The organism is Paludisphaera sp. (assembly GCF_037189885.1).
In the GTDB taxonomy this organism is placed as follows: domain Bacteria; phylum Planctomycetota; class Planctomycetia; order Isosphaerales; family Isosphaeraceae; genus Paludisphaera.
Map to the genome: position 1 here is coordinate 1 of NZ_JBBCIR010000036.1, position 56457 is coordinate 56457.

At 70.4% G+C, this 56457-nt stretch carries 52 protein-coding genes and 1 pseudogene; 24 read left to right on the top strand and 29 right to left on the bottom strand.

Going from position 1 to position 56457, the window contains the following annotated elements; translation table 11 throughout:
- The first annotated feature begins 406 nt into the window (after nucleotides 1-406).
- The 8 genes and pseudogenes from WG209_RS12095 (at nucleotide 407) to WG209_RS12130 (ending at nucleotide 7539) form a co-directional block, all read left to right on the top strand.
- Nucleotides 407-976 carry an SIS domain-containing protein gene (locus tag WG209_RS12095; RefSeq protein WP_337175302.1) on the top strand — a complete coding sequence of 190 codons (570 nt, stop codon included), beginning with the start codon at nucleotides 407-409 and terminating at the stop codon, nucleotides 974-976.
- Nucleotides 973-1815, top strand: a complete 843-nt coding sequence (locus WG209_RS12100) for an HAD family hydrolase (protein ID WP_337175303.1) — start codon at nucleotides 973-975, stop codon at nucleotides 1813-1815. Before WG209_RS12095 ends, WG209_RS12100 begins: the two co-directional genes overlap by 4 nt.
- A complete protein-coding gene (locus tag WG209_RS12105) occupies nucleotides 1812-2915 on the top strand; it encodes a hypothetical protein (RefSeq protein WP_337175304.1) in 1104 nt (367 codons plus the stop codon). Before WG209_RS12100 ends, WG209_RS12105 begins: the two co-directional genes overlap by 4 nt.
- Entirely contained in the window at nucleotides 2912-3940 is a 1029-nt protein-coding gene (locus WG209_RS12110) for a PfkB family carbohydrate kinase (protein WP_337175305.1), read from the top strand. The genes WG209_RS12105 and WG209_RS12110 overlap by 4 nt, the downstream gene beginning before the upstream one ends.
- Nucleotides 3937-4152: pseudogene (locus tag WG209_RS12115) on the top strand (peptide chain release factor-like protein); the annotation flags it as partial. The gene WG209_RS12110 and the pseudogene WG209_RS12115, both read left to right, overlap by 4 nt.
- Nucleotides 4153-4513: 361 nt before the next feature.
- Nucleotides 4514-5452 (top strand): CHAD domain-containing protein, encoded by a 939-nt coding sequence (locus tag WG209_RS12120; protein ID WP_337175306.1) that lies wholly within the window; start codon nucleotides 4514-4516, stop codon nucleotides 5450-5452.
- Between the two features lie 196 nt (nucleotides 5453-5648).
- Nucleotides 5649-6530, top strand: a complete 882-nt coding sequence (locus tag WG209_RS12125) for an AAA family ATPase (RefSeq protein ID WP_337175307.1) — start codon at nucleotides 5649-5651, stop codon at nucleotides 6528-6530.
- Nucleotides 6531-6552: 22 nt separating this feature from the next.
- A complete protein-coding gene (locus tag WG209_RS12130; protein ID WP_337175308.1) occupies nucleotides 6553-7539 on the top strand; it encodes a hypothetical protein in 987 nt (328 codons plus the stop codon).
- Between the two features lie 25 nt (nucleotides 7540-7564).
- Here the strand turns inward: WG209_RS12130 and infA are convergent, their stop codons facing one another.
- The 9 genes from infA to WG209_RS12175 all read right to left on the bottom strand — a co-directional run bounded on the left by infA (nucleotide 7565) and on the right by WG209_RS12175 (nucleotide 15723).
- A complete protein-coding gene (gene infA / locus WG209_RS12135; protein WP_337175309.1) occupies nucleotides 7565-7783 on the bottom strand; it encodes a translation initiation factor IF-1 in 219 nt (72 codons plus the stop codon).
- 231 nt (nucleotides 7784-8014) lie between these two features.
- Nucleotides 8015-10183 (bottom strand): carbon starvation protein A, encoded by a 2169-nt coding sequence (locus tag WG209_RS12140; protein ID WP_337175310.1) that lies wholly within the window; start codon nucleotides 10181-10183, stop codon nucleotides 8015-8017.
- A 972-nt stretch (nucleotides 10184-11155) separates the two neighbouring features.
- A complete protein-coding gene (locus WG209_RS12145) occupies nucleotides 11156-11482 on the bottom strand; it encodes a Uma2 family endonuclease (protein ID WP_337175360.1) in 327 nt (108 codons plus the stop codon).
- Between the two features lie 320 nt (nucleotides 11483-11802).
- Nucleotides 11803-12156, bottom strand: a complete 354-nt coding sequence (locus WG209_RS12150; protein WP_337175311.1) for a translation initiation factor — start codon at nucleotides 12154-12156, stop codon at nucleotides 11803-11805.
- Nucleotides 12157-12166: 10 nt separating this feature from the next.
- Nucleotides 12167-12670: a DinB family protein gene (locus WG209_RS12155; RefSeq protein ID WP_337175312.1), complete on the bottom strand. Its 504-nt coding sequence runs from the start codon at nucleotides 12668-12670 to the stop codon at nucleotides 12167-12169.
- On the bottom strand, nucleotides 12667-13188 hold the full coding sequence (locus WG209_RS12160; protein WP_337175313.1) for a hypothetical protein: 522 nt from the start codon (nucleotides 13186-13188) through the stop codon (nucleotides 12667-12669). The genes WG209_RS12155 and WG209_RS12160 overlap by 4 nt, the downstream gene beginning before the upstream one ends.
- Nucleotides 13189-13206: 18 nt before the next feature.
- Nucleotides 13207-13881, bottom strand: a complete 675-nt coding sequence (locus WG209_RS12165) for a hypothetical protein (RefSeq protein ID WP_337175314.1) — start codon at nucleotides 13879-13881, stop codon at nucleotides 13207-13209.
- A 44-nt stretch (nucleotides 13882-13925) separates the two neighbouring features.
- Nucleotides 13926-14210: a 30S ribosomal protein S20 gene (rpsT, locus tag WG209_RS12170; RefSeq protein ID WP_337175315.1), complete on the bottom strand. Its 285-nt coding sequence runs from the start codon at nucleotides 14208-14210 to the stop codon at nucleotides 13926-13928.
- Between the two features lie 127 nt (nucleotides 14211-14337).
- Nucleotides 14338-15723 carry a tetratricopeptide repeat protein gene (locus WG209_RS12175; protein WP_337175316.1) on the bottom strand — a complete coding sequence of 462 codons (1386 nt, stop codon included), beginning with the start codon at nucleotides 15721-15723 and terminating at the stop codon, nucleotides 14338-14340.
- Nucleotides 15724-15862: 139 nt separating this feature from the next.
- Between WG209_RS12175 and WG209_RS12180 the strand changes: the two genes are divergently transcribed.
- The gene (locus tag WG209_RS12180) at nucleotides 15863-16747 is read left to right on the top strand and encodes an SMP-30/gluconolactonase/LRE family protein (RefSeq protein WP_337175317.1); all 885 of its coding nucleotides are present in this window, start codon (nucleotides 15863-15865) and stop codon (nucleotides 16745-16747) included.
- A 56-nt stretch (nucleotides 16748-16803) separates the two neighbouring features.
- Here the strand turns inward: WG209_RS12180 and WG209_RS12185 are convergent, their stop codons facing one another.
- Nucleotides 16804-18384: an amino acid permease gene (locus WG209_RS12185; protein ID WP_337175318.1), complete on the bottom strand. Its 1581-nt coding sequence runs from the start codon at nucleotides 18382-18384 to the stop codon at nucleotides 16804-16806.
- A 172-nt stretch (nucleotides 18385-18556) separates the two neighbouring features.
- Nucleotides 18557-19174, bottom strand: coding sequence for a DUF1080 domain-containing protein (locus WG209_RS12190; RefSeq protein WP_337175319.1), 618 nt, complete (start codon nucleotides 19172-19174; stop codon nucleotides 18557-18559).
- Nucleotides 19175-19317: 143 nt separating this feature from the next.
- Between WG209_RS12190 and WG209_RS12195 the strand changes: the two genes are divergently transcribed.
- Nucleotides 19318-19980: a nitroreductase family protein gene (locus WG209_RS12195; protein ID WP_337175320.1), complete on the top strand. Its 663-nt coding sequence runs from the start codon at nucleotides 19318-19320 to the stop codon at nucleotides 19978-19980.
- A 91-nt stretch (nucleotides 19981-20071) separates the two neighbouring features.
- The gene (locus WG209_RS12200; RefSeq protein WP_337175321.1) at nucleotides 20072-20806 is read left to right on the top strand and encodes a platelet-activating factor acetylhydrolase IB subunit; all 735 of its coding nucleotides are present in this window, start codon (nucleotides 20072-20074) and stop codon (nucleotides 20804-20806) included.
- Nucleotides 20807-20863: 57 nt separating this feature from the next.
- Here WG209_RS12200 and ispD read toward each other — a convergent pair whose 3' ends face one another.
- Entirely contained in the window at nucleotides 20864-21652 is a 789-nt protein-coding gene (gene ispD, locus WG209_RS12205) for a 2-C-methyl-D-erythritol 4-phosphate cytidylyltransferase (protein WP_337175322.1), read from the bottom strand.
- A 214-nt stretch (nucleotides 21653-21866) separates the two neighbouring features.
- Between ispD and WG209_RS12210 the strand changes: the two genes are divergently transcribed.
- The 6 genes from WG209_RS12210 to WG209_RS12235 all read left to right on the top strand — a co-directional run bounded on the left by WG209_RS12210 (nucleotide 21867) and on the right by WG209_RS12235 (nucleotide 28012).
- Complete coding sequence (locus WG209_RS12210) at nucleotides 21867-22688, top strand: restriction endonuclease (protein ID WP_337175323.1); 822 nt, start codon at nucleotides 21867-21869, stop codon at nucleotides 22686-22688.
- A gap of 235 nt (nucleotides 22689-22923) precedes the next feature.
- Nucleotides 22924-23163, top strand: coding sequence for a hypothetical protein (locus WG209_RS12215; protein ID WP_337175324.1), 240 nt, complete (start codon nucleotides 22924-22926; stop codon nucleotides 23161-23163).
- A 35-nt stretch (nucleotides 23164-23198) separates the two neighbouring features.
- Nucleotides 23199-23834 (top strand): flavoprotein, encoded by a 636-nt coding sequence (locus WG209_RS12220; RefSeq protein ID WP_337175325.1) that lies wholly within the window; start codon nucleotides 23199-23201, stop codon nucleotides 23832-23834.
- A 177-nt stretch (nucleotides 23835-24011) separates the two neighbouring features.
- A complete protein-coding gene (locus tag WG209_RS12225) occupies nucleotides 24012-25826 on the top strand; it encodes an outer membrane beta-barrel protein (protein WP_337175326.1) in 1815 nt (604 codons plus the stop codon).
- 243 nt (nucleotides 25827-26069) lie between these two features.
- Complete coding sequence (locus WG209_RS12230; protein WP_337175327.1) at nucleotides 26070-27461, top strand: ammonium transporter; 1392 nt, start codon at nucleotides 26070-26072, stop codon at nucleotides 27459-27461.
- A gap of 95 nt (nucleotides 27462-27556) precedes the next feature.
- Entirely contained in the window at nucleotides 27557-28012 is a 456-nt protein-coding gene (locus tag WG209_RS12235; RefSeq protein ID WP_337175328.1) for an Imm50 family immunity protein, read from the top strand.
- Between the two features lie 117 nt (nucleotides 28013-28129).
- On the opposite strand, the gene WG209_RS12240 is transcribed toward WG209_RS12235, so the two are convergent.
- The 4 genes from WG209_RS12240 to WG209_RS12255 form a co-directional block, all read right to left on the bottom strand.
- Nucleotides 28130-28330 carry a hypothetical protein gene (locus WG209_RS12240; RefSeq protein ID WP_337175329.1) on the bottom strand — a complete coding sequence of 67 codons (201 nt, stop codon included), beginning with the start codon at nucleotides 28328-28330 and terminating at the stop codon, nucleotides 28130-28132.
- Between the two features lie 202 nt (nucleotides 28331-28532).
- Nucleotides 28533-30719, bottom strand: a complete 2187-nt coding sequence (locus WG209_RS12245; RefSeq protein ID WP_337175330.1) for a glutamine synthetase III — start codon at nucleotides 30717-30719, stop codon at nucleotides 28533-28535.
- Nucleotides 30720-31219: 500 nt separating this feature from the next.
- The gene (locus WG209_RS12250; protein WP_337175331.1) at nucleotides 31220-31750 is read right to left on the bottom strand and encodes a hypothetical protein; all 531 of its coding nucleotides are present in this window, start codon (nucleotides 31748-31750) and stop codon (nucleotides 31220-31222) included.
- A gap of 135 nt (nucleotides 31751-31885) precedes the next feature.
- Nucleotides 31886-32935, bottom strand: coding sequence for an HD domain-containing protein (locus WG209_RS12255; RefSeq protein WP_337175332.1), 1050 nt, complete (start codon nucleotides 32933-32935; stop codon nucleotides 31886-31888).
- Nucleotides 32936-33197: 262 nt separating this feature from the next.
- On the opposite strand from WG209_RS12255, the gene WG209_RS12260 reads away from it, so the two are divergent.
- Complete coding sequence (locus tag WG209_RS12260) at nucleotides 33198-34796, top strand: NAD(P)/FAD-dependent oxidoreductase (protein ID WP_337175333.1); 1599 nt, start codon at nucleotides 33198-33200, stop codon at nucleotides 34794-34796.
- A 54-nt stretch (nucleotides 34797-34850) separates the two neighbouring features.
- Here the strand turns inward: WG209_RS12260 and WG209_RS12265 are convergent, their stop codons facing one another.
- From WG209_RS12265 to thrC, 5 genes are read right to left on the bottom strand one after another with little or no spacing between them, the layout of a single operon-like run.
- The gene (locus WG209_RS12265; RefSeq protein WP_337175334.1) at nucleotides 34851-35783 is read right to left on the bottom strand and encodes a UDP-glucuronic acid decarboxylase family protein; all 933 of its coding nucleotides are present in this window, start codon (nucleotides 35781-35783) and stop codon (nucleotides 34851-34853) included.
- Nucleotides 35780-36361, bottom strand: coding sequence for a cyclic-phosphate processing receiver domain-containing protein (locus WG209_RS12270; protein ID WP_337175335.1), 582 nt, complete (start codon nucleotides 36359-36361; stop codon nucleotides 35780-35782). The genes WG209_RS12265 and WG209_RS12270 overlap by 4 nt, the downstream gene beginning before the upstream one ends.
- Before the next feature lie 33 nt (nucleotides 36362-36394).
- The gene (locus WG209_RS12275) at nucleotides 36395-36763 is read right to left on the bottom strand and encodes a hypothetical protein (protein ID WP_337175336.1); all 369 of its coding nucleotides are present in this window, start codon (nucleotides 36761-36763) and stop codon (nucleotides 36395-36397) included.
- Between the two features lie 16 nt (nucleotides 36764-36779).
- Complete coding sequence (gene dapB, locus WG209_RS12280) at nucleotides 36780-37580, bottom strand: 4-hydroxy-tetrahydrodipicolinate reductase (protein WP_337175337.1); 801 nt, start codon at nucleotides 37578-37580, stop codon at nucleotides 36780-36782.
- 54 nt (nucleotides 37581-37634) lie between these two features.
- Entirely contained in the window at nucleotides 37635-39092 is a 1458-nt protein-coding gene (gene thrC, locus WG209_RS12285) for a threonine synthase (RefSeq protein WP_337175338.1), read from the bottom strand.
- Between the two features lie 263 nt (nucleotides 39093-39355).
- On the opposite strand from thrC, the gene WG209_RS12290 reads away from it, so the two are divergent.
- Nucleotides 39356-39703 (top strand): metalloregulator ArsR/SmtB family transcription factor, encoded by a 348-nt coding sequence (locus tag WG209_RS12290; RefSeq protein ID WP_337175339.1) that lies wholly within the window; start codon nucleotides 39356-39358, stop codon nucleotides 39701-39703.
- Nucleotides 39704-39763: 60 nt separating this feature from the next.
- Here WG209_RS12290 and WG209_RS12295 read toward each other — a convergent pair whose 3' ends face one another.
- Complete coding sequence (locus tag WG209_RS12295) at nucleotides 39764-40630, bottom strand: sugar phosphate isomerase/epimerase family protein (RefSeq protein WP_337175340.1); 867 nt, start codon at nucleotides 40628-40630, stop codon at nucleotides 39764-39766.
- A gap of 114 nt (nucleotides 40631-40744) precedes the next feature.
- Complete coding sequence (locus tag WG209_RS12300) at nucleotides 40745-41716, bottom strand: GGDEF domain-containing protein (RefSeq protein WP_337175341.1); 972 nt, start codon at nucleotides 41714-41716, stop codon at nucleotides 40745-40747.
- 212 nt (nucleotides 41717-41928) lie between these two features.
- Here WG209_RS12300 and WG209_RS12305 point away from each other — a divergent pair, with 212 nt between their 5' ends.
- Together WG209_RS12305 and WG209_RS12310 are read left to right on the top strand one after the other, a co-directional pair.
- Nucleotides 41929-43053 (top strand): site-2 protease family protein, encoded by a 1125-nt coding sequence (locus WG209_RS12305; protein ID WP_337175342.1) that lies wholly within the window; start codon nucleotides 41929-41931, stop codon nucleotides 43051-43053.
- Nucleotides 43054-43069: 16 nt separating this feature from the next.
- Complete coding sequence (locus WG209_RS12310) at nucleotides 43070-43438, top strand: HNH endonuclease (RefSeq protein ID WP_337175343.1); 369 nt, start codon at nucleotides 43070-43072, stop codon at nucleotides 43436-43438.
- Here the strand turns inward: WG209_RS12310 and WG209_RS12315 are convergent.
- The gene (locus WG209_RS12315) at nucleotides 43416-45503 is read right to left on the bottom strand and encodes a S46 family peptidase (RefSeq protein WP_337175344.1); all 2088 of its coding nucleotides are present in this window, start codon (nucleotides 45501-45503) and stop codon (nucleotides 43416-43418) included. The two genes, WG209_RS12310 and WG209_RS12315, sit on opposite strands and share 23 nt — an antisense overlap.
- A gap of 168 nt (nucleotides 45504-45671) precedes the next feature.
- On the opposite strand from WG209_RS12315, the gene WG209_RS12320 reads away from it, so the two are divergent.
- Entirely contained in the window at nucleotides 45672-46331 is a 660-nt protein-coding gene (locus WG209_RS12320; protein WP_337175345.1) for a hypothetical protein, read from the top strand.
- Between the two features lie 9 nt (nucleotides 46332-46340).
- Here WG209_RS12320 and WG209_RS12325 read toward each other — a convergent pair whose 3' ends face one another.
- The gene (locus tag WG209_RS12325) at nucleotides 46341-49694 is read right to left on the bottom strand and encodes a protein kinase (protein ID WP_337175346.1); all 3354 of its coding nucleotides are present in this window, start codon (nucleotides 49692-49694) and stop codon (nucleotides 46341-46343) included.
- 200 nt (nucleotides 49695-49894) lie between these two features.
- Here WG209_RS12325 and WG209_RS12330 point away from each other — a divergent pair, with 200 nt between their 5' ends.
- A complete protein-coding gene (locus WG209_RS12330) occupies nucleotides 49895-50698 on the top strand; it encodes a DUF1080 domain-containing protein (protein WP_337175347.1) in 804 nt (267 codons plus the stop codon).
- A gap of 43 nt (nucleotides 50699-50741) precedes the next feature.
- Here the strand turns inward: WG209_RS12330 and WG209_RS12335 are convergent, their stop codons facing one another.
- From WG209_RS12335 to WG209_RS12345, 3 genes are all read right to left on the bottom strand, one after another.
- Nucleotides 50742-51650: a dihydrodipicolinate synthase family protein gene (locus WG209_RS12335; protein ID WP_337175348.1), complete on the bottom strand. Its 909-nt coding sequence runs from the start codon at nucleotides 51648-51650 to the stop codon at nucleotides 50742-50744.
- A gap of 806 nt (nucleotides 51651-52456) precedes the next feature.
- Entirely contained in the window at nucleotides 52457-54652 is a 2196-nt protein-coding gene (locus tag WG209_RS12340) for an oligopeptide transporter, OPT family (RefSeq protein ID WP_337175349.1), read from the bottom strand.
- 43 nt (nucleotides 54653-54695) lie between these two features.
- Nucleotides 54696-55376, bottom strand: a complete 681-nt coding sequence (locus WG209_RS12345; protein WP_337175350.1) for a nucleoside monophosphate kinase — start codon at nucleotides 55374-55376, stop codon at nucleotides 54696-54698.
- 111 nt (nucleotides 55377-55487) lie between these two features.
- On the opposite strand from WG209_RS12345, the gene WG209_RS12350 reads away from it, so the two are divergent.
- Nucleotides 55488-56117 carry a histidine phosphatase family protein gene (locus tag WG209_RS12350; RefSeq protein WP_337175351.1) on the top strand — a complete coding sequence of 210 codons (630 nt, stop codon included), beginning with the start codon at nucleotides 55488-55490 and terminating at the stop codon, nucleotides 56115-56117.
- Between the two features lie 28 nt (nucleotides 56118-56145).
- On the opposite strand, the gene WG209_RS12355 is transcribed toward WG209_RS12350, so the two are convergent.
- Entirely contained in the window at nucleotides 56146-56448 is a 303-nt protein-coding gene (locus WG209_RS12355) for a glutaredoxin family protein (protein WP_337175352.1), read from the bottom strand.
- Nucleotides 56449-56457 lie beyond the last annotated feature (9 nt).

Consider the following 56457-nt stretch of genomic DNA (forward strand, 5'->3'; position numbering starts at 1 on the left):
ACCCAGCTTGGGGGAGGCGCCGCGTATCCAAGCTGGGTCACGACCCAGCCCACGGGGACCTCCACCCCGCGGCCTTCGGTCGGCCTACCGCGGAGTGGGCGTCTCGCCCAGGCGGCAACGGGAACGAGGCGCCGTGCGTACCGCTCGGGGCGGACTCCGATCTCCAAAGGTTCGCTGCCCTTTCGATCCGACCGAATTGTCAAGGAGCCGAGGGTATCCCCCCATCATGCGACGATCGCCGGGGGACGTCGGCCGATTTCATGTTTCCGGGAAAAATCCCCGATCCCGGCGGAGCGCGGTCGCCGGGCCGCGGTGTGGGGGGTCGCGGCGGGGCGTGGCCGGGGCTATCATCTTGATGGTCCGTGCCGAAGCGGATCGGAAGAAGGAACAGGAACGAGGCCCCACGATGAAGTCCTGGCTGTCGCGTTACGTCGAGGCCCAGCACCGGGCGCTGGATTCGATCCCGCTGGAGGCCGTCGAGCGCGCGATCGCGACGGTGAGGAAGGCGTGGGAGGAAGACCGCCAGATCTTCGCGATCGGCAACGGCGGCAACGCGGCGAACGCGGCGCACTTCGCGACGGACCTGGGGAAGGGGTCCAGCGACGCCCTCGGCAAGCGGTTCCGGGTCATGACGCTGGCCGACAACGTCGCCTGGCTGACGGCGATCGGTAACGACTACTCGTTCGACGACGTGTTCCTGCGGCCGCTGCAGAACTACGCCCGGCCGGGGGACGTCCTCATCGCCAGCAGCGTCAGCGGCAACTCGCCGAACCTGGTCCGGGCGATGGAGTGGGCCCGCGACAACGACCTGCGCACCATCGCGTTCGTCGGGGAGAAGCGCGGGGGCGTCGCGGCGCTGGCGGAGCAGCCGATCGTCGTCGCCGACGCCCACTACGGCCGCGTCGAGGACGTTCAGATGACGCTGTTCCACATGATCTGCTACGCCTTCATGGAAAAGACCGAGGAGCCGGCGTGACCACCCCCCAGACCCCCGGCTTCCAGGGCGAGGTCGTCCTGCTGCCATCGTTCGCCCCCCGCCCGGGCGTCAGCCGCGTGCTGTTCGACTTCGACGGCACGCTCTCGCTGGTCCGCCAGGGCTGGCCCGAGGTGATGGTCCCGATGTTTGTGGAGATGCTCCCCGCGCTGCCGGGCGAGTCCGACGAGGACCGCGCGAAGCTGGCGTTCGAGGACATCATGCGGCTCAACGGCAAGCAGACCATCTACCAGATGATCCAACTGGCCGACCGCATCCGCGAGCGCGGCGGCCACCCCCACGAACCCCTCTGGTACAAGCACGAGTACCTCCGTCGGCTGGACGACCGGATCAGTCACCGGCTCGAAGGCCTGCGCGATGGCTCCATCAAGCCCGACGACCTGCTCGTCCACGGCTCCCGCGATCTGCTGGAAGACCTGACCAGGCGCGGGCTGACTCTCTACCTCGCCAGCGGCACCGACGAGCCGTTCGTGCGACGCGAGGCCGAGATGCTGGACGTCGCCCGCTATTTCGGCCCCCACGTCTACGGGGCGCAGGACGACTACAAGTCGTTCTCCAAGAAGATGGTGATCGAGCGCATCCTCCGCGAGAACGACATCCACGGCGAGGAGCTGCTGGCGTTCGGCGACGGCTACGTCGAGATCCAGAACACCAAGGAGGCCGGCGGCCTGGCCGTGGCCGTGGCCAGCGACGAGGCCGCCAACGGCTCGGGCCGGATGGACCCCTGGAAGCTCGACCGGCTGACGGGCGTCGGCGCCGACGTCGTCATCCCGGACTACCGCGACGAGGCGCCCCTCCTGGAGCTGATCCTGGGATCATGAACGCCCGACCGCTCGACCTCACCCGGCTGAAGGTCTGGCCGCTGGAAGACCGGCGCAGCCTGACGACCGTCGAAGGCCTCCTGCTCGACCCCGACGCCCCGCCGAGGCCCGTCCCGGACGCCGTCGCCGCGCGGGTCGTCGAGTGCGCCGCGAGGATCCGGCGCGCCCGCGAGCGGGGGGCGGGCGTGATGCTGATCTACGGGGCGCACCTGCTGCGCAACGGCACGGCCGGCATCCTGGGCCGGATGATGCGCGACGGCTGGATCACCCACCTGGCGACGAACGGTGCCGGGACGATCCACGACTGGGAGTACGCCTGGCTCGGTCGCTCCACCGAGAGCGTCCGCGAGAACGTCCCCCTGGGCGCGTTCGGCTCGTGGGACGAGACCGGCCGGAACATCCACCTGGCGCTGATCGCCGCCGGCCTCCGCGGCGAGGGCTACGGCGTCGGCCTGGGCCGGATGATCGCCGAGGACGGCGTCGACCTCCCGACGGCCGACGAGCTTGAGCGGTCGCTCCGCGACGAGCCTCGCCACCCCCTGGCCCCCGCCCGGGCCGACGCCCTTCGCGCCATCCTGGCCCACCACCTACCAACGGGTCGCATCGAGGTCGAACACCGCTGGAAGCACGCGTCGATCCTGGCGCAAGCGTTCCAGCATGGGGTGCCGATGTCCGTCCATCCCGGGATCGGCTACGACATCATCGCCAACCATCCCATCTTCAATGGCGCGGTGATCGGCCGCGCGGCGGAGCACGATTTCCGGCTGTTCGGCGGCGCGGTGGAGACGCTGGACGACGGCGTCGTGCTGTCGGTCGGGTCGGCGATCATGGGCCCGCAGGTGTTCGAAAAGAGCCTGAGCTGCGCCAACAACCTGCGGCTCCAGGAGGGCCGGCCGATCGTCTCCGGGCACGCGATCTACGTCGTCGACATCCAGGACGGCGGCGGCTGGGACTGGTCGACGGGCGAGCCGCCGAAGACCAACCCGGCCTATTACCTGCGGTTCTGCAAGAGCTACGCCCGGATGGGGGGCGAGATGCACTACCTCCAGTGCGACAACGCCGCGTTCATCCACAACCTCCATCGCCTGGTGGCCGCATGACGCCGGAACGCTTCGCCGAGATCGTCGCCCGCTACAAGGGACTTCGGGTCGCGGTCGTCGGCGATTTCTGCCTGGACCGCTACCTGGAGATCGACCCCGACCGGGCCGAGACCTCCATCGAGACGGGGCTGCCGGTCTACAACGTCGTCAACGTCCGCGCCCAGCCGGGGGGGGCGGGGACGGTGCTGAACAACCTCGTGGCGCTGGGGGTGGGGGTTGTCGAGGTCGTCGGCTTCCGCGGGGACGACGGCGAGGGCTACGAACTCGAACGCGGCCTGAACGCGCTCTCCGGCGTCTCCACCGAGCACTTCCACACGGCGGCAGACCGCCGCACGTTCACCTACTGCAAGCCGCTGGTCGTCCGACCGGGCGCGGTCCCCGTGGAGCTGAACCGGCTGGACTCCAAGAACTGGACCCCCACGCCGAAGCCGCTCGAGGCGCGGCTCATCGAGAGCCTGCGGGCGGTCGCCGCGCGATGCGACGCCGTCATCGTGCTGGAGCAGGTCGACGCGGCCGAGACGGGCGTCGTGACGCGCGGGCTGCTGGACGCGATCGGACGGATCGTCGCCGAGCGGCTTGGCGTCCTGTTCCTGGCCGACTCGCGCCGGGGGCTGAAGGGCTGGCCGGCGGTCGGGCTGAAGATGAACGCGGTCGAGCTGGGCGCCATGCTCGATCGACCGCCGGCGGGGTCGGTCGACGACGCGCTCCGGGCCGCCGCGGAGTTGGCGGAGGGGTCGGGCCGCCCTGTCTTCGTCACGATGGCGGAGCGGGGGATCGTCGCGGCGGATCCCACGGGGGAGACCGTCCACGTCGGCGCGCTGCCGTTGCGGGGGCCGATCGACGTGGTCGGCGCCGGCGACTCGGTCATGGCGAACCTGGCCGCGGCGCTGGCGGCCGGGGCGTCCTTGCGCGAGGCGGTCGAGCTGGCCGCCGTGGCGTCGTCGGTCGTCGTCCATCAGGTCGGCACGACGGGCGTGGCGACCACGGAGGATCTCGCCGGGCTGCTCGATCGGATCCCGTCATGACCCACCCCGCCGCCATCGACCCGGATCGGCTGGCCGCCGAGTGCGAGTTCAAGGCGATCCGTCGCTCGGGCCCCGGCGGCCAGAATCGCAACAAGGTCGAGACGGCGGTGATCCTGACGCATCGCCCCACCGGCACCGTCGCCGAGGCCGCGGAGCGCAGGTCGCAGGGGGAGAACCGCCGCGAGGCCCTGTTCCGTCTCCGCCTCAAGTTGGCCGTCGAAGTCCGCTCGCCGCCCGGCGAGGCCCCCAGCCCGCTCTGGAAGTCCCGCCTGCGCGGCGGACGGATCGTCGTGAGCCCGGATCACGACGATTTCCCCGCGGTGCTGGCCGAGGCGCTGGACGCCCTCGCGGCGCGCGACGACGATGTCAAGGAGGCCGCGGCGGCCCTGGGGTGCTCGGCGTCCCAACTCGTCAAGCTGCTGGGGGCCGAGCCTCGGGCGCTCGTGGAGTTGAACGCCCGCCGCGCGGCGAAGGGCCTGCATCCGCTGCGATGAGGCCGGCTTGCCGGCCCACCCCCGGGCGAGTATGTTGGAGGCCGCCCCCGGCCGAACAACTCCAACCCGTTGAGGTTTCATGGCTTCCGTACCCAACCGTGGTCATTCCCGGAAACCCGTCCGCGGCGCGGGGCCCGACGACCCGGCGTCCAAGGCGATCGTCGCGGCTCTGGCGACCGCCGTGGAGCGGCTTCGCGCGGCGGACTCCCTCGCGCGGGCCGGCGCGCCGGAGGGGGTGCACCGGCTGCGGACCGCGTCGCGCCGGCTCCGCAGCGAGTTGCAGTCATTCGGCAAGCTGATCGACCCGACCTGGAGCGCCCGCGTGATCGCGGAGCTGCGGTGGCTGGGGGCGGCGCTCGGCGAGACGAGGGACCTGGACGTCCTCCGCGATCGGTTCGAACGCGGTGAGTCCGAGGAGGACCGCGAGGCGCTCTCGCCGCTGTTCGACTGGCTCGCGGCGCGCCGGGCCAAGGCCGGCGAAGTCATGGAACAGACCCTCACGGGCAAGCGGTTCCGCGACCTGGTGGCCCATCTGGAGCGGTCGGCCGCCGCCCCGCCCACCAAGCGGAAGGCGGACAAGAAATGCCGGAAGGTCTTGCCGCCGCTGGTGGCCGCGGCCTGGAAGCGTCTGCGTCGCGACGCCGAGGGCCTGGCGTCCGACAGCCCCGACCCCGCTTTCCACGAGGTCCGCAAGCGCGCCAAGCGCGCCCGCTACACGACCGAGTCGATCGCCCCGACGCTCGGCAAGAAGGCCGAGAAACGTGGCGAGCGGCTGGTCGAATTCGCCAGGAGCGTGCAGGATCTCCTCGGCGCCCACCAGGACGCGGTGGTCGCCGCCGACGAGGTCGCGGCGCTGCTGGCCCAGGGGGGCCATGACGACTCCTTCCGCCGCGCCGCCGCCGCCCTCCTGGCCCGTCTCCGCCGCGACGCCGACGAGTATCGCGACACCTTCCTCGATCAGTATCTCCGCAAGCTCGGCAAGCGGAAGAACCGCGGGGAGCTGCTGGACGGCAAGTGACGAGCGGCGAGGCAGCCCTCGATTTATCCGCGTCGGCCGGCGGGGAGGGGAACCCCACGAGCAAGTTCCGCCGCGCCGGGGGTTGGCCGTACGGAACGTGAAGGGGGCCGCCCGTTGACGCGATTCCCCTTAGCGCCCCGGCGGGTCCGGGATAGACTCCCGCCAGAGGATCGGCCGGGTCGGGATGGCCCGGGGGATGACCATGGAGGGAGTGACGATGCGGCGGATCGCGGTGCTCAACCAAAAGGGCGGGGTCGGCAAGACGACGTCGACGGTGAATCTCGCCGCCGCGCTGGCCCAGGAAGGGCACAAGGTCCTGGTCATCGACCTGGATCCCCAGGCCCACGCCACCCTCCACCTCGGCTTGCTCCCCGGCCGTTCCGGTCCCTCGCTGTACGAGATCCTGACGCAGGGGCTCAGCGTCGCCGAGGTGCGCCGGACCGTGGCGCCGAACCTGTCGATCGTCGGCAGCCACATCGACCTGGCCGGCGCCGAGCTGGAGCTGCTGGGGACGGTCGGCCGCGAGGTCATCCTCCGCGACCAGTTGGCGGCCGACGAGGAGCAGTACGACTTCGTCCTGATGGACTGCCCGCCGTCGCTGAGCGTGCTGACGCTCAACGCGCTGTGCGCGGCCAACGAGGTCATGATCCCGCTGCAGGCCCACTTCCTGGCCCTGCACGGGCTCTCGAAGCTGCTGGAGACGGTCAACCTCGTCTCCAAGCGGGTCAACCGCGACCTGAAGGTCGGCGGGGTGGTGCTTTGCCTGTATGACGCCGGCACCCGCCACGGCGGCGAGGTCGTGGAGGACTTGCAGGAGTTCTTCTCGGCCAAGAAGAAGGGGACGTCCCCCTGGGCGGACGCCAAGCTCTACAAGACGCGCATCCGTCGCAACATCCGGCTGGCGGAGTGCCCGAGCTTCGGCCAGTCGATCTTCCAGTACGCGCCGACGAGCCGCGGGGCCGAGGACTACGCCTCGCTCGCCTCGGAAGTCCTCGGCCGCGCCCCGGCCTCGCTCTGGGACGACGAGGATGTTGACGCCGAAGGCACCCCCCCCGCGGCGGGCGCCGACGCCGCCTGACCGCGATCGGAGGGCCGCCGCCATGCGCTGGGTGGGGATCGACGAGGCGGGTTATGGGCCCAACCTCGGCCCCCTGGTCATGGCCGCGGTCGTCGCCGAATCGGCCGAGCCCGGCCGGCGCGACCTCGACCCGCCCCGGAGCCTGTGGGACGACCTCGCCGCCTCGGTCTGTCGCGCCGCGGGGAGGGCGGGCGAGCGTTTCGCGGTGGACGACTCGAAGGCCGTCCTGAAGGGAGGCAAGGGAAGGGGGGCGCTACTGGGCTCGTGCCTCGCGCTCCTCGACGCCGTGGGCCGCCCGCTGCCGGAGTCTCCCGCCGGCCTCGTCGCCTCGCTCCCGGCTCGCGACCCGGACCACGCCGAGCTGTCGCGCTGGCTCGACGCCGACCATGACCCCCCCGGCTGGCCGTCTCCGGGCTGGATCGAGGACCTCCGGCCGCGCCTCGCTCGCCGGCCGTTCGCGCCGGCGTCGGGGGCGTGGCGGGTCGTGGAAGTCCATGTGGAGGTCGTCGGACCCGAGCGTTTCAACGCGGGGCTGGCGCGACATCCCACCAAGGCCGGCGTCCACTTCGAGGCGTTCGCCCACCTCCTGAGCGCCGTGTGGGATCGGGCCCGCGACGGTCGGCCGACGCTCGTCCGGGGGGACAAGCACGGCGGCCGGCACTTCTACCTGGGGCCGCTCTCCGAGGCGTTCCCGGAGTCGTGGATCGACCGGGGCCCGGAAGGGCCGGCGCTCAGCGAGTACGTCCTGCGCGAGCCTGGCCGCGAGCTGACGCTGCGGCTGACCCCGCGAGCGGACGCCGATGACGCGCTGGTGGCGTTGGCGTCGATCGCGGCGAAGTCGGCCCGGGAATGCTGGATGGACGTGTTCAACGCCTTCTGGGCCCGGCGGGTGCCGGGCCTCAAGCCGTCGGCGGGCTATCCGGTCGATGCGTCGCGGTTCCGCCGCGACGTCGAGGCGACGGCGGCGAACCTGGGGATCGACCCGCGCCTCTGGTGGCGGGAGCGTTGAGCGGGGCGGCCGGCGTGGGGCCGCGTCAACGCTCGCGGTAGACGATCCGGCCCTTCTCGATGTCGTAAGGGGAGATTTCGACCGTCACCCGGTCGCCGGGGACGATCCGGATGAAATTCTTCCGCATTTTCCCGGCGATATGAGCCAGGACCTTGTGCCCCTGCTCCAGCTCGACCATGAACTGGGTGTTGGGCAGCGCCTCGATGATGCGCCCTTCCAGGCGGATCGCTTCTTCTTTCGCCACGGGGATCTCCTGCGTCGGCCCACGCCGGCCATGCGAGGCGCGGGTCGGGATGGCCTGCTTGTCGAGTCGCGACGGGGGGGAGGACGACTCGCGGGGATGGCCGGCTCGGGGTCGCCTCGTCCCGCGAAGTGGGCGCGGGACGTCGCGTTGAGCATTGTAGTCGACGGAGGGCTTGACGGATAGGGGATCTCTCGCGCAAGCCCGCGAACTTCCCGAATCGGCCCGATCCGGTCACGCCCCGGACGGCTCCGCGCCGGCTTCCCCCTCCAGCGCCGCGGGGCGGGGGGCGATCCAGCGGGCGACGGAGGTGGCCAGGATCACGGCGACGCAGCCGATCATCAGCGCGGTCAGGCCGATGTTGAGCCAGCCTCGGGCCACGTCGCCGGCGCGGATCATGCCCATGAACTTGCCGGAGATCTCGTAATACGCGGCGGTCGCGGTGGTGGTCACGACGAACGCCATCGGCAGGATGGTCGTCCAGGCGTACCGGCCGCGACCGGAGTTGTACAGGGCGGTCGTCACCACGGCCAGCGCGATCACCGCCAGGAGCTGGTTCGCCAGGCCGAACATCGGCCAGATGGTCTCCACCGAGCCGGTCGCGATGAAGTAGCCCCAGCCCAGGACCACCAGGCCGGTCGCCAGCATCGAGGCGGGGGCCCAGTCCAGGTCTCCCAGCGGCTTCCACGCCCGGCCCAGCATCTCCTGCACGAGGAAGCGGGCGATCCGCGTCCCGGCGTCGATCGTGGTCAGGATGAACAGCGCCTCGAACATGATGGCGAAGTGGTACCAGAAGCCCTTCAGGGCCCCCAGGCCGGGGAGGGCCTCGGTGAAGATCCGGGCCATCCCCACGGCCAGCGTCACCGCGCCGCCGGTCCGGCCGTGGAGCGATTCCTGAACGTCGCGCTCCATCGCCGCCAGCTCGCTCGTCGGGGCCGTGCCCGGGGCCAGGTCGTGCGCGTGGCCGCCGTGCATGTCGAACTCCGCCGCCTTCAGGAACTGGGCGAAATCGGGATTCTGGGCCAGGAAGTCGGGGCGCTTGCCGAGGTCGATGTTGATGTCGTAGTACATCGCGGTGGGGAGGGCCGCCGCGGCGATCAGGGCGACGACGCCGACGAGCCCTTCCATAAGCATCGAGCCGTAGCCGATGAGGCGGACGTCGGACTCGCGCCTGATCATCTTGGGGGTGGTGCCGGAGGCGACCAGGGAGTGGAAGCCGGAGATGGCCCCGCACATGATGCAGATGAAGACGTAGGGGAAGATGGGCCCGTTGAACGACGGCCCGCCCCCGTTGGCGAAGAACGGGTTGACCGCCGGCGCCTCCAGCTTGGGGTTGGCGATGATCACGCCGGCCACCAGCAGGAAGATGGTCCCGATCTTGAGGAAGCTGGAGAGGTAGTCGCGGGGCAGGAGGAGCAGCCAGACCGGCAGCACCGCCGCGATGAACCCATAAGCCGCGAGCGCCGCGACGGTCCAGCCCCGCGAGAGCGAGAAGTAGGGCTCCAGCGGCGACCCCGGCACCATGCCGCCGAGGCCCGTCACCGCCAGCACCATCGCCGCCCCGATGAGCGACGCCTCCACCACCTTCCCCGGCCGCAGCTTGTACATGTACCAGCCGACGAACAGGGCGATGGGGATCGTCATCGCGATCGTGAACGTCCCCCAGGAACTGCCGGGCACCAGCCGCCGGGCCTTCTCCGGGAGGAGGAAGCCCCCCTCGGGCGCGGAGGTCAGGAACTGGTCGCCGGGGACGGCGAGACGGAAGCTCTCGTGGAAGTCCATCGCATGCTCGGCGTCCGCGCCGAAACGGTACTTGGAGCCGGGGGGGACGTCGTAGACCCGGGGCCCGCCGACCGTCATCGTCGACTTGACCTCGGCGCCCTCGGGATAGGCCAGGACGGTCCCGGCCTTCATGGCGACCTCCTCGCCGCCGAGCGCCTTGACGACCACGACCCCCAGCCCGGCCAGGGCGATGATGATGATATAGAGGATGGCGATGGTCGCCGCGATCCCCGCCGGCCGGCCGATCTCCGTCCGCGCCAGGCTCGCCAGGCTTCGCCCGCCGCGCTGGGTGGAGAGGGCCAGGACCATCATGTCCTGCACGGCGCCGGCCAGGCAGACGCCCACGACGATCCAGATCAGCCCCGGGAGGTAGCCGAACTGGATCGCCAGCACCGGGCCGATCAGCGGCCCGGCCCCGGAGATGGCCGCGAAGTGGTGCCCGAACAGCACCCAGCGATTCGTGGGATCGAAGTTCTGCCCGTCCTCGAAGCGGTAGGCCGGCGTGACCCTGGTATCGTCGAGCGCCGCGACCTTGGCCGCGAGGAAGCGGCTGTAGAACCTCAAGGCGATCGTCAGGACCGCCAGGACGCCGACCATCACCGGCATCGCGTGCATCGTCATGGAACCCGGACCCCTCGGCGTCTTTCGGCGGACCCCCGACGGCTCGTCCCGTCGAGCCGTGCCGATGATACCAGAGCGGACATCCGATGCGCAGATGCCCGCCCGTCCTGACGATTTCCGCCGCGCCTCCCCATCACGCGACGCCCCGGGCCTGGCTTCGTTCGTCACCGCGCGATTTCCACCGTTTGACGCTAAGTGATTAATCCTTATGAAGTTGTGGTAGACGCGGGTTGGCTTCGTTCGTCGTTGTCGAACGAGTTTCTCGCCGACCGCCCCGCCTCTCGGGCGGCCCTCCCTCCGGACCAGGGAAGGTATCGCGGAGGCTCGGATACCGCTCGGGCGCCGCCGTCGACGGTTGGGTTCGTTCGTCGTCGCGCGACCTGGATTCCAGGGACGCAAGAGAATAACAGGAAAAGACCTACCGCCAGAACATGTTGGCTTCGTTCGTCGAGTTCGAATGCCTTGTCTCGGCGGTCGTGGATTTTCGGACGGCCTCCTTTCCGGGCGTGGCAAGATGACGCGCGGGGCGGGAGTAGGGGGGAGTCGGGCAGGCGTGGCAATGGGATGCGCGACGCCGATCGACCTGCGGGTAGATCCAACGACGCTCGTGCTCCTCACCCGCCTCTCCCGACCGCTTCGCGGCCCGTCCTCCCCGGCCACGCGGGGAGACGTCGGATTAGTACCCTCATCGAACGAGATGGGGAAGGAAGCTCCATCGTCGCTCCGTCATGGTCCCCGACGGAGTACACTCATAAGGGGAGGGGGCATGCGAATTCCGTCGGACGACACGGGCTGTGGCTCTCCGGGCCACTATCTCCATGGACGTTGCCTCAATGCATGGCCGGAGCCTGGGGCTTGGTCGCCTCGAACCGAATCCAGGATGCCAAGGAGCGCAATCATCGATCTCCCGTACACTCCGCCTTGGGCGACGGGTGATTTCACGTCTTGGAGAATATTCGACGATCCGCGCCCTTACGCGAAGATCCGATCCACGGCGACGCGCCGACCGGGGACGGCGGGTTCGGCGTCGGCGTGGTCGCCAAGGGCAAATTCGACGGCGCGGGTGGGGAGGTCGCGGTGGTATTCGCGGATCCGAATCGCGACGGGGTCCACGTCCCAGACGACCATTGTGCCGGCCTCGAAATAGTCGGCGCGCTTGGCCGCCATCTGGGCCTCGGCGGCGGGGCCGTCATCGCCCTCGCTCCGGACCTCGACGGCGAACGTCGGCGCCCCGGGATGAACCGCATGGGGTTCGTCGGGATCGGCCCGATGTAATAGGATGTGTCCGGCGAGAAGGATTCCCGTCCCGACGCGAGCTCGGGGACGGCAAAGCCCATGTTATTCGTCATCGCGACGCCACGGCCCGTCTCGTCGGCGTAATCGTCCAGGCCGCGAAAGATTCGCGCGGCGACCCGGCTGGGGAGGAAGCCCGAGGGCATGAAGTGAACGATCCTCCCGGCGATCAATTCGGCCTTGCCGTCCACGGCGAGCAGATCATCGAGCGTGGCGGCGACCCGTGCGGCGGACGACATACGGCACCTCGGCGATTCGCGACGCGGGTAACGACAAGAGCAACGTTACATCGATTTTACCGCCGGGGATGCGACCAGGCATCGGCGTCATCGCTTCCGCGTCTTGTAGCCGATCTTCTGGAGCGCCCGCTCGGCGGCGTCGCGGTGGTCGCCCTGAAGCTCGATCTGGCCGTCCTTGAGGGTGCCGCCGGTGCCGCAGGAGGCCTTCAGGCGCGCGGCCAGGTCGGGCAGGTCGTTGCCTTCGGGGACTAGGCCGGAGACGATCGTGACGAGCTTCCCCTTCGGACGCTTCTCGACCGCGAGGCGGGCCGTCTGCTTCTCCGGGGGGACGCGGATGGGCTCCTCGACCTTCGGCGGGCAGTCGCACTCGGACTCCAGCTTGCCGCAGGTCTCGCAGGTGGGGGGGCGGTCCCAGGGGGTGCCGGCGAAGAGGCGGGTCACGCGACGCTCCTCAGACGATCGGGTACGAATAACGCGGCTGGATCGCCGTGCGCAAGTTGGCCCGCTTGGCGTACAGGAACTTCAGGTGGTGGTCCAGGTGCGTGACGCTCCCAACGACCAGGTCGGCCAGCGCCACCGGGCCGCGCTCCGAGTGGACGCCCCGACGCTTGAAGTCCGCGTCGTCGGCGCGGCGGAGGACGCCCTCGGTCCAGGTCCGGTTCGCCCGGAACAGGGCCAGCGCGTTTTCCAGCGAGGCGTCCCGCATGCGGAGCCGGTCATTCCACGCGGTCTCGTCGAATCCCAGGAGCGCCGGCTCGGGCTCGGCCAGGGTCCGCTTGATACGGTCGGCGATCACGCAGTCGGCGTCGGCCAGGTGGGCGACCAGTTCGATGATGCTCCACGCGCCGGGGCCGGGATGGGCGCGGAGCTGCTCGTCGGTCAGGCCGTGGACGGCGTATTCCAGCGTCGCGGGGCCGATGGCGTAGCGGTCGATGAGTTCCTTGGTCGCGCTCATGGTTTCTCGTCGTCGGGGGGGGCGTCTTCCTGGGAGTCGGCGTCCGTCCGCCGCCAGATCGAGAGGCGGGGGTCGCCGTACTCGACGAACCAAAGCTCCTCCTCCACCCCCAGCTCCATCGCGAAGCGACGCGCGACGAGGTGGTTGACCACCTCCAGCGAGGCGGCCAGGAAGTCGGTCGCCGCGTCGGCCCCGTCGGGGTTGTGGAAGATGAACCGGATGACGATCACCCGCTCGTCGATCGGCCCCTCGGCGGAGAGGTAGCGGCCGTCCATTTCGTACATGGAGTAGCCGCGGCTGGCCTGGCAGAGCGTCCGGATCCAGCGGTCCTCGTCGAACCCCTGGTCCTCGCGGAGCCTGGCGACGGACTGGCGGACGAAAGGGATGTCGCGGATCGCGGACTCGTCGAAGAGGTCTTCCAGGACCTCCTGGATCTTGCCGAAGTAGCCGATCTTCTTCGGCAGGATGACCTCGTACATCCGGGCCGGCTTGGGGCCCACGAAGCGGTAGTCGGCCATGCCGGGCCTCCGGATGGATCAGCCGTCGACCTCGATGGGCCCGCCTTCGGGCAGGGCCGACTTCAGGGGGCAGGGCTGGCAGCGCGGGCCGGAGGCCTTGCAGTAGCGCCTGCCGATGCCTTCGAAGGCGTCGGACAGGGCCGCGAGGATGCCGGCGTCGCCGTCGGCGGCGGCGATCAGGGTCTGCGCCGCCTCGTCGTAATCGGCGGTCACGTCGATCCAGCCGTGACGGATCAGGATCCGGTACGACGCCCGATCGACCGGGTAGGCCGCGACGCCGAAGGCGTGGAGCGCGATGCCGTCGGCCGTGGCGCGGCCGACGCCGTTGATCGCCGAGAGGGCGTCGTGGGGGAACGGCGGCCGCTCCTCGCCGGGCCCCGGCTCGAACTCCAGGTCGTCGCGATGGTCGCGATACCAGGAGGCGAGCCGCTGGATCAGGCGGACGAGTTTGGGGTTGGCCTCGATCCGGGCGTCGCGCAGGGCGTCGACGACCTCCTCGATCGCGGCGGTCGCGAGCGAGTCGGGGTCGAGGAGCCCGGCCTCGCCGAGGGCGGAGGCCAGGCGAGGCCCGCGGCCGGGGGCGAGGCCCCCCGACGCGAGGGCGACGAGCGCCTCGAACCGCGCCGGGCCCCGGGGGGCCTGGGCGGGGGCGAGGCGCAGGGCCTCGATCGCGTCGCGCGGTGAAGTGGCCATGACGAGCGACCTCCGCGACGTCCGATCGGGACGGGGGCGTCGGGTCAGGACGACGCCTTGGCCTTCTCGACGGCCGCCTTGAACTCGCGGGCGAGCCGGCTCTTGCGGCGGGCGGCGGTGTTCTTGTGGAGCACGCCGCGCGCGCCGGCCTTGTCGATCTTGGCGACCGCGGCGCGGAACTGCGTCTCGGCCGTCTCGAACTCCTTGGCGGCGGCCAGCTCCAGGGCCTTGCGCGAGGAAGTCTTGACGATCTTCTTGGCGATCCGGTTGTGCAGCCGCTTCTTGACGCTCTGGCGCAGCCGCTTGGCGGCCGAATTGGTCGTGGGCATGGGTGGGTCGGTCTTCCCGCGGGGGTGTCGGAAACGAGACGGGGCCCGGTCGCGCCGGCGGGGGCGCGACGGCGGGCTTACCTAGATTCGGCCGATTCAAGTCGAGACTGTACCACGACCGGCCGGGTCAATTCAAGTTACGAAGCCGCTGGGCCACGTCGCGGTAGGTGTAGTCGTTGGCGGCGACCTCGTTGTAGTGCTCCTCCGCCTGCTCCATGTTGCCCAGCGTCTCGTTGACGCGGCCGAGCTGGTAGTGCAGGGCGTTGAGGTTGGCGGTGTCGCCGGGCTCCAGGGTCTTGAGGGCCTCCTGGTAGGTGCGCTCGGCGAGCTTGGCGCGGCCGTCGGCCTCGAAGCTGAGGCCGGCCTGGAGCATGGCGTCGATCCGGAGGTTGGGGCTCCCCTTGGCGATCTGGAACTCGCCGATGGCCTCGGCGTGCTTGCCGTCGCGGGCCAGGGCCATGCCGAGCTGGTGGTGGAGGTTGTGGTCCTCCGGGCTCAGGGCGACGCGGCGGCGGTATTCCTTGATCTCGTAGTCCAGGAGCATCCGCTTGACCTGCTCCAGCTTGGACTTGCTCGCGGCATCGGTCGGGTCGTCCTCGACCCGCTTGGCGAGCGAGTCGACCGCCCGCCTCAGCCGGGTCATCTGGACCTCGGCGTACTGCTGCTGGAGGACGGCCTCCTTGGGGCTGGCCTTCAGGCCGGCGGCGAGGATCTTCTCGGCGTGCTCGAGCTGCCCGCGCTTGCGGGCGATGTCGGCCAACTCGACGTACGCCCAGACCTGCCTGGGGTCCTTCTTGATCTCGGCGTGGAGGCGCTCCTCCGGGGTCATCTTCTCGATCTTGAGCTGCTCCAGGCGCTCGGCGATCTCCTCGGCCGACTCCTTCTGGGGCTCGCCGGCCTTGCTGATGGCGCCCTCGTAGTTCGCCCGCTTCATGGTGGCGGCGGCGGCGAGGTTCTTGATCTTGCGCTCGGCGTCCTCGTCGAACTGGTTGATCCGCTTGACGGCCTCCCACGACGCGATGGCCTTCGGCCAGGACTCGCACAGCTCGTGGACGTGGGCGGCGTGGCGGTGGAACTCGGCGTCCTTCGCCCCGACCTCGCTCTGCACCGATTCCAGGCACCACTGCGCGATCGGGTAGAGTTCGAGCATCTCGAACGACTCGGCGGCCTCGCGCGCGGCGGCGACGTCCCACGGGTTGTTCGTGAAGGCCTCTTCCAGGATCTCGATCGCCTGGGCGTACCGCTCCTTGCCGCGGGCCGACCGGGCCTTCATGTGGATCGTCTTGTTGGTCATCCCCACCAGCCGGCCGACCTTCGAAGGCTCGTTGCCGAACTTGCGCCGCTGGATCCCGCGCAAGGCTTGCCGGAACTGGAGGTTGTCCAGGGCCCGCTTGCAGGCCTCCTTGTACATGTTGATCGCGTAGTCGTAATTAGACTTCAGCGCGGCGTCGTTGCCGTACTGGAAGAAGGTGCGGGCCTTCTCGATATCCTGGGCTTCCAGCTCCGGTGGCATCGGGCGTGCTCCTCACCAAGCCGGGATTCGCGGCGGCGGTGACTTGAAGACGGACGGTTCCCCCTTATCCTATCGGATCGCCGCGGCCCCCACCACTGCCTGGAACCGGCGGATCCCAACGGGACGAAGAGGAGATAAAATGGAAATCCTGCGCGACGCCGGGCTCTCCGGCCTGGTCGAGGGCGACCGCGTCGAGACGCTGGCCACCGGGTTCGAGTTCACCGAGGGCCCGCTCTGGCTCCCGAACGGGTCGATCCTCTTCCAGGACATCAAGGCGGAGAAGACCTACCTGCTCCCCCCCGGCGGGCGGGCCGAGGTCTTCCGCGACCGCAACGGCGCGGCCAACGGCCAGACCTTCCTGCCCGACGGCGACATCGTCTTCTGCGAGCAGACTGGGCGGAAGGTCTCCAGGCTGGCCCTCGCGACGAAGGAGCCGGTGGACGTCGCCGTCGAGTGGGGCGGCAAGCGACTGAACAGCCCCAACGACGTCGTCGCCCGCTCCGACGGCTCGATCTACTTCACCGATCCCCCCTACGGAGTCAAGCCGGAAGACCGCGAGATCGACTTCCTGGGGGTCTATCGCTGGACCGCGACCGACGGCCCGATGCCGCTGGCGCGCGACTTCGAGAAGCCCAACGGGCTCGCGTTCTCGCCCGACGAGAAGACGCTATATGTGGCCGACACCGCTCGTTACCACACCCGGGCCTTCCCCGTCCGGCCGGACGGGACGCTCGACGTCGACGCCGGGCGGGTCTTCGCCGAGCACGACCCCGGCGTGGCCGGCGGCCCCGACGGCGTGAAGGTCGACCGCGCGGGCCGGGTGTACGTGGCCGTCGCCCTCGGCATCTGGGTCTACGAGCCCGACGGCCGCCTGCTGGGCATCCTGCCGACCCCCCAGCGCCCCTCGAACCTGAACTGGGGCGACGCCGACGCCCGCGCGCTGATCATCACGGCCGTCGACGCCGTCCACTCGATCCGATTCAAGGACCCGGGGATCGCCCCGATCTTCCAGCCGGCGAGCTGACGGCGGGCCGCCCCCCCGCGCGAGACGTGGCGGGGGGAGCGGGGCCGTCCATTCGATCACTCCCCGACGGTGGCGGCCGCGGCGGGCCTGGGGTTGCCCAGGACGCTGTGGCGCTTGCCGTAGGCGAAGTAGATCACCAGGCCGATCGACATCCAGATGATGAGCCGCTCCCAGGTCTCCCAGGGCAGGGGCAGCATCAGGCCGACGGCGGTGATGACGCCCATCGGCGCGGTGAACCAGATGGCCGGCGCCTTGAACGGGCGCTCGACGTCGGGCTGGGTGACGCGCAGGTAGAGCGTGCCGGCGCAGACGATCGCGAAGGCGAACAAGGTGCCGATGGACGTCAGCTCGCCGGCCACGCTCAGCGGCAGGAGCCCGGCGGCGATCATGACGATCGCGCCGGTGATGATCGTGGTGATGTACGGCGTGCGGAACCGCGGGTGGATCTTCGCCACGACCGGCGGCAGCAGGCCGTCCTTGGACATCGAGTAGAAGATCCGCGGCTGGCTCATCAGCATCACCAGGATGACCGAGGAGAGCCCGGCGATCGCGCCGACTTTCACGTAGAGCGACAGCCAGGGCATCTTCATCGCGTCGGTGGCGACGGCGACAGGGTCGGGGACGTGGAGCTGCTTGTAGTTCACCACGCCGGTCAGGACGATCGCCCCCAGGAAGTAGAGGATCGTGCAGATCACCAGCGAGCCGAGGATGCCGATGGGCATGTCGCGCTGGGGGTTCTTCGCCTCCTGCGCCGTGGTGGAGACGGCGTCGAAGCCGATGTAGGCGAAGAAGACAAGGCCGGCGGCGCGGAGGATGCCGCTCCAGCCGTACTTGAAGTCGTACCAGGGGCCTACCTGCTCCGGGATGTAGGAGCCGCCCCAGTTGGCCGTGTCGACCATCGGCAGGCCGAGGAGGATCAGCAGGACGAGGATGGAGACCTTGATGAAGACGATGACGTTGTTGACCCGGGCCGACTCGCGGACGCCGACGACCAGCACGGCCGTCACCAGCGCGACGATCAGCATGGCCGGGGCGTTGAACAGGGCGGAGGCCTGGGGGAAGCCGCTGTAGTCGACCCCCGCGCCCTTCAGGGCTCCCTCGACCGAGGCGAGCATGGACCAGCCGTGGCGCAGGTGCAGCTCGTGGGCGATGGCGTCGGGCACCTCGATCATCTTCGTCCCCGGCGACGCCAGGAGCTGCGCCGGCAGGTCGATCCCTAGGTCGTGCAGGAAGCTGGCGACGTAGCCCGACCAGCTGATGGCGACGGTCGTGGCGCCGACCATGTATTCCAGGATCAGGTCCCAGCCGATCAGCCAGGCGATGAACTCGCCCATGGTGGCGTACGCGTAGGTGTAGGCCGAGCCGGCGACCGGGACCGTGGATGCCATCTCCGCGTAGCAGAGCCCGGCGAAGGCGCAGACGATGCCGCCCAGGACGAACGAGAGGGAGATGGCCGGCCCGGCGTACTGGGACGAGGCCTCGCCGGTGAGGCTGAAGAAGCCGGCGCCGATGACGGCGCCGATGCCGAGCAGGATGAGGTTGGTGCCGGTGAGGGTGCGCTTCAGCCCCCCCTCCTCGCTCTCGGCCGCCTCCGCCTTGAGCGCGGCGATCGATTTACGGACCCACATATTCGCCATCAGGTAGACTCTCGCGCGTTCCGGTTGGTGCGATGGTGGCCGCGGCGCGCCGCCGTGGCGGGCCGGCGGGTGGGGAGGGGCGCGGCCGGGGGGATGCGGGGGCCGTCCGGGGGGGAGGCCCCGCCGGCCCGCGGCCGCGACGGGAGATGATACGAAAATCAGGGACGGGCCGTCACGGCAGTTCCTGGACCTCGATCTTGCGGATGCTGACCGTGCTGCCGGGGTCGTGCTGCTGGAAGGCGAAGTGGCCTTCCTGGAACGTGTTGGCGAAGTCCATGAACATGAACAGCTCCTCGCCGTTCACCCTCACGGTGATGTGGGGGGCCTTCCGCCCGCGCCATTCCTTGTCGACGCACTCGATCTCGTAGGTGAACCACTCGTCGGCCGGGACGAGCTGCTTGTAGATGTGGACGAAGCCGTAGAGCGAGCCGGTGCGGATGGGGTCGGCGTGGGTGCTGTCGATCTGCGCCTCGTAGCCGTCGGAGAAGCTGCCGGCGTTGGTCGGCGACCGGAAGTAGAGGCCGGAGTTCCCCTTGTCGTTGATCTTGGCCTCGACGCGATACTTGAAATTGCGGTACTTCTTCGGGCTATAGAGCATCGAGGCCGGGCCCGAGCCGACGATGGCGCCGTCCTTCACCTCCCACTTGCTCTGGGGGTTGCCGGCGGCGGTCCATCCGCTGAGGGTCTTGCCGTCGAAGAGGGAGACCCAGCCCGGCTCCTCGGCGCGGGCCGGCGCGGACGTGGCCATCGCGGTCGCCAGGGCGAGGGCCGCCGCGCGCGTCCAGTTCATCGCATTCATCGTCGTCATTCTCCTGAGATCGATCGCGGGGAGGAGGGGATTTCCGCGCGTGGCGCGTCCCCGTTCGCGAGTCGCCAGTCTATAACGGCGAAAAGTGGCGTGCCAGGGGGCCGCCCGCCCGAGGAGGACCGCCCGTGTACCCGTCCGCGCCCGACAAGTCGCCGCCGTCCGTCGAGGAGGCCGCGCGCCGCCGCCGCGAGCCCCGGGCCTTCGACGCCTCGCGCCCCCTGGACGCGGCGGCCCTGGAGGGCGTCCTCGCCGTCGCGACGCTGGCGCCGTCCCCCTTCGATCTCCAGCCTTGGCGCTTCCTGGTCATCCGGGACGAGGCCGACCGTCGCCGGTTGAAGGCGCGCGCGCGGAACGACCCGAGGATCGCCCAGGCGCCGGCCGTCGTGGTGGTGCTGGGATATCACCACCCCGACCGCACCCACCTCGAACCGATGCTGACGGCGCGGACGGCGGCCGGTGACTGCTCGCCGGCCCGCGCCGCCGAGATCCGCGGCCGGGCGACCTCGGCGATGCGCGGCGTCGCCGACCGCGCCTCGTGGGCGACGCGGTGGGCGATGCCGGCGGCGACGCTGCTCGTCCTGGCGGCCCAGTCGGCCGGGATGGCGTCGGTCGTGGTGGAGACGTTCGACGACGAGGCCGTCCGCCGCGAGTTCGGCATTCCCGACGACCACTCGATCGCCTGTTTGATCGCCCTCGGGCACGCCGTGGACGATGAGCCGCCCGCCGGCCGGCTCGGCCTCGACGAGGTCTGCTTCGCCGGCCACTTCGGGCGGCCGTGGGGGCCTTGATCCTGGATCGGGCCCCGGGGGCCGTTTACCATGCTCCCGAGGCGACGGCGCGCGGCGCCGTCATCACCGCTCCCCTCCCGAGGTCACATTAATGACGCGTACTTTCCTCGGCCCTCGCCGATACGTCGCGGCGCTCGCCGGCGCGCTGCTGCTCGCCGTTGCGGGCCAGGCCGTCGCCCAGGCCCCGCCGACCACCGTCCCCGCCCCCCGCCAGGACGAGTGGTGGAAGGAGCGGCACCAGAAGCACCTGGAAGACGTGAAGAAGGCTCGCGAGGGCGCCGGGGTGGACCTGATCCTGCTGGGCGACTCGATCACCCAGGGCTGGGGCGAGAACGAGGCCTGGAAGAAGTACTACGGCCCGCGCAAGGCCCTGAACCTGGGCATCGGCGGCGACCAGACCCAGCACGTCCTCTGGCGGATCCAGAACGGCGAGATCGAGGGGCTGAACCCCAAGGCCCTGATGCTGATGATCGGCACGAACAACGCCGGCTCGGCCTCGGCCGAGGACATCGCCGAGGGGATCGAGGCCATCGTCGCCCAGCTCCGCAAGGATCTGCCGGACACCGACATCCTCCTGCTCGGGGTCTTCCCCCGGGGCGAGAAGCCGGACGACATCCGCAAGAAGCTGACCGACGTCAACGCCCGGATCTCCAAGCTCGACGGCGAGAAGGTCCATTACCTGGACATCGGCTCGACGTTCCTCAACCCGGACGGCACGATCTCCAAGGACATCATGCCGGACTTCCTGCACCTCAGCGATCGCGGCTACGAGATGTGGGCCGCGGCCGTCGAGCCGACGCTCAAGAAGCTGCTGAAGGAGGACTGAGGCGACCTCGACCGTCGGCGGCCCGCGCGCGTTCGCGCCCGGGCCGCCGGCACCGGGTCACGCGCCGAACAGGTCGGACGGCCGGAGCTTGGGCACGTCGTCCCATCCGGCCTGGTCGTCGGCGAAGGGGTGCCCGCTCGAAGCGCCGGCGGCCCCCTCGTCTTCCAGGACCTTGAGTATGGCGCTAGCGAGCTTGAGGTCGTCGCGGGTGGTGATCTTGAGGTTGAACGGCGATCCGGCGACGATCGCCACCGGATGCCCGGCCGCCTCGACGAGCTGGGCGTCGTCCGTGGCGGGGGCCGCCGGGTCGCGGCGCTCGTAGGCCTCGGCGAGCCAATCGCGGCGGAAGACCTGGGGCGTCTGCGCGAGGAACAGGTCGACCCGGGGGACGGTGGCGGTGATGACCCCTTCGGCCACGCGCTTGATCGTGTCGGCGACGGGGATCGCGAGCATCGCCGCGCCGCGCTCCAGCGCCGCCTCGAAGACGGCGGCGACCTGGGCGGGCGTCACGCAGGGCCTCGCCGCGTCGTGGACGGCGACGAAGTCGCACGAGCCCTTGACCTTGGCGAGGGCCGCGGCGACCGTGTCGGCGCGCTCGGCGCCGCCGATGACCACGTCGAGGCCGAGGAACGCGACGTCGTCGCGATACCGGCGCTCGAACATCTCGCGGTCGTCCTCGGCGATGGCGACGACGATCTGGCCGACGTGGTCGTTGTTGAGGAAGGGGCGCAGCGATCTCAGCCAGACCGCGCGGCCTTCCAGCTCGGTGTAGATCTTCTTGGCCCGCGGGTCGCCGAAGCGGCTCGACCGCCCGGCGGCCGGCAGGATCACGGCGATGCGTCCCATTGGCTTGCTCCTCCGTCACGATACCCCGAGGCGCGCGCGAGGGTGTCGCGCCCGCCGGCGGACCGCCGCGTCGCGACCGCCGCACCGATTGTGGCCGAGTTCGCCCCGACCGTCAACGAGGCCCGAGGGCGGCGGGGGCTTGGCCCGGCGCGTCGACCTGTACAAAATGGAGCGAGGATTCGACGGCGAGCCGGAGGCGAGGAGGCGAGCGACGATGGAGTGCCTGGGACCGGAGTGCGCGGCGACGATCCTGGAATGGCTGCGCGCGAGGGCCGGAGCGGGGGAGGGCCCGATGCCGGCCGCGGGCGGGCCCGCCCGGCAAGGGCTGCTCTGGAAGGCCGCGCCGTACCAGGAGGACGCGCCGGCGATCACGTCGGCCGCCGAGATGGCGGGCGCGGTGGAGCACCTGAATTACTCGGTGTTCCGCCGGTATAGGAATCAGCTCACGCGGGCCGAGCGGGGGCGCCTCGACAACTCGATCGAGAACGCCCTGTTCAAGATCGATCGCTACCTCGCCCGGGTCGACGAGGCGGAGCGGGCGCTGCTGGAGGTCGAAGTCTCCCGGCTTCGCGACGAGGTCCGCGACCACAAGGAGCGGACCGAGCGGCTGCGGCTCCAGGCGCGCCGGGCCGAGCTGAAGCTGGCGCAGCTCACGACGCTGACCCCGGAGACCTTCGAGGAGTTCGTCGGCGAGCTGTTCGAGGCGATGGGATACGAGGTCTCGCAGGTCGGCGGGACTGGCGACGAGGGGATCGACCTGCGCCTCGCCCGCGCGGGGCTGCGGGCGGTGGTGCAGTGCAAGTATCACAAGCGGGGGGTCGTGGGGTCGCCGGAGCTGCAGAAGTTCCTGGGGACGGTCCACCACGCCCACGCGCACAAGGGGTATTTCGTTACCACGAGCACGTTCTCGCTGGCCGCGGAGAAGTTCGCCGCCGAACACCCGATCGAGCTGGTCGATGGCCCTCGGCTCGTCGAGCTGGTCACGGAGGCGCTCGGCCCCGGAGCCCGCAAGGAGCCGGAGCCTTCCTGGTTCTGAGCCTCCCGGAGGATTCGATTGGAATCGCGGCCCGGGCCATCCTATGATTTGGGACGGGCGGGGCCGCTCGGCCGGATCGTTCGCGTCGAGACGCCGGGACGAGTCGACGCGGACGCCCCCCTGGCCGCCGGGCGGTGGGTGGCGACTTGACCGGGCGGGAGACGCCCGTGTACTTTCCACGTCGAGGTCGACGGGGCGATCGCCCCGGCCGGCCCGGCCAAGGAGGGTTCATCTCATGACTCCGCGCACCCCGACCGCAGCGCCGCGCACCCTGGACCTCCCCCCGGAGTTCGAGGATCTCGCCGGCCCCATCAGCGGCGACCTGAAGGTCGTCGTCTCGATCCTGGCCGAGCGCGCGACCGAGCGGCTGATGATCTCGAACCGCCAGGCGGAGCAGCTCCGCCGGTCGCTCTGGAACCGGCTGGTCGACGCCGTGAACGCGGAGATTCGCCCCCATTCCGCCGAGCGGCACTGACCGACGGCGGCTCGACCCGGATCGGACCACGCTCCATGGCAAGGATCATCCTCGCGACGACCGGATCGGTCGCGGCCGTCCGCGCGCCCGACCTCTGCTCGGCGCTGGTCGCGGCGGGGCATCGCGTGGAGGTCGTGGCGACCGAGCCGTCGCTCTACTTCTACCGCCCGGCCGACCTTCCCGCCGGGACGCCCGTCCATCGCGACGCCGACGAGTGGCCCGGCGAGGGCTACGCGCGCGGCGACGACGTGTTGCACATCGAACTGCGCCGCCGCGCCGAACTGCTCGTGGTCGCGCCGCTGGACGCCAACACGCTGGCGAAGTTCGCCCTGGGGCTTTGCGACAACCTGCTGACCTGCCTCTACCGCGCCTGGGACTTCGCCCGGCCCGTCGTCCTGGCCCCGGCGATGAACACATTGATGTGGGACAAGCCGGCCACCTCGCGCCACCTGGCCCAGATCTGGTCGGACGCGGCGGGTCGCGAAATCCCGGCCGACTGGTCGCTGGCGACGGCCGAGGACCATTTCACGCGCGAAGGATCCGTCATCCTCGTCCCTCCCCAGTCCAAGCGGCTCGCCTGCGGCGACGTCGGCATGGGCGCGATGTCGGAGGTCGTCGGCATCGCCGAAGCCGTCCGCGCGTGGTCGGAGCGGTCGGCGCCAGCCCCCTGATCGGGGCCCCGGCCGAGGCGCGATCTTGCGGGCGATTTGGAATGTTCCGGCGATCGACTGGAGCGGACGGGTGGGACCGCCGATGATTCTCCCGGAGTCTCGGGATCCGGCGGTCGTCCCCACGGGCCGGGGAAAGACCTCGCGCCGAGGCCGCGTCGAGCGATAGGCGGTCATGCGATGAACACAAGCCTGTCGGCAGCCTTCCGCCGCCGGGCGTGTTTGGCCGCGATCCTCCTCGCGCTCTCTCCCGCGGCGGCACCCGCCCAGGAACTGGCCGGCGACGCGGGGGATCGACCTCGCGTCCGGAGGTTCCTGGACCCGTCGAGCTGGCTGCGACGCTCGCCCGACGCCCGCCGCCGGTTCGATCCCGGCTTGCGGCTCGTCCGCCAGGATCCGCCGGAGCCGGACCTTAAGGTCCCCGCCGCCGACCGGGCCCTCGGGGGGGGCGACCCTCCCGCCGACGGCACCGACCAGTCGAGTTCCTCGCCGTCGTCGACGCCCGACGACGATAGCCCCAATGACGCGGATTCGACGTCCGCGCCCGACCTGGACGTCCCCGCCGCCGACCGCTCGCTCGGGGGCGGAGATCCCCCGGCGGCGAGCGACTCCTCGTCGGCGGTCGCCCCCGCCCCAAGGCCCGCCCCGTCGACCTCGTCGGGGACGTCCGGTGGCGGCTCCTCTCCCAGGAGGGCCGACATCACGTCCCCCGCCGCGACGCGCGACATCGGCGGCGGCCGGCCCCCCGCGTCCCGCCAGGGCGCCCAGGCCGAGGCCGCGCGGGATCGCCCCGACGCGCCGAAGCATCTCATGGACCTGCTGGGGTATCAGGACTCCCCGGTGAAGGTCCACGGCTGGATCCAGAACAGCTACACCGGCAACGCCAACGGCCGCGGCCGGAGCGGCGAGAACGTCGGGGTCTGGCCGAACCACAAGGCGAACTGGTGGCAAGGGAACCAGTACTACGTCGTCGTCGAGAAGCCGGCCAAGCTGGGCGACGACATCGACTTCGGCTTTCGCCTCGACAACCTGTTCGGCAACGACTGGCAGTGGGACTACATGCAGGGCCTGTTCGTCAACGAGTTCCCGCTGAACTCCTTCGCGGCCTACAACCCCGCGCAGATCTACGGCGAACTCCACCTGCCGATCCTCACCGAGGGAGGGGTCGGCGTGAAGGGGGGGAGGTTCTATACGATCGCCGGCTACGAGCAGGTGCCGGCGACCGCCCGGCCGCTCCTGTCGACCCCCTATATGTTCACCTTCGGACAGCCGTTCACCCACTTCGGCGTCCTGACGACCTGGCACGTCACCGACAAGATCAACCTCTACAACGGCGCCATCAACGGCTGGGACCGGTGGATCGACATCCGGTACGCCTGGGGATACCTCGGCGGCCTGTCGTGGACCAGCGAGGACGACCGGACGACGCTGGCCATGACCGCCGTCTGGGGCCCGAACCAGTTCCCGAGCTTCCTCCCCGCCGACCAGCAAATCTACCTGACCGGCTACGTCAACGTGCCGAGCCTGGCGGGGCTGCGCAACCCCGGCTACTGGAGGAACGGCCGCACGTTCTTCACCTGGGTCGGCACGCACAAGTGGAACGACAGGCTGACGCAGGTCGTCGAGACCGACCAGGGCTGGGAGCGCGCGATCCCGGGGCTGGGCTCCGGCGCTCGCAACGGCGCGCCTCGCGACGCGACCTGGTTCAGCCTCGGGAACTGGTTCCTCTACGACTTCACGCCCAAGCTCACCGGCGTCTGGCGTTCGGAGATCTTCTGGGACCCCCAGGGGGCCCGCCTCCAGAACAAGGTCGGCGACCAATTCGTCGGCGACCGCTACCACGAGATGACGCTCGGCCTCGTCTACAAACCCCACCCCAACCTCTGGATACGTCCCGAGGCCCGCCTCGACTGGTCGCAATTCCACCCCGCCTACACCGACGACTCCCGCAAGAGCCAGCTCACGCTGGCGGTCGACGCCGTCATCCTCTGGTGATCATCGCCAGACTTGGTGCCATGCTCATGCCGTGATCCGTTTATGGCACGGCCGGTGCGTTAGGCCCCCCCGCGATTTCCCGATCGAGGCCGAAACGCCCCCCGGGCGGGCCGAGGTCGAAGGCGGAAGTCGAACGAGTGACTTGACTTACGAGGGCCAAAGCTGCCCCGGGTCGGCGAAGACCTCATACCCGCGAAGGGCCTCGGCGTCTTGCTCCTGCCTGCGAATTAGAAGGATCCGCCTATGAAACGTGCAGTGACCCCCTTCCTCCTCCTCGTGGCGCTCGCGATCCTCGCCCTCATCCCGTTCGACCTCGGCCGGGAGATGCCGGCGGGCGACGAGGTGGAGGTCGGCAACGTGGCCTGGATGCTGACCGCCTCCGCATTGGTCCTCCTCATGACCCCGGGCCTCTCGTTCTTCTACGGCGGCATGGTCTGCAGCAAGAACGTCGTCTCGACGATGCTGCAGAGCGTCATCGCGCTGGGGGTGATCAGCCTCCTGTGGATCGTGGTCGGGTTCAGCCTGGCCTTCGGCGACGACATCGGCGGGATCATCGGCGACCCGCGGACGTTCTTCATGTTCGACCACGACGTCGCCTCGTCGATCACGCTCGGCGAGGGTCCGTCGGCGGTGAAGATGGGGATCCCGCTGCTGCTGTTCTCGATGTTCCAGCTGAAGTTCGCCGTCCTGGCCCCGGCGCTCATCACGGGCTCGTTCGCGGAGCGGGTGCGGTTCTCGGCCTACCTGCTGTTCATGGTGCTGTTCAGCGTCATCATCTACTCGCCGCTGGCCCACATGACCTGGCACCCGCAGGGGCTGCTCGCCCAATGGGGCGTGAAGGACTTCGCCGGCGGGACGGTCGTCCACATCTCGGCCGGCTTCGCGGCGCTGGCGGGGGCGATCTTCCTGGGGCGCCGCCAGGCCCACATGGAGAACGTGACGCACGAGCCGGCCAACATCCCCTACGTGATGCTCGGCACCGGGATGCTTTGGTTCGGCTGGTTCGGCTTCAACGCCGGATCGGCCCTGGCCGCCGACCGCGTGGCGACGCTCGCCTTCGCGACCACCAACTCGGCCTCGGCCATGGCGATGCTGACGTGGCTGTTCCTCGACTGGGCCCGCGGCAAGAAGCCGTCGGCGATGGGGGCCTGCATCGGCGCGGTCGTCGGCCTGGTCGCGATCACGCCGGCCGCCGGGCTGGTCACGGTGCGCCACAGCCTGGTCTTCGGCTTCCTGGGGGCCGTGGTCTCCAACCTGGCGGTCTCGATGAAGACCAAGTCGACGCTCGACGACACGCTCGACGTCTTCCCCTGCCACGGCGTCGGCGGCATCGTCGGCATGATCCTGACCGGGGTGTTCGCCGAGGAAGTGGGCCTGTGGTACGGCCAGACCGAGACGTTCATCTATCACATGATCGCGCTCGTGATCGTCTCGGTGTTCGCGTTCTTCGGGTCGCTGGCCCTTTACAAGATCACCGACATGATCATCCCCCTGCGCGTCCCGCACGACCAGGAGGTCGCCGGCCTGGACTACAGCCAGCACGGCGAGGCCGCCTGGCGGCTCAACGGCTCGACCGCCCACGACGTGCCGCTCGTCGAGGTCCAGGAGGAGGCACTGGTCGCCGGCGTCTCCTGACGCCCGCGCGACGATCACGAGGCGGGCGCGAACCCACCGGCCCGACGCCGCGTCGGTGGGGTGGCCCGCGGTCATGTCGATCCGGAGGCCTGGAAATGGATCATCGTCCGCTCATCGACGGCGTGGATCTGCTCCTGGAAGTCTTCGGCGCGTGGCCGAGCTTCCGGGAGGCCCAGGTCGTCCGGCTAACCCTCGACCGCCAGGGCTCGGGCAATTCTGGCCCGACCCTGGAGGCGTGGATTCACCTGATCGAAGTGAGGGGGGGCGTCGACGCGGACGGCCCCTCGGCCCTTCGCATCCACGCGCTGGCCCATCTCGCGTTCTACGGCGTGACGTCGCTGGGCATGGGAGGCTGGTGCGAGCGGAACGCCCTGTCCGGGCTCCGCATCGCCGACGCGAGCCAACACGGGCTCCACGGCTTCGACGTCGAGGTCGAGTTCGTGGGGGCCTCGGGGGTGAACGCCGGCTTCGTTTGCCGTCGCGTGGAGATTCGCTCCGTCGAGCCCTGCGCCCCGGACGGGAGCCGGCTCCTGGATCGCGAGGCCATGTGATCGGCTCGCGGCGGGGCCGGGCGGAGCGGACCCCGGCGTCCCGGTCGTGATCCGAAGGACCGGGCCAGCGCCACCGTGCCCGTATGGTCGGGGTTGCCCCGAGCGAGGGAGGCGAGGCTAGTCGACGAGGGCGTCGCAGGACTCCCACGCGCCGGCTTGCCTCATTCCCCGGAGAATCGCCGGATCATCGCCGGCGTATCGGACGGCCTTCGTGCAGGAGATCGAGCAGGCCGATATGGCGCGCCCGATCTCCTCGGGAGTTTCGGGCTGCTTCTTGAAGTAGCAGTGAGGGTAGTCGCCTTCGCTGTCATGCTCCATCAGGCCATCGGCCTTGTGGAACGGGGCCTGGCATTGGATGCGGCTCTGGTCCAGGACATGGAAGTCGCCGGGAGCATTCCTCGGATATCGCGGCTCGGGCGTGACGACCCACCTCCATCGGCGCTCGGGGCATTCGGAGAACGGACGGGGCGGGGACCCAAGAGCGCGGCCCCCGCGAGCACGTCCGCGTGCCGATGACGGCTCACTTGATGAAGAGCATCTCCTGATACGTCGGCAGGGGCCAGAGGTCGGCGGCGACCAGGGTTTCGAGCTGGTCGCCGGCGGCGCGGACGGCGTTCATGGCCGGGATGACGACGTCGCGGGAGTGGCGGGCGTGGGCCAGGGTGTCGCCATCGACGCGATCCTCGATGATGTCGGAGAGCTTGTCGGCGGCGGTTTGCAGCTCGTCGATGGTCTCGACCAACTCGTTGAGGAGGGCCGTCTGGCTCTTCGGAGGCGCGACCCCCGCGGCCTTCAGCTTGGCGACCGCGTCGGCCACCTCGGCCTGGTAGCGGAGGGCGGCCGGCAGGATGGTGCGGGTGGCGATCTGGAGCGTCAGGTGGCTCTCGATCGTGACCGTCTTGCGGTAGTTCTCGAGGAAGATCTCGAAGCGCGAGTTCAGCTCGCGCTCGGAGAAGACGTGGTGCTTGCCGAACAGCTCGACCGACTTCGGCGTGACGAAGTCGGGGAGGCTGTCCACGGCGGAGCGGCGGCTGGGGAGACCCCGGCGCTCGGCCTCGGCGTGCCAGGCCTCGCTGTAGTTGTCGCCGTTGAAGATGACGTGCCGCGACTCCTTCACGACCCGGTGGAGCAGCGACTGGATCTCGGCGTTGAGGTCCTTGCCGGCGGCGACCGCGCGCTCGAGCTCCGTCGCCATGTCGTCCAGGCTCTCGGCGACGATCGTGTTGATGACGACGATCGGCCCGGCGATCGACTGGGCCGAGCCGCAGGCGCGGAACTCGAACTTGTTGCCCGTGAAGGCGAACGGGCTGGTGCGGTTGCGGTCCCCCGGGTCGCGGGGGAGGACGGGCAGGACCGAAACGCCCACCTTCAGCGTGCCCCCCGTCTTGGCGGTCTTCGCGGCGCCCTTCTCGATCTGGTCGACGATGTCCTCGAGCATGTCGCCGAGGAAGATCGACATGATGGACGGCGGGGCCTCGTTGGCGCCGAGGCGGTGGTCGTTGCCGGCGTGGGCGACGGCCACGCGCAGGAGGTCGCCGTGGCGGGCGACGGCGCGGATCACGGCGACGAGGAAGACGAGGAACTGGGCGTTCGAGTAGGGCGTGTCGCCGGGGCTCAGCAGGTTGTTCCCCATGTCGTCGCACATCGACCAGTTCACGTGCTTGCCGGAGCCGTTCACCCCCGCGAACGGCTTCTCGTGCAGCAGCGCCTGGAGGCCGTAACGGTCGGCGATGCGTTTCAACGTCTCCATGATCAGCATGTTGTGATCGGTGGCGACGTTGGCGCTCTCGAACAGCGGCGCGATCTCGTACTGCGCCGGGGAGACCTCGTTGTGGCGGGTCTTGACCGGGACCCCCAGCTTGTACAGCTCGGTCTCGGTCTCCATCATGCAGGCCAGGACGCGCTCGGGGATGGAGCCGAAGTAGTGGTCTTCAAGCTCCTGGCTCTTGGGGGGGCGGGCGCCGAAGAGGGTGCGGCCGGCGTTGAGGAGGTCGGGGCGGGCGTAGTAGAAATTCTTGTCGATCAGGAAGTATTCCTGCTCGGGGCCGGCGGTCACGCCGACGCGGGTCGACTTCGAGCCGAACAGCTTGAGGATCCGGACGGCCTGCCTGGACAGGGCCTCGTTGGAGCGGAGCAGCGGAGTCTTCTTGTCGAGCGCGTCGCCGGTCCAGGAGCAGAAGGCGGTCGGGATGCAGAGGATGGTGCCGTTGGGGTTGTCCAGGACGAAGGCGGGGCTGGTGGGGTCCCAGGCGGTGTAGCCGCGGGCCTCGAAGGTGGAGCGGATGCCGCCGGAGGGGAAGCTGGAGGCGTCGGGCTCGCCGCGGACCAGCTCCTTGCCGCTGAACTCCGCAATGGCGGCGCCGGCCTCGGTGGGGGCGAGGAACGAGTCGTGCTTCTCCGCGGTCAGGCCGGTCATCGGCTGGAACCAGTGGGAGTAGTGGGTCGCCCCCCGCTCCATGGCCCAATCCTTCATGGCGGCGGCGACGACGTCGGCGACGCAGGGGTCGAGCGGGTCGCCCCCCTTGACCGTGTTGCGCAGCAGCCGATAGACGTTCTCCGGGAGGCGCGCCCGCATGACCTCGTCGGAGAAGACGTTCATCCCGAAGAGTTGCGTGATCGGCGTCGCCGACCTGGGGGCGCGACGGCCCATGTTGGTCCAGGAGGTGATCGCCTCGATCGCGGCGTCGCGAGCGCTGTCGTGGGACATCGGAAGGCTCCATCGATCAACTGGCTGGGAGTCCGTGACGCGCCGGCCGGCTTCGAACGGGGAACGGGCGCGGGTCCCGGGGGGGGCCTCCGGGGCCGCGGGCCGATCGCATGATGCTCGAATACGGGGGCGGAGACTGGGGGGGCCGATCGATCCGGAGTGCCCTGGCGTTCGGACGGAGAGGGTCGCGAAGCAAGGCCGACGATGGACTTGGGGCCGTCGCTGGGGTGGGCGGGGACCGGGGCCGGGGGGTCCGGAACCCGATCGAGCCGCGTGCACCACGGTCGGCCGCGTCGTCATCTCGTCTCAGCGCGGGAGAGTCGCCGATCCTGGGATTGCGCCGGGATGCCCGCCCCCGGGGGAGGGCGGGGCTTGAGAACCCATTCTCGCAGGCGAGAATTATACCCGAGGCCGGGGAGTCGTGCTAGATTTCCTCGGCGTCGGGCGAAGGGGCGGGGTGGCGGGCCGGCGCGGCGTGTCGCGCGTCGGCCGCGTGGGGGTCACTTCCCGTCGAGCTTGGCGAGGACGCCCTTGGGGTCCTTCTCGACGGCGCCCTTGCAGCCCTCGCAGCAGATGTAGAAGTCGCGACCCTCGGCGGTCATCTTGATCGGGACGTCCATGCCGAGGTTCTCGCCGCTGACGGGGCAGAGGCCCTGCTTCAGCGCGGCCTCCTGCTCGTCGGCGGGGAGCTTCTTGATGTTGGCGAGCTCATCCTCGGTGAACTCGACCTTGCTCGCCTCGGGCCCCTCGACGGCCGGCGCGGCGTCGGCCTTCGGGTCGGCGGCGTCGGCCTTCGGGTCGGCCTCGACGGGGGGCGCGATCTCGGTCTCCGAGGGGATGGGGGTGGAGGGTTCGGCGCGGCGCGTCGCGGCCGGGTTCGGCATCTCGTCGGTGGACGGCGGGACGGCCGGCGTGCTCACGGAAGGACGGGAGTCCTCGACGTTGCCTGGGCCCGGGGCCTCCTCGGCGCCGCAGCCGACGATCAGGGACAGCGCCAGGGCCGGCGCGCCGAGTCGCAACATCCGATACATGCGTCTTCCTCTCGCTCGTGTCCGCGTGGGATCGCAGGGCCGCGACGCGGCCGACATCGCGTCCATTGTATCCCGTCGCCCACGCGGCCGGCAATCGGGGCCGGCGGGTCGGCGCGCGCGGGGGGGGGGCGGCGGTCAGGCGTCGAGGTCGGGCGCGGGCGCGCCGGGCTCGACCGGGATGCCGCGATAGAGGCGGCGGTTGTCCAGGGCCCAGACCTTGTCGGTGAACTCCTCGCCGTTCTTGTGGTCCATCCGATACCGGACGGCCGTGTTCATCTTGGCGTCCAGGTCGTCGATGAACGAGACGAGGATGGCTTCCAGGGTCGCGGGCAGGACCGGGGCGCCGAACTCGCGCTTGCCGTGGTGGGCGAGGATCGCGTGCTCCAGGCAGAGGAGCGTCTCCTCGGGGAAGCCGTCGATGTTCCGGGCGGCGTCGCGCGCCATGTCGCGACCCATGATGATGTGGCCGAGGAGCTGGCCTTCCTTCGTGTAGCGCGCCTCGACCGGGCTGTACGCCAGCTCCTTAAGCTTGCCGATGTCGTGCAGGACGACGGCCGCCATCACCACGCCCTTGTCCAGCGGCGGGTTGAGATCCTTGTAGTAGCAGTCGCCGTAGTGGTCCAGGAGCATCGCGGCGACGCGGCTCATGCTCCACATATGTTCGAGCAGCCCGCGTGTGTAGGCGTGATGCATCGCGCTGGCGGCGGGCATCTTGCGCAGCAGGTCGTCGTTCTCGACGAGGACGCGGACCACCAGCTCCTTGAGGTGCGGATCGGCGATGTACTTGTCGACGCGCTGGTGGATCGATTGCAGCAGCTCGTCGGCGGGCCAGGCGCTGCTCTCGAACAGCTCGTCGACGTCGTAGCCTTCGAGTTCGTCGCCGTCGGCGGCGGGGCGGATGTTCAGGATGACGAGCTGCATGCCGAAGTTCAGCTTCAGCTCGGAGCGGACCTCGACCCGGTAGGCGATCCCCTCGTCCCAGGCCTCGGCGACCTCGAGGAGCGGGTCGCCGTGCCAGAGCGGGGCCTCCAGCGAGGTCTTCTTGTCGCGGAAGACGCAGCGGAGGAAGGGCTTGCCGGTCTTGGTCGTGCCGCGGACCTTCTTCGCCAGGACCGCGTAGCAGACGGCTTCCTGGCCGTCGACGAGGTCGCCGAGTCGCGTGACGACGGTGCCGGTGGATCGCATGGTTCGGTCGTCCCTCGCATCGGGCCTCGTCGCCGGGCCCGGCCGTCGGTCGCGTCCCGGCCGCCCGGCCGCCGGGCTACGGTTCAAGTTTACATCCCCCCCGGCCGATGGGCGCGCGAATCTCGCCCGCGACCTTGCGGATTGCGCCGGCCGCTCCGATACCCCGGCGGGGACGGCCACGATATCCTGGGATCGTCCCGGCGTCGACCGCGGCCGGCGTCGTCGCGGGCCGGGCGCGCTCTTCGTGGAACAGGAGGCCGAGATGACGACCACCCCCGGAGGGCGTCGGAGGACGCTGGAAACCCTCGGGAGGATGGATCTTGGGGCGAGCGTCCGGGAGGTCTCCGGGCGGCGGTGGGACGTCGTGGTCGTCGGCGCGGGGCACAACGGCCTGACGGCGGCGGCCTACCTGGCCCGAGCGGGCAAATCGGTGCTGGTGCTGGAGTCGCGTGACCGCGTGGGGGGAGCCTGCACCATCGATGAGCCCTGGCCGGGCTTCCGGCTCTCCCCTTGCTCGTACCTCCTGGGGTTGCTGCATCCGAGAGTGATCGAGGAGCTTCGGCTCGTCGAGTACGGCCTTCGCTGGTCGCCCGCGACGGCCGGGCTGTTCGTGCCGTTCGAAGACGGCGGCAGCGTGCAGCTCTGGGACGACGACGCCCGTTGCGAGGAGGAGATCCGGCGGCTCGCGCCGATGGACGTCGCCGGTTGGCGGGATTTTTGCGCCGTGAAGGCGCGCCTCCGCGACGTCCTCCGGCCGGAGGGGGACGGCGACGTCTGGCTTGGCAGGGCGCCGACCATCGACCAGATCGATGAACGACTGGGGGGCGACCACGAGGCGCGTCATCTCCTGTTCGAATGGTCGATGCTGGAGTGCGTCCGGAATTACTTCCAGGACGAGCGGATGCGGATGGCCTACCTGGGGCAGGGGGTCATCGGGACGAACGCCAGCCCGAGCGATCGCGGCACCGCCTCGATCCACTTCCATCACCAGTCGGGGAGGCTGGGGGGATCGCCGGGGCAGTGGGGGTACGTTCACGGCGGGATGGGGATGGTCTCGTTTCTGCTGTGCGATATCGCGCGCGACCTCGGGGCGGTCGTCGCGACCGGCGTGAAGGTCGCGCGGATCAACCCCGGCGAGGGGGTCGAGCTTGAAGCTGGCGAGCGGATCCGGGCCGGGGCGGTCGTCTGCAACGCCGACCCACGCGTCGCGCTCCGGTTGCTCGGCGACGCGGCCGACGCCGGCTGGAAGGCGAAGGTGGAGGCCGTCCCGCAGGTCGGCTGCACGCTGAAGATGAACGTCGCGCTGCGGGAGCTTCCAAGTTTCAAGGCGCGGCCGGGGACGCGGCGGGACCACCATCTCGGCCAGGTCAACACGCCGCTGACCGCCGAGGAGTGGGACGAGGGCCATCGCGCGGCGCGTCGGGGCGAGCTGCCCGCGCGGCTCTGGACGGAGCTTTATTTCCAGACGGCGCTGGATCCGAGCATCGCCCCGGCGGGGCTGCATTCGATGAGCGTCTTCGCGCAGTACGTCCCGTACGCCTTCGCGGAGGGGGATTGGGACTCGCGCCGCGAGGAGGCGACGCGGCTGGCGCTCGGTTCGATCGGCCGGTTCTGCGACGGGCTGGAGGGGGCGATCGTGGACGTCGAGGCGCTGGGGCCGCCCGACGTCGAGGAGCGCGTCGGCCTCACGGGGGGACATATCTTCCAGGGCGAATGCCTGCCCGCGTATATGTGGGAGCATCGCCTCTCGCCGCGCACGCCGATGCCCGGCGTCTTCCTCTGCGGCGCGGCGACGCATCCCGGCGGCAGCGTGATCGCCGTCAACGGCCGCAACGCGGCGATGGAGATCCTGGGCGGCTGAGCGGCCGGCGTGGGCGCGTCCCTCGGGTCGGGACGACGCCCCGCGGCGGCCGGTTCAGACGACGGTGCGGAAGTATTCGAGGGTACGCTTGAGCCCCTCGGCGCGGTCGACCGCCGGGTTCCAGCCCAGGATGGTCTGGGCCTTGGTGATGTCGGGGCGTCGGCGCTTGGGGTCGTCCTGGGGGAGCGGCTCGTGGACGATGGTGCTCTTGGTGCCGTCGACGAGGGCGATGATCTCCTCGGCGAGCTGGGAAACGGTGATCTCCGACGGGTTGCCGATGTTCACCGGCAGGGCGTAGTCGGACTTGAGGAGGCGGTAAATGCCGTCGACCAGGTCGGTGACGTAGCAGAAGCTGCGGGTCTGGTCGCCGTTGCCGTAGAGGGTGATGGGCTCGCCGCGGAGGGCCTGCTTCATGAAGTTGGGCAGCACGCGGCCGTCGTTGAGGCGCATGCGGGGGCCGTAGGTGTTGAAGATCCGGACGATGCGGGTCTTCACGCCGTGGTAGCGGTGGTAGGCCATCGTGATGGCCTCGGCGAAGCGCTTGGCCTCGTCGTAGCAGCCGCGGGGGCCGATGGTGTTGACGTGGCCCCAGTACTCCTCGACCTGCGGGTGGACTTCCGGGTCGCCGTAGATCTCCGACGTGCTGGCCAGGAGGAACCGGGCGTCCTTGGCCTTCGCGAGCCCGAGCGCGTTGTGCGTGCCGAGCGAGCCCACCTTCAGGGTGGGGATCGGGTGGGCGAGGTAGTCGGCCGGGCTCGCCGGGCTGGCGAAGTGGAGCACGTTGTCGACCGGGCCGTCGACGTCGATCGGCTCGGAGACGTTGTGCTCGATGAACCGGAACTTCGGGTCCGTCCGCAGGTGGTCGATGTTGCGGGGATTGCCGGTGAGGAGGTTGTCGACGCAGACGACCTCGTCCCCCTCGGCGAGGAAACGCTCGCAGAGATGCGACCCGACGAAACCCGCCCCACCCGTGATGACCGTTCTCAAGGCCCTTCCTCCGATGTAGTCTTCCGGCCCGCCCGGGGCCCCCGGCCCCGCGAGTCGCCCCCATCATAGCGACTGGCCGTCCGTCGCGTCAGCCGGGCCCAGCGGTCGGCGACCCGCCCCCAGATCGCCCCCAGGCCGCGGAACAGCCCCCGCCCTCGCGGCGGCGGGCCGAGCGTCAGGAAGTCAACCAGGTCGTGCCCGAAGGGCCGGTACTCGGCCATGTAGCCGTGCCGCAGCAGGAGCAGGACCATGCGCGAGGCCGCGGCGGAGTTGTGGCTGTGGACGAAGAAGCGGGCCCGACGCAGGTGCTCGCGCGACGGCGAGCAGAGCCAGCGGACGACCGCCATGCCGCAGTCGTCCCGCGACTCGTCCACGAAGCGCTCGCCGTTGAGGTCGTGATCCAGGTGGACCTCGTCCCAGGGCTCGGCCAGCCGATCGACGCAGGCGCCGACGTCCGTGACCCAGACGGCGTGCGGGCAGCACTCCAGGAACAGCTCGGCGCGGCGGGGGTCGTCGTCCAGGAAGAGGACGCGCCGGGAGGCCGGCGGCGTCGGCCCGGCCCCGGGCGATTCGATCATCGGGACGCTCCCTCCGTGGGTGCCTCGTCGGCGTCAGGACTCGATGCGATCCGCGGCGCGACGGGGCCCGGACGGGGTAAGCTCCAGGATCGATCCGCCCCGCTCCGCCAGCTCCACCAGGCGCAGGTAGCCGGCGGTGACGCGGGCCTCCTCCTCGGCGACGAACGCCGGGTCGAGCGCGGCCTTGGCGAACGGCCCGGCCGCCACCGGCGCGTCGAACGACTCGTGGACGATGAACTGGCTCAGCGTCGGGTTGCAGCGGAGGTGCCGATCGGGCGCGCTCGGGAGCGAGTCGGGGTCGACCTCCCCTAGCGCGTATCGCAGGGAGAGGTCGGACTCCAGGAGGAGTTCGACCTCCTCGCCGCAGACCTCGCAGGGGTAGCCTCGATCGCAGCGCGCCATGATGGGCCTCGGGGTGTCAGGCCTGGGGGCCGAGGACGTCGGCCATCGAGTAGTTCCCCGGCGGCTTGCCCGCGAGGAAGACGGCGGCGTCGATCGCCCCGCGCGCGAAGCCGTCGCGGTTCAGGGCTCGATGGGTCAGCTCCAGGGTGTCGCCGCCCAGGGCGAACAGGATGGTGTGCTCGCCGGGGCAGTCGCCGCCCCGGACGGCGTGCATGCCGATCTCGCCCCGGGTCCGCTCGCCCACCTGGCCCTCGCGGCCGTGGACCAGCGGCCCGGCGCCGGTCGCGGCCGAGATCACCTCGGCGATCCTCAGGGCCGTGCCGCTGGGCGCGTCCTTCTTCAGGCGGTGGTGCCGCTCGATGATCTCGACGTCGGCCTCCGGGCCCATGCCCGCGGCGGCCCGCGCGGCGAGTTCGAAGAGGAGGTTGACCGCGCGGCTCGTGTTCGGCGAGGCCAGCACAGCGATCTCGGCCGAGGCCTCCTCCAGGGCGCGGCGGGCGTCGTCGTCGAGCCCCGTCGTGCCGATCACGAGAGGGACCCTCGCGAGGCGGCATGCCTCGGCGACCTCGGCCGTGGCCGAGGGGTGCGAGTAGTCGATCACGACGTTCGGGCGCGTGTCCGCGATCGCGTCGAGCGCGCGGATCGGCACGCCGAGCGCCCCGGCCCCCGCGACGCTCCCCGCGTCTTCGCCCAGGCACGCCCGGTCGACCGCCGCGACCAGCGTGGTCCGGGGGTCGAGGGCGATGAGTTGCGTCAGCCGCAGGCCCATCCGGCCCGCCGCGCCATGCAGCCCGATACGGATCAGTGCCGTGCTCAAGGCCGGCCTCCCTTTCCTTAGGTGAGAATGATCGTCGCGCGACCCCGCGGCCGGTCAGGGGGCCGGCGCGGACGGGTCGGAGTACAGGGCGATGGCACGGATGATGTCGTCCAGCGCGTTGGGGACGACGACGGGGCGGTTGGCGAACCCGGCGCGATTCACGCCGCGGGCCCCCAGCACCTTCTCGAAATTCTCCTGATCGGCCCCGTGGTAGGCGACCGTCGCGGTGGGGTCCTTGAGCTGGTGCCCGGTGAGGATGCAGACGACCCGCTCCGACGGCGCGATGACGCCTTCCTCGCGGAGGCGGCGGGCCCCGGCGACGCTCGCGGCGCTGGCGGGCTCGCAGCCCAGGCCGCCGGCGCCCACCCACGCCTTGGCGTCCATGATCTCCTGGTCGGAGACCTCGCGGACGACGCCGTCGCAGAAGTCCAGGGCGCGCAGGCACTTCTTGAGGTTCACCGGCCGGTTGATCTCGATGGCCGAGGCGATGGTCGACGCCTTCATGCCGGCGGCGTCCAGCTCCCCGTAATAGGCGTCCACCTTCGCCGAGTCGGGCAGGCCGCTGAGCCAGCGGATCTCGCGAGAGCCGTACAGCTCGTGGAGCGTCCGGGCGCCGTGGGCGTTGATGACGGCCAGCCGGGGGACGCGGTCGATCAGCCCCAGGTGCTTCAGCTCGATGAACGCCTTGCCGAAGGCGCTCGAGTTCCCCAGGTTCCCCCCGGGGACGACGATCCAGTCGGGGACCTCCCAGCCGAGCGACTCCAAGACGCGATACATGATGGTCTTCTGCCCCTCCAGCCGGAAGGGATTGACCGAGTTCATCAGGTAGATGCCCAGCCGGTCGGCCACCTCGCGGACGCGCCTCATGGCGTCGTCGAAGTCGCCGACGATCTGGATGGTCAGGGCGCCGTGGTCGAGCGCCTGGGCGAGCTTGCCATAGGCGATCTTCCCCGAGCCGACGAAGATGATCGCCCGGAACCCGAGGTCCGTCGCCGAGCAATAGACAGACAGGGCGGCGGAGGTGTTGCCGGTGCTGGCGCAGGCGACGCGGCGGGCACCGATCATCCGGGCGTGGGTGAACGCCGCGGTCATCCCGTTGTCCTTGAAGCTCCCGGAGGGGTTCATCCCCTCGTACTGGAGCATCAGCCGGCCCGGGTCCATGCCGACGGCGCGGCCGACCTTGTCGGCCCGCTGCAGCAGGGTGCGGCCCTCGCCGATGGTCACCACCTTGTCGGGGGGGGCGAAGGGGAGCAGGTCGCGGAACCGCCAGACGCCGGAGAAGGCGAGCGGGTCGAGCTGGCGCGACCACTTCGCCTCGAAATCCCTCAGGGTCGCGGGGACTTCCAGCCGGTCCCAGTCGTAGACCACGTCGATCAGGTCGCCGCACCTGGGGCAGGCGAAGTGGGCCTCGTCGACGGCGAACGTGGCGGCGCACGACGGGTTGAGGCACTGCTGGAAGGCGGCCTCGGTCGCGCGCCGGGGGGATTCGATCGTCGTGGTGGGCCCAGCCATCGGTCTGCACTCTCGCGGGGGGGGATCGGTCGGGCCGACTCGTGCCCGGCCCACACTCTAAGGCAAGGCCCCCCGCCCCGACAAGCCGGGCGTCCCGGCCGGCGGAGCCGGGTTGACTGAACACAAGGATGTGACTATCCTATTATCCATGCCGAAGGCGAGGCGGAGACGCCCTCGCCGACGCCGACCACCACCCCGGTCGGCGGCCAGACGGCCCCCCCTCGGACATCACGCCTCCACAATCCGTTTCAGGAAGACTTGCGATGGCCGCAACCTCCGCCCGCGCCTCCGCGCCAGCGCGGTCGACGAAGACCGCCGCCGCGGCGGCAGCCCGGCGTCTCGCCGAGATCCGCCGCGTCGCCGACCTGCTCAAGCAGGTCTCGGACCCCACCCGGCTCCAGGTCCTCCTCCTCCTGGAGGAGAAGGAACGCAACGTCACCGAGCTGTGCGCCGACCTCGGCACCCAGAGCCAGCCGGCCGTCAGCCACCACCTGGCGCTCCTGCGCCACGGCCGGCTGATCGAGCCCCGACGCTCGGGCAAGCACAACTTCTACGCGCTGACCGAGGGCGGCCGCGAGCTGGCCGCGGTCGTGCGGACGATCGTCGCGTGACCAGGCCCGCGCCCGGGCCGCGCCGGCGTCGCCGGTCGCGGCCCGGGGCGGCGTCCGCGATCAGCCGGCCAGGCATTCCCGCAGGACTTCCAGGCCCCGCGCGACGTCGCGCAGCCGCCCCGCCTGGTCTCCCACCTCCCGCTCCACGACGAGCGGCCCCCGGTAGCCGACGTCCTTCAGCGCCTTGATGAACGCCGGGATGCCGACCTCTCCCTCGCCGAGCGGGACCTCCTCGCCCCAGGCACCCTTCACCGTGGGCCGGCGCGCGTCCTTGACGTGGACCGAGCGGATGTCCGGGCCGAGGATCCTGACGGCCTCGATCGGGTCTCCCATGTCGTAGAGGAGCATGTTCGCCGGGTCGAAGTTGACCTTGAGGGACGGCGACTTCAGGTCGTCGAGCGTCCGGCGGAGGAGCTGGGCCGTCTCCTGGCCGGTCTCGAACGCCAGCGTGATCCCGGCGGCGGCGGCCTTGTCGCCGGCGCGCGCCAGGACGTCGAGCATCGCCGAACGGCCGGGGTCGTCCAGCTCCGGGAGGAACCCGGCGTGGAGCATGAGGTCCGAGAGGCCCAGCGCCCTGGTGCGGTCGAGCGCCCAGTCGAGGCGCGCGAGGCGCTCGGCGCGGGTCGCGGGGTCGCCGAAGCCGCCGGTCTTCATGATGGTCTGGGGCGTGGTGTAGTCCTCGCCGGGGAAGCCCAGCATCGCGCCGGTCATGCGGAAGCCGGCGGCCCTGGCGGCGGCGGGGAGGTCGTCCCCCTCGTCCCAGCTCGCGTGGTGGGGGTCGCCGCAGGCGATCTGGACGACGTCGACCCCCAGCTGGTCGAGGAAGCCCTTCAGCTCCGGCACGTTCTTGACCTGGAGGCTCCAGCTGCACACCCCCAGGGCGAGGGGTTCCAGGGGGCGTGACGACGAGGCTTCGGCTGTGGGCACGATTCCGTCACCTGTACGGGGTCGGTGGGATGAGTCCTGGCATGGCGCCCCGGCGGGCGCACGCCCATCATAGCTCACCCTCGCGCCCGAAGCGAGCGAACGCCGCGCCGACGGTCAGACGGCCAGGGCGTCGCACGACTCGGTGCGGCGCTCCGCGGCGGTCAGCATGCGCTCGGCGGCGACCACGCGGTCGCGGCCGGTTCGCTTCGCCTCGTACAGCGCGACGTCGGCCGTGGTCATCAGGGCCTTGATCCCTCGTGGCCGCGCCATCGTGCTGGACGAGACGCCGAAGCTGGCGGTGACTCGCAGTTCCTTCCGCCCGGCGCGGATCGGTCGGCTCGCCAGCATTCGCCGGAACTGCTCGGCTCGTTCCCAGCCCTGATCGGCCGAGGCGACCGGCAGGGCCACGATGAACTCCTCGCCGCCGTAGCGCGCGACGAGGTCGTCGGAGCGGGTCGATTCCCGCAACACCTTGGCGACCTCGCGGAGCGCCGCGTCGCCGGCCTCGTGGCCGTGGAGGTCGTTGACCCGCTTGAAATGATCGATGTCCACCATCAGGAGAGCGGTCCCCAGGTTCCGCATGCGGTTGCGCTCGCACAGGGGCCCGATCTGCTCCATGAAGTAGCCGCGGTTGTACAGACCGGTCAGGTTGTCGCGCACGGTGCGTTCGAACATCTCGCGCTGGAACCGCTCGTCGTCGGGGCCCAGGCTGGCGTATTTCAGGATGATCGACGCGCCGAGCTGGATCCGCGCCCCGTCCTCGAGCCGGGTCGCCGCGTGGGGGGGGACGCGCTTGCCGTCGAGGTAGGTGCCGTTGCTGCTGCCCAGGTCGGTCAGCCACGCGTCGCCGGAACCGTCGTGGGTGATGACGGCGTGCCGGCGGGAGATGGTCGGGTCGGGGAACTGGTGGACGTTCTCGGCCGATCGGCCGAGCGACGCCTCGGGCCCCTCGATCCGGAGCATCGCCCCGGGGACCCCCCCCTGGATCGTGATGAGGTACATCGGCGAGCGGGGGAGGACTTGCGTGTCGTCCCCCTCCATCTCGACCGGGGAGACGCAGACGTGCGTTGCCGCCTTCAAGTCCATGATCGCCTCGTTTCCCACGGGATCTCCGGCCCGTCGGGGCCGGCCCCTTGTTCCCCTACCTGGCGTGTCCACCCCCCGGGGATGGGGGCTTAACGCTACCCTAGGTCGCGGCGGGGGGTTGTCAAATCGGATCGGAGGAAAACCCGCGCGCGGTCTCGTCCGCCGTACAATGTGTCGATCGCGGTCAACAACGTGCGTTGGAGGATGATTGAATGTCCTGGTCGTGGAAAATCGGGCGGATCGCGGGGATTCCCATCTACGTCCACTGGACGTTCGTCATCCTGATCGCGTGGCTGGTGGCGGCCGGGGCGTCGGCCGGGGGGGGGCTCCCAGCGGGCCTGCGGCAGGGGGGCTTCGTCCTGGCCTTGTTCGGCTGCGTGGTGCTGCACGAGCTGGGGCACGCGCTGATGGCGCGTCGGTTCGGCGTGCCGACCGCCGACATCACCCTGCTGCCGATCGGCGGGGTCGCCCGGCTCCAACGGCTCCCGGAGAAGCCCGGGCAGGAGCTGATGGTGGCGCTCGCCGGCCCCGCGGTGAACGTGGTGATCGTCGCCGTGCTGTGGCTGGTCGGCGTCCGATTCCCGGCCGGCGACGAGTCGGCCGAGGTGCTGCACGCGGGCTTCTGGTCGAAGATCCTGCTGGTCAACGTGTTCCTGGCCGCGTTCAACATGCTGCCCGCCTTCCCGATGGACGGCGGCCGGGTGCTCCGCGCCTTGCTTGCGATGAAGCTCCCCTACGCGAAGGCGACCCGGGCGGCGGCGACGGTCGGCCAGATGATGGCGATCGCCTTCGGGCTCTTCGGGCTGAGCAGCGGCGCGCCGTTGCTCCTCTTCATCGCGCTGTTCGTCTGGATCGGCGCCGAGGCCGAGGCGCTCCAGGTGGCCGAGCGGGCGGCGTTGAAGGGGGTCCTGGTCCGCGACGCCATGCTGACGGACTTCCAGAGCCTCCGCGACGACGACACGCTCGGCCAGGCCGTGGGCGTGCTCCTCTCCGGCACGCAGCAGGATTTCCCGGTCGAGGGGAACGAGGCGGACGACGAGCCTCGCGTGCTGACCCGCGCCAACCTGATGGCCGGGCTGGCCGCTCGCGGGCCGGACGGATCGGTGGGCGAGTTCGCCTCGGCGTCCGCCCCGGCCGTGGAGGCGGACGGCCCGCTCGTCGCGGCGGTGAACGCCCTGCGCGAGCGAGGGGCGTCGTGCGCCCCGGTCGTCCGCGACGGCAGGGTGGTCGGCCTGCTCACCCTGGAGAACGTGGCGGAGCTGCTGATGGTCCGCGAGGCGCTCGGCAAGGTCGGCGACGGCTCCGTCGCCCCGGTCGCCGAGGAGAGGGTCTACTGACCGGGGCGAGGCCGCCGTGACGACCGCCGACAAGCTAGACCTCGCCGCGAGGACCGACTCGACCTTCGAGCGTCGCGGCGGCGACTGGGTGGGGAAGTGCCTGATCTGCAACGGGCCGATCGCCTTCGTCGCCGCGACGGGCGAGGGGGCGACGCTCGAACACATCCGCGCCCGGAGCCGGGGGGGCGGCGAGGACGCCCGGAACCTCGCCGCCGTCCACGGCCGCTGCAACTGGGAGAAGGGCCGGCGCTGGGACCCCAAGAAACGGCGCTCGGCCGCCGACTACGAGGCGTTCGTGGAACGCCTCCTGGTCAAGCGGGCCGGGCGCTGGCGGCCCTTGCCGCCGGGGCCCGACGCCGGCGTCAGCGGGCGGTCAGCTCCCTGAGCAGGTCGTCGGCGCGGTAGACCGACCGGAGGGCCTCGACGATGACGCGAGAGTCCACCGACACGGCGCGGGCGACCGCGTCGTCATAGCCGAAGTCCAGGACCAGCGACTGGATGTTGCCGTCGAAGATGAGGCCGACGACCTCCCCGTCGCGATTGACGACGGGGCTCCCGGAGTTGCCGCCGATGATGTCGGCGGTGCAGACGAAGTTGAACTCCGCGTCCATGTCGAGCCGGCCGGCCTCCCTCGCCTCGCGCCACGATTGCGGGAGCTTGTACGGCGGCTTGGCCCCGTGGGCCTTCTCGTGCTCGAACGCCCCGGCGACCTTCGTGTACGGCGGAATCTCCTTACCGTCGACGGCGTACCCCTTGACCGCGCCGAAGGCCAGTCGCAGGGTGAAGGTGGCGTCGGGATAGATGCTATCCCCCTTCTCCTCGAAGAGCGCCCTGGCGATGAGGGCGTAGTTGGCCGTCTCGACCCCCTCGACCTTGTCCTCGCGCTCCTTGCGGAGGGCGCGGGCCTCGGGGTCGACGGCGATCGCCAGCTTGATCATGGGGTCGTCGCTGGCCTGGATCGCGGCCTTGCCCCCTTCGGCGAGTTGGCGGCGGACGGCCACGTCGGCGAGCTTCGTCCCGCCGACGAGCTCGGCGGCGGCCTGCTCGGGCGAGCGGCCGTCGAGCACGCGGGCCAAAACCGGGTCGTCCGGGGCGATCTTCTTCCAGTAGGCGAGGCCGAAGGCGAACTTGGCCTGTTCGAAGGCGGGGTAGATGGGCGCGGTGGAGAACAGCTCCAACTCCAGCGACTCGAGGGCGGAGTCGCGATACTCCTTCAGGCGGTCGGCGTTGGGCTTGGGCTTCTCCTCGGCCAGCCGGACGAGGTCGCGGGCGATGTGGAAGAGGGTCGAGTCGAGCCCCCGCCCGCGTTCGAGGAACATGTACGGCCGGGCCGTCTTCACGTTCACCTTCTGGGCCTCGGCGATCTTGTCCCACGCCGCGCCATAGGCGGCCTGCCGGGCCGGGTCGGCGGCGATTCGGGCGCGCAGCTCCTGCTCGGCGGCGCGCTTGCGGGCCATGAACTCGGGATTCTTCAGCCCTTCCAGGCCGCCGGTGCGGGCCTTGCGGCTGTTCTGGATGGAGAAAAGCTCCTCCTTCGCCTGGCGGAACGCCTCGTCCCCTTGCTTGCCGAAGCCGACGAGGAACTCCTCCTTGGCGTGGAGCCAGTCGAGCAGGCTGGGGAAGCCGAAGTCGCGGAGGTACTCCACGCTCGCCACGGTGTTGAGCCGGTCGGTGCGGCCGGGGTGCCCGGCGACGAAGACGAGGTCCCCCTCGCGGGAGCCGTCGGGGCTCCATTTCAGGTAATGCTCGATCCTGGCCGGCTCGCCGTCCTCGTAGGCGCGGAAGAAGCAGACGTCCAGGCACCAGCGGGGGTATTCGAAGTTGTCCTCGTCGCCGCCGAGGAACGCCACCTCGAACTCGGGCGCGAAGACCAGCCGGACGTCGGTGTACTTCTTGTAGGTGTAGAGGTGATACTGCCCCCCCTGGTAGAGGGTGACCACGTCGCTGCGGAGGCCGGTCTTCTGGGTCGACTCCTTCTCGATCTCGGCCGACGCCTTGCGGCGGGCGAGCGCGGCGGCGGCGTCGTCCATGTCGGGCCGGACGCCCGCGTTCACCCGCGCGGTGACGTCCTCGATGGCGACCAGGACGTTCAGCTCCAGGTCGGGGGCCTTGATCTCGCGGTCGCGCGTCGGCGCGTGGAAGCCGCGGTAGTAGTAGTCGTTCTCGGGCGTGCTGAGCTTGGCGAGGGTGTCGGCGCCGACGTGGTGGTTCGTCATGATGAGGCCGTCGGCCGAGACGAACGACCCCGAGCCGCCGTTGTTGAACCGGACGGCCGCCGATCGCAGGTGCTCGGCCCAGCCGGGGGGCGGGGTGAAGTTGTACCGCGCCTTGAGGGTCTCCAGGGGAAGGTTGTTGAAGACCCACATCCCCTCGTCGCCGCGAGCCGTCGTCATGGACATGATGATGCAGGCGCCCGCGAGGGGCGCGATCCACTGCCGTCGTATCGACATACACCTGATCTCCGGGAGGTCGCGGGCCGTCCCGCGGTCGGACGATGCATCTTCGGGCCGCCGCGCGTCGGCTGTCAAGGAGGCGGGAGGCCGGCGGGGGCTTGATCGGGCCGGTCGGCCGGCGCACATTCGAGGCGGACCACCCTCCCATCGCAAGGAGCCCCGAACGTGCGACCTCCCGTGACGCTGGCGGCCGTCATCCTGATCGGCCTCGCCCCGTGCCTCGCCCTCGGCGACGAGCCCTCCTCGGCCCTCTTCCGCGACGACTTCGAACGCGACCTCCCGACCGGCTGGACCTTCACCGACCCGGCGGCCTGGCGGATCGCCCGGACGGAGGAGGGGGGGCGCGCCCTCGAACTTTTCGCCGCGAGCAAGTACGAGCCGGAGGTCCGCTCTCCGCTGAACATCGCGCTGATCGAGGGGAAGGAATTCGGCGCCTTCGAACTGCGCGCCAAGATCAGGTCGACCGTCAAGGACTATGGCCATCGCGACCTGTGCGTGATCCTGGGCCACGTCGACCCGTCGCATTTCTACTACGTCCACATCGCCAAGGAGGCCGATCCCCACGCGCACAGCGTCTTCGCGGTCGACGGCGCGCCTCGCGTCTCGATCGCCGAGTCGCGCACCAAGGGCGTCGAGTGGGGCGACGGCTGGCACGAGGTCCGGGTGGTCCGAGAGCCGGAGTCAGGGCTGATCGAGGTCTACTTCGACGACATGGAGAGCCCGATCATGACGGCCCACGACAAGCGGTTCGCGAAGGGGGCCGTGGGGCTGGGGTCGTTCGACGACCGGGGGATGTTCGACGAGGTGACGATCCGGGCTCGCTGATCTGGGGCCCTAAGGCAGGGGCCCGCGCCAGAATCTAATGATCCCGACGTGGTCGGCGGAGGCCAGGGTCTCGCCGTCCGGGGAGAAGGCGACCGCGTTCACCTGGGCGCGATGCCCCGGGAGCGACAGGAGTTCCTCGCCGGTGGACGGGTCCCAGAGCCGGACCACCTGGCCGAGCCCCGCGGCGGCCAGGGTCCGCCCGTCCGGGCTGAAGGCCAGGCACCGCAGGTCCCGATCGTCGCCCGGCACGACCTGGCGCGGCCGGAGGCCGCCGGCGTCGAGGAAGTAGATCAGGCCCTCGCGGTCGCCCGCCGCGACCGTCCGCCCGTCCGGGGCATAGGCCACCGCGAGCATGGGGCCGCGTCCCTCGTGAGACGCGACGACGTCGCCGTTTGCGGTGTCGAGGAGCCGGACGACGCCGCGGTCGTCGGCCACGGCGAGCCGGCGGCCGTCGGGGGAGATCGCCACCTGGTGCACCCGGTCGTGGGTCCGGGGCAGCCGTCGCTCCGGCGGCGGCATGATTCGCCAGAGGACGCGACGGCTGGCGACGTCCCAGGCCAGCACGGTCCCGCGGTCGCCGCCGGCGTAGACGACGGGCCGCGTCGGGTCGACGGCCACGCTCCGCCCCCATTCGCCGTCGGGAAGCTCGACCGACACGACCTCGCCGTCGTCCAGGGACGGCCGGATCCGGATGGCCCGCTCGCGACAGAGGTGCGCCGTGGCGATCCAGGAGCCGTCGGGCGAGAAGACGAGGCCGGACACCGTGGCCTCGCTGTCCCTCCACTCGCGGACGATGCGGCCGTCGGGCATCCGGAGCCGGATCGTCTCCTCTTCCCTGTCGTTGTTCGAGGAGCTGCCCAGGAGCTTGCCGTCGGGGCTGTAGGCCAGCGCCCAGGCCTCGTCGTCGTGGCCCTTCAGCATGTCTTCCGGGCCCGGGTCGACGGAACGGCCCCATTCCCATCGCCAGGCGTAGAGGCCCTGCGAATAGATGAGTTCCGGGCGGGGGCCATGCCGAAGCGCCCAGGGGCCGGGCAGGCCAGTGTGCCGCGCGGGCGACTCGGCGAGGAGGCGGCCGTCCTCGGCCGAGCGCAGCTCGATGCGGTCGGTCCCCTGGTGCTCGGTCCTGTGGACGAGGAAGGCGGTCCCGTCCGGGGTGAACTGGATGTGCTTGCTCTCGACGCCCGAGCCGGAGGGGGCTTCGAGGACTCGGACGTTCAGCCCTCGCGACGGGTCGACGAGGCGGACCTCCTGCGTCACGGTGCGCAGCGCGACGGCGTCGCCGCCGGGCTGCATCGAGGCCTCGGCGATGGACGCGTCGAAGCCGGAGATGCGTTGTAGGAGCCGGCCATCGGCGGTGTCGTGGATCGCCAGCTCGACGTCCCTCTCGCGCGAGACGCACACCCGCCTACCGTCCGCCGAGAAATTGCAGACGCCCAGGTCGACCACCGGGGCGTCTCGCAGCGGGACGACCGCCTGGGCGGCCAGGTCGTGGACGGCCATGCGGCCCTCGTCGTCGATGACCAGGGCCCGCCTCCCATCCGCCGAGACCGCGCAAAGCACGGGGAACCGGACCGGCGGGGCCGTCTCGTCCAGGGGCCCGTGGTCGGACCAGGTCCAGATCTCGCCGGAGAATGGCGCGTCGGCCGCCGGGACGTGGACGATCAGGCGGAGGTGGCCCTCGCGCGGGATGCTGGCCGACCTGATCAGGACGGAGGCAGGCAGGACGCGGCGGCCCAGCAGGGTCCCGTCCGAGGCGTCGCGGATCTCGACGGCCCGCGTCCGCCCGATCCTGTCCTCCGGCTCGATGGTCACCAGGACGATCTTGCGCCCGTCTCGCGAGAAGGCGGGGTTGGCGTTGAGGACCATCGCCCCGGTCGAGACCCACCAGCCAACCGCGTGGCTATTCAGATCCTTGAGGGAGACGCCCGCGGCGCCCCCGTGGACGAGCTTGGATCCGTCGGGGGAGAGGGCGAGGTGGTCGAAACCGGCCTCGGCCCCGAAGATCATCCGGGCCTCCCGGCGGGTGAGTTCCCAGAGGTGCCGCCACGCAAACTCGCGGCGGTCTCGCTCGCCATCCTGGGGGATGAGGCCGTGCAGGTTGAGCTGGGCGCGGCTGAGATGGCCCGTCTCGTAGGCACGTCGGGCGAGCTGGACCCGCGACGCGTAGGCGTGCTGCTCGGCGCGGTCGCGGCCCCGGCTCAGGGCGACGGTCCAGGAGGCGAACCCGGCGGCGAGCACCACCGCGAGGAGCAGCGCCGACGCGGCGAGCCAGGCCGATTTCGGCCGGCGGCGGGCCCATCGCCTCGCCCGCTCGACCGGCCCCGGCCGGCGGGCGCGGACCCGGCGGCCGGCGAGGAAGGCGTCGAGATCGTCGCGGAGGGCATCAGCCGTCGCGTAACGGCCCCCGGGCTCCTTGTCCAGGCACTGCAGGACGATGTTCTCCAGCGAGCGCGGGATCCCGGGGCGGAGGACGCGGACCGGCACCGGCTCCACCACCATCACCATGCCCAGGGTCTCGACCGCCGACTCGCCCCGGAACGGCGGCCTGCCGGTGAGCAGCTCGTACAGCACGGCCCCCAGGCCGTAGACGTCGGTCGGCCGGGCGATCATGCTCCGACGGCCGGCCGCCTGCTCGGGCGCCATGTACGGCGGCGACCCCATGACCATGCCCGTGCGGGTCGCGGTCGCCATCGGCGACTCGCCGTCGTCCATCAGCTTCGCGAGGCCGAAGTCGGTCAGCCGCGGCGACAGCGCGTCGGGGTGCGAGTCCGGCGTCGATCCCGGCAGCATGACGTTCGAAGGCTTGACGTCCAGGTGGACGACCCCCCGCCCGTGGGCGTGCGCCACGGCGTCGGCCAGGTCCCGGACGATCCTCGCGGCCTCTCGGGGCGTGACGGGCCGGTTCCTCGCCGAGAGCCACTTCTCCAGGTCCGGGCCGTCGCAGTAGTCGCTGACGATAAAGAGCTGGTCGAAGTCCGAGGCCAGCGGGAGGTGCGGGACGATTCCCGGGTGGTCGAGGCGGGCGACGGCCTCCGCCTCCTTGCTGAATTGCCGCAGCATGGCGGGCGTCGGCATCAGGCCCGGCGCGGGGACCTTCACGGCCACCAGGCGGCCCGTCTCGGGGTGGATGGCCCGATAGACCACCCCCATGCCGCCGCGTCCGATCTCCTCCAGGTCGCGGAACGGGCCGAGGGCCTCCAGCCGGCTCGGCCCCTCCTCCTCGTCGCCGTCGAGGTACTTGCGGGCCTCGGCGAGGTCGCGCGCGTCGAATTCGCCGAGCAGCGCCTCGAACGGGTCGCCCTCGAAGATGGTGGGCGTCGAGCCGACGTATCGCGGGTCGTCCGGGGGCTCGTCCGGATTCATCGTGTCGTCAGGCGGCTCGTTCGGATCCATCGGGTCGCCCTGGATGAACGGATGGAGCGGGGACAAACGTGTTAAAGTATCGCCAACGATGGCGGGCCCGATCAATGGGTGTATCGACCCGGCCCCCCCCTGGATTCCCGCCGGCGAGACGGCGAAGATGGGGGCTCTTCGACCCATCCGGCCCGATCCAGGAGCCCCCCATGACCGCCCGCCTCGCCCTCCCCCTCGTCGTCGCCCTGATGCTCGGGCCCGCCACCGCCCCGTCGGCCTCGGCCCAGGCCCCCGCCGAGTTCAAGCCCGGGGAGTGGACCAGCCTGCTCAACGGCAAGGATCTGGAAGGCTGGATCCCCAAGTTCACCGGCAGCCCCATGGGGGAGAATTACCGCGACACCTTCCGGTTCGAGGACGGCGTGCTGAAGGTCTCCTACGAGAACTGGGACGAGTTCAAGGGGGAGTTCGGCCACCTGTTCTTCCATCAGCCGTTCTCGAAGTATCGGCTCCGCGTGGAGTACCGCTTCGTCGGCGAACAATGCCCCAAGGGTGCGGGCTGGGCCTTCCGCAACAGCGGCGCGATGCTCTACAGCCAGGACCCCACCACCATGCGCAAGGATCAGGAATTCCCGGTCTCGCTGGAGATCCAGTTCCTCGGCGGCGGCGAGACGGGCGAGCGTCCCACGGCGAACGTCTGCTCGCCGGGGACGGTCTTCACGATGGGCGGGAAGCTCATCACCCAGCACTGCACCAACTCCAACTCCGCCACCTTCCGGGGCGACCAGTGGGTGACGGTGGAGGTGGAGTGCCACGGATTCGGGACGATCAAGAATTACGTCAACGGCGAGCTGGTGATGGAGTACGAGAAGCCCCAGCTCGACCCCAACGACCCGGACGCCGCGAAGCTCATCAAGGACGGCCGGCGCGACCTCGCCGGGGGCTGGATCGCCCTCCAGGCGGAGTCGCACCCCATCGAGTTCCGCAAGGTCGAGGTGATGCCCCTGGAGGACTGAGCGCGTCGGATTGAAATGAGAAAGAGCGGCGCGGGCCCGAGGGTCACTCGGGCTTGCGCAGCGGCCTGGGGAACGCGTCGAGCGGGGAGAGCCGCTCCCACAGCGCGACCCGCTCGGCCTTCGACAGGTCGCGGATCGGCGACCGGACCGGGCCGCAGTCCACGCCGAGCATCGGCATGATCGCCTTCGACGCGGCCTGGAAGCCGAACTCCTGGAGGATCTTCACCAGGTCCACGGAGATCAACTGCTCGCGCCGGGCGGTCTCGAAGTCCCCCTTCGCGAACGCGGCGTCGATCCTGCGATAGATGGGGGACGAATAGTTGTAGGTATTGCCGACCGACCCGGTGATCCCGAGGGTCAGCCCGGGGAAGTAGCATTCGTCGAAGCCGAGCAGCACTCCATAGGCGCCGCCGTCGAGCCGGACGCATTCCTGAAGCTCGACGAAATCGCTGTTGGTGAACTTCAGGCCGGCGAGGTTGGGGATGACGGGCTTGGCCGCGCGCATCACCCGGGACATGGGCATGCTGACGCCCGTCATGCTGGGGATGTCGTAGATGTAGAACGGGAGCGGGGAGACGGCGGCGGCGATGGGCCGGTAGAACTCCACCAGCTCGGGGATGCCGGTCGGCTTGAAGTAGCCGGGGGCCACGGCCGAGACGGCGGTCGCGCCGATCTCCCGCGCGTGGGCCGCCAGCCCGATCGCGTCGGCCTGGCAGTACGCCCCGACGTGCAGCACCACCTTGAGCGTGTCGCCGGCGACCTCGACCCAGCGCTCGCCCAGCGCGCGGCGCTCGTCCAGCGTCAGCGAGGACCATTCCCCCGTCGAGCCGACCGCGAAGACGGTCTCGTGGCCGCACTCGCGGAACAGCTCCGCCTGGAGCGCCACGGCTTCGAGGTTCAGCGACCCGTCGGGGTGGAAGGGGGTGTGCGGCGCGGGGATCAGTCCGGTCATCGGCCCAGGCATCGGATGCGGCTCCCGTCGGTGTCGTTGGCGGCCATTTGGATCGGAGATTTCCCTAGTCTACCGCATCGCGGGCGGGTGGCTTCGATTTGGCTTCGTTCGCGCGCCGCGTCGATGCGGCCGGGCGAGCGATTGTTGTCGCAAGGAGCGTGATGGCATGCGTTTGCGGCGACGAAATCGCGTCGGCAAGTTGGCTTCGTTCGTCGAACACGACGCGGTATTTCGTGTCGCGGACCGAGCGAGCGGGGAGGAAATGCGGGGACTCGGCTCCCGGGGAACGGAGGGCCACGCGGGCGGTGGACGAGGGCCCGTATGCTTCCGCGATGGCACCGGCCACGCGGGAGGCGCAACGTTGCGCTGCGCGGTCGGCGATGAATTTCGCCCGGGTTATTTCCGTGCTCTTCGCCGCTAGTGATGGGCGGCCACGCCGCCGGCGGGCGGGGGCCGGCGAGATTCGGAGGTGCGATCGTTCGCGCGTGGACCATGGACCGGTGCCATCTCGATCGATCCGCCGACCCTCACCCGGCACCGCGGGCCATCCTCTTTCGACGGGAGATGGGGTGCCAGCTCCAGGCTCGCCAGGCAAGCCGCGCGGCCTCCAACGGCTGCCGGCCCCTGGCGAGAGACGGGACGACTTCGCCGTTTCATCCGGTAGGATTTCCGTGCTCGTCGTCATGCCCAATTCTCCCACCAATGCCTCCGATCGTCGAGCCCCCATCTGATTACCGATGTTCACAAAATGGGAGGCGCGACGAATAACGGAGGAAAGTCGAACGGTTGCGCATGGACCGGCACGGTCAGGGGGCTTCGGACGGCTCTGTGGCCTCGCGTTTGCCGGTCAGGGCGACGACGAGAAGGACGGCGGCCAGCGTGGCGAAGGCGGCCAGGGTCGGGAGGATGAACTGGGGCGGGCCCCCGTCGGCGACGCGGGAGAAGTCGACGGCCTTCCCGAGATCCTCGAAGACGACCAGGAGCGCGATCAGGATGCCGGCCAGAGAGCCGCCGGCGATCAGCCCGGTGGCCATCATCGTGCCGGGGCTGGTCTCGGATTCGTCGGCCGAGAACTTGCGGATCCTGTCGACGACCAGCCGGACGAGGCCGCCGATGAAGATCGGCAGCGTGGTGGAGAGGGGGAGATAGACCCCCACCGCGAAGGCCAGCGCCGAGACCCCCGCGAGCTGCGCCACGATCGCCAGCACGGCGCCCAGGATCACCAGGCCCCAGGGGAGGTTCCCCGACATGATGCCGTCGATGATGGTGGCGAAGAGTTGCGGCTGGGCCGGGTTGAACTTCGTCGTCGGGGCGCCGCTGCTCGTGTGGTCGAGCCGGCCGCCGATGCCCGGGTCGACGATCCAGGCGGGCCGGTTCGCCTCGTCGACGAGGTAGACCCCCGGCAGGGCCCCCTCGATCGGGGCGGTCAGTCGCCAGACCTTGTAGGTTGTCCCTTCGTGCTCGGCGGTCTCGGTCAGGCCGGCGGGGGCGGAGACGGTCGGCAGGTCGGCCGGCTGGTCGGAGATCGTCGTGTGGGCGTCGTTCAGGGCGATCAGGGTCCCGCCCATCACCACGGCCGACACCAGCGCCCCCACCAGGATCGCGACCTGCTGCTTCCAGGGGGTGGCCCCGACGAGGAAGCCCGTCTTGAGATCCTGCGACGTGGTGCCTCCGTTTGACGAGGCGATGCAGACGATCGCCGCGACCGACAGCGCGATCAGCCGGTATTCGCCGCCGACCCAGCCCAGCATCACGAAGATCACGCACGTCAGCAGCAACGTGGCGATCGTCATCCCGGAGATCGGGTTCGACGACGAGCCGATGACGCCGGTGATCCGGGAGCTGACCGTGACGAACAGGAAGCCGAACAGGACGATCAAGAGCGCGCCGGCGACCCGGCCGATCGGGTCGGTCGGGATCAGCGGCGACGCGGCGATCAGCCCGACCAGGCCGAGCGTCCCCAGGAAGACGAGGGAGATGGGGATGTCTCGGTCGGTCCTCGGGAGGCCGGCCGGCGAGCCGTCGTCCCCCTCGACGGCCTTGAGCGCCCGGACGCTGCCGAGGAGCGACGCGACGATCAGCGGCAGGGCGTTGAGCATGCTGAGGATGCCCCCCGCCGCGACGGCCCCCGCGCCGATGTATCGGACGTACTGGCCGGAGATCTGGCCGGCGCTCATCTCGGCGATCCGCGCCTGTCCCGGCGGCAGGACCGTCGGCACGCCTTCCCCGAAGTACGCGATCATCGGCACCAGCATCAGCGAGGTCAGCAGCCCGCCGCCGACCATCACCGCGGCGATCCGCGGGCCGATGATGTAGCCGACCCCCAGCAAGGTCGGGTCGGAATCCATGGCGACGACGGCCTTGTCGTAGCCCTTGACGCCGGTGATCGCCGCCTCCCACTTCGTCGACCAGAACCGGAAGCCCTCGGTCATCAGCTTGTAGGCTCCCCCCAGGCCGAAGCCGAGGAAGACGGTGCGGGCGTTCGACCCGCCGCGTTCGCCGACCATCAGGACCCGGGCGCAGGCGGTCCCCTCCGGGTAGGGGAGGGCGCCGTGTTGCTTGACGATGAACGCCCGGCGCAGGGGGATCATCATCAGGATCCCCAGCAGGCCGCCGAGCACGGAGACCAGCATCACCCGCGACCAGTCCAGGTCGTAGCCCAGGAGCATCAGCGCGGGCATCGTGGCGCCGACGCCGAAGGCGATCGACTCGCCGGCCGAGCCGGCCGTCTGGACGACGTTGTTCTCCAGGATCGTGGCCCGCCGCAGGCCGAAGGCGCGGGAGAGGCCCCGGAAGATGGTGATGGCCAGCACGGCCACCGGGATCGACGCCGAGACCGTCATGCTCACCTTCAGGAACAGGTAGAGCGACGACGCGCCGAAGACCACCCCCAGCAGCGACCCCAGGGCGACCGCCCGGAACGTCAGCTCCGGTGGCTCCTGGGAGGCCGGGACGAACGGCTGGAACTCGGAGGCGGACGACGGACCGTGGGCGGTCGCCATGGGGCGGGTCTCCCGAGGGGCGGCTGGGGTGTCGGCGGGGGGGTCAGGAGACGGCGTCGGCGGCGGGCTCGGGCGTGGGGATCAATGGCGCGGCACCGCGCTTCAGCTCCGAGAGCCGGTTGACGATGTCCTTGAGGACGTCGATCATCTGCTGCCCGGCGTCGACGTTGTAGACGAGGCTCGGGTCGTAGAAGCTCAGGGTCTTGACGGTCTCGTCGTGGTAGGTCGCCATGCGGCGGCGGATGACGTCCTCCTTCATGTCGTCGAGGCGGTTCTCCAGCAGGGCGCGGGAGCGCAGCCGCTTCATGGCGAGCTTCTCGTCGCGGATCTGGAGGTGGAAGATCTGGACGACGTCGAGCAGGGGCGAGAGCCCCTCGGCCTGGGCGTAGCTGCGCGGGAGGCCGTCGAGGATGAGGGTGTTGAAGTCGGGGACGAAGAACTCCTGGAGCTCCAGGATCTTCAGGTGGCGTTCGAAGATGCGATAGGTCAGCTCGTCCGGGACCATGCGGCCGACGGAGGTGAAGCTCTCGATCTCCGCGCCGATCCGGCCCATCCGGGGGATCTTGCGGAAGACGTCTCCCATGGAGATGTGGACGAACTCGGGAATCTTGCCCAGGACGGCGCCCTGGGTCCCCTTGCCGCTGCCGGGCATGCCGAACAGGAGGATGGTGCGGTACTTGCCCCGGGGGGGGGCGGCTTCCTGGCTGGTCCCGTCTGCGGTCATCACGATACCCTGGTTGGAAATCTGCGCGCCCGGCCCGGACGGCCGCTCGGCGCGATGGCGGGCATGAGGCCCGCACCATTGTGGCCCTTCGAATCGCCCGGGAGCAAGAAGTTGCAGGAAACCCGCCTGGCCCTGATCCGTCACGCCGAGACCGCCACGCCGAACGTCTTCCACGGGGCTGAATCCGACATCGACCTGAGCGCCTGGGGCGAGCATCAGGCGCGCGTGCTGGCCGACCATCTGGCCGCCCGCGGCGCCGAGGCCGTCTACTGCTCGGGCATGCGCCGGGCGATCGCCACCGCGAAGCCGATCGCCGCCGCGCTGGGGCTGGAGCCGATCGTGGTCCCGGAGCTGCACGAGCGGAAGATCGGCCCGCTCAGCGGCATGGCCCGCCAGGAGGGCTGGGCCGTCTACGAGGAATCCAAGACGCGCTGGATGGCCGGCGACCTGGAGTTCAGCCATCCCGGCGGCGAATCGTTCGCCGACATCGCCCGCCGCGTCACCCCCGTGATCGACGGCCTTCGGCGTCGCCATCCCGGCGGGCGGATGGTGGTGATCGCCCACGGCATCGTGATCCGGGTCGCGCTGCTGAACATGCTCCCGGACCGCGTCCCCGCCGACTTCGATCGGATCGCCATCGACTTCGCCTCGATCAACGACCTGGCCCACGACGGCGTCTCCTGGCGCGCCGAGGCCCTCAACGTCGTCGTCGCGCCGTCGCCCGCGAAGCCGGTGGCGTGACGAGGAACGGCCCGGGGTCGGCTCCGTTTCAGCCCCTCGGGGCCTCGGCGCGGAGCAGGCGCTCCAGCAGTCGAGGGTCGACCTGGCCCCGGCACCGGACCTTCCCCGCGACCGCGACGACCGGGACTTCCATCCCATATCGGTCGCGGAGCGCGGGGTCCTGGTCGACGTCGACCTCCTCGACCTCGATGCGATACCTGCCGCGAAAGCCGTCCAGGACGTCCTTCGCCTTCACGCAGCAGCCGCAGCCCTGTCGCGAGTAGACGGTGATCGCCAGGGGCGGGGCATCTTCGTCGCGACGGGGGAAAAGCCGGCCGAGGAGGGAGGTCATGGGGATGGG

Coding starts and splice junctions, on each gene's coding strand:
- WG209_RS12215 (WP_337175324.1), top strand. CDS start 22,924: ATGACTCCGCGCACCCCGACCGCAGCGCCGCGCACCCTGGACCTCCCC.
- WG209_RS12270 (WP_337175335.1), bottom strand. CDS start 36,361: ATGATCGAATCGCCCGGGGCCGGGCCGACGCCGCCGGCCTCCCGGCGC.
- WG209_RS12225 (WP_337175326.1), top strand. CDS start 24,012: ATGAACACAAGCCTGTCGGCAGCCTTCCGCCGCCGGGCGTGTTTGGCC.
- WG209_RS12355 (WP_337175352.1), bottom strand. CDS start 56,448: ATGACCTCCCTCCTCGGCCGGCTTTTCCCCCGTCGCGACGAAGATGCC.
- WG209_RS12235 (WP_337175328.1), top strand. CDS start 27,557: ATGGATCATCGTCCGCTCATCGACGGCGTGGATCTGCTCCTGGAAGTC.
- WG209_RS12110 (WP_337175305.1), top strand. CDS start 2,912: ATGACGCCGGAACGCTTCGCCGAGATCGTCGCCCGCTACAAGGGACTT.
- WG209_RS12160 (WP_337175313.1), bottom strand. CDS start 13,188: ATGGCCGACTACCGCTTCGTGGGCCCCAAGCCGGCCCGGATGTACGAG.
- ispD (WP_337175322.1), bottom strand. CDS start 21,652: ATGGGACGCATCGCCGTGATCCTGCCGGCCGCCGGGCGGTCGAGCCGC.
- WG209_RS12245 (WP_337175330.1), bottom strand. CDS start 30,719: ATGTCCCACGACAGCGCTCGCGACGCCGCGATCGAGGCGATCACCTCC.
- WG209_RS12220 (WP_337175325.1), top strand. CDS start 23,199: ATGGCAAGGATCATCCTCGCGACGACCGGATCGGTCGCGGCCGTCCGC.
- WG209_RS12255 (WP_337175332.1), bottom strand. CDS start 32,935: ATGCGATCCACCGGCACCGTCGTCACGCGACTCGGCGACCTCGTCGAC.
- WG209_RS12290 (WP_337175339.1), top strand. CDS start 39,356: ATGGCCGCAACCTCCGCCCGCGCCTCCGCGCCAGCGCGGTCGACGAAG.
- rpsT (WP_337175315.1), bottom strand. CDS start 14,210: ATGCCCACGACCAATTCGGCCGCCAAGCGGCTGCGCCAGAGCGTCAAG.
- WG209_RS12200 (WP_337175321.1), top strand. CDS start 20,072: ATGACGCGTACTTTCCTCGGCCCTCGCCGATACGTCGCGGCGCTCGCC.
- WG209_RS12180 (WP_337175317.1), top strand. CDS start 15,863: ATGGAAATCCTGCGCGACGCCGGGCTCTCCGGCCTGGTCGAGGGCGAC.
- WG209_RS12165 (WP_337175314.1), bottom strand. CDS start 13,881: ATGGCCACTTCACCGCGCGACGCGATCGAGGCCCTGCGCCTCGCCCCC.
- WG209_RS12120 (WP_337175306.1), top strand. CDS start 4,514: ATGGCTTCCGTACCCAACCGTGGTCATTCCCGGAAACCCGTCCGCGGC.
- WG209_RS12185 (WP_337175318.1), bottom strand. CDS start 18,384: ATGGCGAATATGTGGGTCCGTAAATCGATCGCCGCGCTCAAGGCGGAG.
- WG209_RS12210 (WP_337175323.1), top strand. CDS start 21,867: ATGGAGTGCCTGGGACCGGAGTGCGCGGCGACGATCCTGGAATGGCTG.
- WG209_RS12175 (WP_337175316.1), bottom strand. CDS start 15,723: ATGCCACCGGAGCTGGAAGCCCAGGATATCGAGAAGGCCCGCACCTTC.
- WG209_RS12300 (WP_337175341.1), bottom strand. CDS start 41,716: ATGGACTTGAAGGCGGCAACGCACGTCTGCGTCTCCCCGGTCGAGATG.
- WG209_RS12330 (WP_337175347.1), top strand. CDS start 49,895: ATGACCGCCCGCCTCGCCCTCCCCCTCGTCGTCGCCCTGATGCTCGGG.
- WG209_RS12155 (WP_337175312.1), bottom strand. CDS start 12,670: ATGAGCGCGACCAAGGAACTCATCGACCGCTACGCCATCGGCCCCGCG.
- WG209_RS12095 (WP_337175302.1), top strand. CDS start 407: ATGAAGTCCTGGCTGTCGCGTTACGTCGAGGCCCAGCACCGGGCGCTG.
- WG209_RS12250 (WP_337175331.1), bottom strand. CDS start 31,750: ATGTATCGGATGTTGCGACTCGGCGCGCCGGCCCTGGCGCTGTCCCTG.
- WG209_RS12340 (WP_337175349.1), bottom strand. CDS start 54,652: ATGGCGACCGCCCACGGTCCGTCGTCCGCCTCCGAGTTCCAGCCGTTC.
- WG209_RS12130 (WP_337175308.1), top strand. CDS start 6,553: ATGCGCTGGGTGGGGATCGACGAGGCGGGTTATGGGCCCAACCTCGGC.
- WG209_RS12105 (WP_337175304.1), top strand. CDS start 1,812: ATGAACGCCCGACCGCTCGACCTCACCCGGCTGAAGGTCTGGCCGCTG.
- WG209_RS12140 (WP_337175310.1), bottom strand. CDS start 10,183: ATGACGATGCACGCGATGCCGGTGATGGTCGGCGTCCTGGCGGTCCTG.
- WG209_RS12240 (WP_337175329.1), bottom strand. CDS start 28,330: ATGGAGCATGACAGCGAAGGCGACTACCCTCACTGCTACTTCAAGAAG.
- WG209_RS12230 (WP_337175327.1), top strand. CDS start 26,070: ATGAAACGTGCAGTGACCCCCTTCCTCCTCCTCGTGGCGCTCGCGATC.
- WG209_RS12335 (WP_337175348.1), bottom strand. CDS start 51,650: ATGACCGGACTGATCCCCGCGCCGCACACCCCCTTCCACCCCGACGGG.
- WG209_RS12305 (WP_337175342.1), top strand. CDS start 41,929: ATGTCCTGGTCGTGGAAAATCGGGCGGATCGCGGGGATTCCCATCTAC.
- WG209_RS12260 (WP_337175333.1), top strand. CDS start 33,198: ATGACGACCACCCCCGGAGGGCGTCGGAGGACGCTGGAAACCCTCGGG.
- WG209_RS12325 (WP_337175346.1), bottom strand. CDS start 49,694: ATGAATCCGGACGAGCCCCCGGACGACCCGCGATACGTCGGCTCGACG.
- WG209_RS12315 (WP_337175344.1), bottom strand. CDS start 45,503: ATGTCGATACGACGGCAGTGGATCGCGCCCCTCGCGGGCGCCTGCATC.
- WG209_RS12190 (WP_337175319.1), bottom strand. CDS start 19,174: ATGAACTGGACGCGCGCGGCGGCCCTCGCCCTGGCGACCGCGATGGCC.
- WG209_RS12275 (WP_337175336.1), bottom strand. CDS start 36,763: ATGGCGCGCTGCGATCGAGGCTACCCCTGCGAGGTCTGCGGCGAGGAG.
- WG209_RS12345 (WP_337175350.1), bottom strand. CDS start 55,376: ATGACCGCAGACGGGACCAGCCAGGAAGCCGCCCCCCCCCGGGGCAAG.
- WG209_RS12125 (WP_337175307.1), top strand. CDS start 5,649: ATGACCATGGAGGGAGTGACGATGCGGCGGATCGCGGTGCTCAACCAA.
- thrC (WP_337175338.1), bottom strand. CDS start 39,092: ATGGCTGGGCCCACCACGACGATCGAATCCCCCCGGCGCGCGACCGAG.